The 57,671-nt window shown below is 61.5% G+C and carries 50 protein-coding genes and 1 riboswitch (1 of these 51 running past the window's edge); of the genes, 26 read left to right on the top strand and 24 right to left on the bottom strand.

What is annotated here, in order from left to right; all coding sequences use genetic code 11:
* From QCBJ_RS06995 to QCBJ_RS06960, 8 genes are all read left to right on the top strand, one after another.
* Positions 1 to 608, top strand: partial view of a DUF1345 domain-containing protein gene (locus tag QCBJ_RS06995; RefSeq protein WP_012723907.1) — the 3' portion only. Its footprint begins 34 nt before the window's first position; only the last 608 of its 642 coding nucleotides appear in the window; the start codon falls outside the window, past its left edge; it ends in the stop codon at positions 606 to 608.
* Positions 609 to 681: 73 nt separating this feature from the next.
* Entirely contained in the window at positions 682 to 1,521 is an 840-nt protein-coding gene (locus QCBJ_RS06990; protein WP_102060391.1) for an AraC family transcriptional regulator, read from the top strand.
* 54 nt (positions 1,522 to 1,575) lie between these two features.
* A complete protein-coding gene (locus QCBJ_RS06985; RefSeq protein ID WP_102060390.1) occupies positions 1,576 to 2,163 on the top strand; it encodes a LysE family translocator in 588 nt (195 codons plus the stop codon).
* A gap of 110 nt (positions 2,164 to 2,273) precedes the next feature.
* Entirely contained in the window at positions 2,274 to 3,341 is a 1,068-nt protein-coding gene (locus tag QCBJ_RS06980; protein WP_102060573.1) for a LacI family DNA-binding transcriptional regulator, read from the top strand.
* A gap of 82 nt (positions 3,342 to 3,423) precedes the next feature.
* Positions 3,424 to 4,206, top strand: a complete 783-nt coding sequence (locus tag QCBJ_RS06975) for a sugar phosphate isomerase/epimerase (RefSeq protein ID WP_102060389.1) — start codon at positions 3,424 to 3,426, stop codon at positions 4,204 to 4,206.
* Positions 4,199 to 5,140 (top strand): sugar kinase, encoded by a 942-nt coding sequence (locus tag QCBJ_RS06970; RefSeq protein WP_012723902.1) that lies wholly within the window; start codon positions 4,199 to 4,201, stop codon positions 5,138 to 5,140. Before QCBJ_RS06975 ends, QCBJ_RS06970 begins: the two co-directional genes overlap by 8 nt.
* A gap of 45 nt (positions 5,141 to 5,185) precedes the next feature.
* Entirely contained in the window at positions 5,186 to 6,478 is a 1,293-nt protein-coding gene (locus QCBJ_RS06965) for an MFS transporter (RefSeq protein WP_012723901.1), read from the top strand.
* Positions 6,475 to 7,452: a D-glycerate dehydrogenase gene (locus QCBJ_RS06960; protein ID WP_102060388.1), complete on the top strand. Its 978-nt coding sequence runs from the start codon at positions 6,475 to 6,477 to the stop codon at positions 7,450 to 7,452. The genes QCBJ_RS06965 and QCBJ_RS06960 overlap by 4 nt, the downstream gene beginning before the upstream one ends.
* Before the next feature lie 73 nt (positions 7,453 to 7,525).
* On the opposite strand, the gene QCBJ_RS06955 is transcribed toward QCBJ_RS06960, so the two are convergent.
* Entirely contained in the window at positions 7,526 to 9,151 is a 1,626-nt protein-coding gene (locus QCBJ_RS06955) for a methyl-accepting chemotaxis protein (protein WP_102060387.1), read from the bottom strand.
* Between the two features lie 236 nt (positions 9,152 to 9,387).
* Between QCBJ_RS06955 and QCBJ_RS06950 the strand changes: the two genes are divergently transcribed.
* Both QCBJ_RS06950 and QCBJ_RS06945 read left to right on the top strand, forming a co-directional pair.
* Entirely contained in the window at positions 9,388 to 10,815 is a 1,428-nt protein-coding gene (locus tag QCBJ_RS06950; RefSeq protein WP_012723898.1) for a nucleobase:cation symporter-2 family protein, read from the top strand.
* 12 nt (positions 10,816 to 10,827) lie between these two features.
* Positions 10,828 to 11,289, top strand: a complete 462-nt coding sequence (locus QCBJ_RS06945) for an LEA type 2 family protein (RefSeq protein ID WP_102060386.1) — start codon at positions 10,828 to 10,830, stop codon at positions 11,287 to 11,289.
* A gap of 200 nt (positions 11,290 to 11,489) precedes the next feature.
* Here QCBJ_RS06945 and QCBJ_RS06940 read toward each other — a convergent pair whose 3' ends face one another.
* Positions 11,490 to 12,416, bottom strand: coding sequence for a carbon-nitrogen hydrolase family protein (locus QCBJ_RS06940; RefSeq protein ID WP_102060385.1), 927 nt, complete (start codon positions 12,414 to 12,416; stop codon positions 11,490 to 11,492).
* A gap of 90 nt (positions 12,417 to 12,506) precedes the next feature.
* On the opposite strand from QCBJ_RS06940, the gene QCBJ_RS06935 reads away from it, so the two are divergent.
* Positions 12,507 to 13,427 (top strand): LysR family transcriptional regulator, encoded by a 921-nt coding sequence (locus QCBJ_RS06935; protein ID WP_102060572.1) that lies wholly within the window; start codon positions 12,507 to 12,509, stop codon positions 13,425 to 13,427.
* Here QCBJ_RS06935 and QCBJ_RS06930 read toward each other — a convergent pair.
* Positions 13,399 to 13,653: a hypothetical protein gene (locus QCBJ_RS06930; RefSeq protein ID WP_003190904.1), complete on the bottom strand. Its 255-nt coding sequence runs from the start codon at positions 13,651 to 13,653 to the stop codon at positions 13,399 to 13,401. The genes QCBJ_RS06935 and QCBJ_RS06930 overlap by 29 nt on opposite strands.
* A 163-nt stretch (positions 13,654 to 13,816) precedes the next feature.
* Here QCBJ_RS06930 and QCBJ_RS06925 point away from each other — a divergent pair, with 163 nt between their 5' ends.
* A complete protein-coding gene (locus QCBJ_RS06925) occupies positions 13,817 to 14,137 on the top strand; it encodes a YqjD family protein (RefSeq protein ID WP_010172915.1) in 321 nt (106 codons plus the stop codon).
* Positions 14,138 to 14,187: 50 nt separating this feature from the next.
* Here the strand turns inward: QCBJ_RS06925 and QCBJ_RS06920 are convergent, their stop codons facing one another.
* A complete protein-coding gene (locus tag QCBJ_RS06920) occupies positions 14,188 to 15,225 on the bottom strand; it encodes an Ldh family oxidoreductase (RefSeq protein ID WP_012723894.1) in 1,038 nt (345 codons plus the stop codon).
* 206 nt (positions 15,226 to 15,431) lie between these two features.
* On the opposite strand from QCBJ_RS06920, the gene QCBJ_RS06915 reads away from it, so the two are divergent.
* From QCBJ_RS06915 to QCBJ_RS06880, 8 genes are all read left to right on the top strand, one after another.
* Positions 15,432 to 20,519 (top strand): dermonecrotic toxin domain-containing protein, encoded by a 5,088-nt coding sequence (locus QCBJ_RS06915; RefSeq protein WP_102060384.1) that lies wholly within the window; start codon positions 15,432 to 15,434, stop codon positions 20,517 to 20,519.
* A gap of 161 nt (positions 20,520 to 20,680) precedes the next feature.
* Entirely contained in the window at positions 20,681 to 21,676 is a 996-nt protein-coding gene (locus tag QCBJ_RS06910; protein ID WP_046033784.1) for a FecR family protein, read from the top strand.
* A 329-nt stretch (positions 21,677 to 22,005) separates the two neighbouring features.
* Complete coding sequence (locus QCBJ_RS06905; protein WP_102060383.1) at positions 22,006 to 22,455, top strand: hypothetical protein; 450 nt, start codon at positions 22,006 to 22,008, stop codon at positions 22,453 to 22,455.
* The gene (locus tag QCBJ_RS06900) at positions 22,455 to 23,006 is read left to right on the top strand and encodes a hypothetical protein (RefSeq protein ID WP_012723890.1); all 552 of its coding nucleotides are present in this window, start codon (positions 22,455 to 22,457) and stop codon (positions 23,004 to 23,006) included. The genes QCBJ_RS06905 and QCBJ_RS06900 overlap by 1 nt, the downstream gene beginning before the upstream one ends.
* Before the next feature lie 67 nt (positions 23,007 to 23,073).
* On the top strand, positions 23,074 to 23,817 hold the full coding sequence (locus tag QCBJ_RS06895) for a hypothetical protein (RefSeq protein ID WP_012723889.1): 744 nt from the start codon (positions 23,074 to 23,076) through the stop codon (positions 23,815 to 23,817).
* A 75-nt stretch (positions 23,818 to 23,892) separates the two neighbouring features.
* Entirely contained in the window at positions 23,893 to 24,573 is a 681-nt protein-coding gene (locus QCBJ_RS06890) for a C39 family peptidase (RefSeq protein ID WP_012723888.1), read from the top strand.
* A 39-nt stretch (positions 24,574 to 24,612) separates the two neighbouring features.
* Positions 24,613 to 25,359, top strand: a complete 747-nt coding sequence (locus QCBJ_RS06885) for a hypothetical protein (RefSeq protein ID WP_012723887.1) — start codon at positions 24,613 to 24,615, stop codon at positions 25,357 to 25,359.
* A gap of 49 nt (positions 25,360 to 25,408) precedes the next feature.
* A complete protein-coding gene (locus QCBJ_RS06880; protein WP_012723886.1) occupies positions 25,409 to 26,713 on the top strand; it encodes a hypothetical protein in 1,305 nt (434 codons plus the stop codon).
* A 116-nt stretch (positions 26,714 to 26,829) separates the two neighbouring features.
* Here QCBJ_RS06880 and QCBJ_RS06875 read toward each other — a convergent pair whose 3' ends face one another.
* The gene (locus QCBJ_RS06875; protein WP_102060382.1) at positions 26,830 to 28,155 is read right to left on the bottom strand and encodes a sigma-54 dependent transcriptional regulator; all 1,326 of its coding nucleotides are present in this window, start codon (positions 28,153 to 28,155) and stop codon (positions 26,830 to 26,832) included.
* A gap of 342 nt (positions 28,156 to 28,497) precedes the next feature.
* Between QCBJ_RS06875 and QCBJ_RS06870 the strand changes: the two genes are divergently transcribed.
* Positions 28,498 to 28,758 (top strand): hypothetical protein, encoded by a 261-nt coding sequence (locus tag QCBJ_RS06870; protein ID WP_012723884.1) that lies wholly within the window; start codon positions 28,498 to 28,500, stop codon positions 28,756 to 28,758.
* A gap of 66 nt (positions 28,759 to 28,824) precedes the next feature.
* Here the strand turns inward: QCBJ_RS06870 and QCBJ_RS06865 are convergent, their stop codons facing one another.
* The 3 genes from QCBJ_RS06865 to gnd are packed head-to-tail and all read right to left on the bottom strand — an operon-like array spanning position 28,825 to position 32,149.
* Entirely contained in the window at positions 28,825 to 29,649 is an 825-nt protein-coding gene (locus QCBJ_RS06865; RefSeq protein ID WP_064053841.1) for a Cof-type HAD-IIB family hydrolase, read from the bottom strand.
* The gene (gene zwf / locus QCBJ_RS06860; protein WP_093545352.1) at positions 29,646 to 31,169 is read right to left on the bottom strand and encodes a glucose-6-phosphate dehydrogenase; all 1,524 of its coding nucleotides are present in this window, start codon (positions 31,167 to 31,169) and stop codon (positions 29,646 to 29,648) included. Before zwf ends, QCBJ_RS06865 begins: the two co-directional genes overlap by 4 nt.
* A complete protein-coding gene (gene gnd, locus QCBJ_RS06855; protein ID WP_102060381.1) occupies positions 31,166 to 32,149 on the bottom strand; it encodes a phosphogluconate dehydrogenase (NAD(+)-dependent, decarboxylating) in 984 nt (327 codons plus the stop codon). Before gnd ends, zwf begins: the two co-directional genes overlap by 4 nt.
* A gap of 269 nt (positions 32,150 to 32,418) precedes the next feature.
* Between gnd and QCBJ_RS30010 the strand changes: the two genes are divergently transcribed.
* The 4 genes from QCBJ_RS30010 (at position 32,419) to QCBJ_RS06840 (ending at position 37,232) form a co-directional block, all read left to right on the top strand.
* Positions 32,419 to 32,598 carry a DUF6026 family protein gene (locus QCBJ_RS30010; protein WP_012723880.1) on the top strand — a complete coding sequence of 60 codons (180 nt, stop codon included), beginning with the start codon at positions 32,419 to 32,421 and terminating at the stop codon, positions 32,596 to 32,598.
* 160 nt (positions 32,599 to 32,758) lie between these two features.
* Positions 32,759 to 34,507, top strand: a complete 1,749-nt coding sequence (locus QCBJ_RS06850) for a phosphoethanolamine transferase CptA (RefSeq protein WP_043205255.1) — start codon at positions 32,759 to 32,761, stop codon at positions 34,505 to 34,507.
* A 114-nt stretch (positions 34,508 to 34,621) separates the two neighbouring features.
* The gene (locus QCBJ_RS06845; protein ID WP_102060380.1) at positions 34,622 to 36,865 is read left to right on the top strand and encodes a TonB-dependent siderophore receptor; all 2,244 of its coding nucleotides are present in this window, start codon (positions 34,622 to 34,624) and stop codon (positions 36,863 to 36,865) included.
* A 145-nt stretch (positions 36,866 to 37,010) separates the two neighbouring features.
* The gene (locus QCBJ_RS06840) at positions 37,011 to 37,232 is read left to right on the top strand and encodes a hypothetical protein (protein WP_012723877.1); all 222 of its coding nucleotides are present in this window, start codon (positions 37,011 to 37,013) and stop codon (positions 37,230 to 37,232) included.
* Between the two features lie 106 nt (positions 37,233 to 37,338).
* On the opposite strand, the gene QCBJ_RS06835 is transcribed toward QCBJ_RS06840, so the two are convergent.
* The 12 genes from QCBJ_RS06835 to QCBJ_RS06780 form a co-directional block, all read right to left on the bottom strand.
* Positions 37,339 to 37,830 carry a GNAT family N-acetyltransferase gene (locus QCBJ_RS06835; protein ID WP_012723876.1) on the bottom strand — a complete coding sequence of 164 codons (492 nt, stop codon included), beginning with the start codon at positions 37,828 to 37,830 and terminating at the stop codon, positions 37,339 to 37,341.
* 172 nt (positions 37,831 to 38,002) lie between these two features.
* A complete protein-coding gene (gene zapE / locus QCBJ_RS06830) occupies positions 38,003 to 39,106 on the bottom strand; it encodes a cell division protein ZapE (RefSeq protein WP_012723875.1) in 1,104 nt (367 codons plus the stop codon).
* A gap of 15 nt (positions 39,107 to 39,121) precedes the next feature.
* The gene (locus QCBJ_RS06825) at positions 39,122 to 39,457 is read right to left on the bottom strand and encodes a nuclear transport factor 2 family protein (RefSeq protein WP_012723874.1); all 336 of its coding nucleotides are present in this window, start codon (positions 39,455 to 39,457) and stop codon (positions 39,122 to 39,124) included.
* A 52-nt stretch (positions 39,458 to 39,509) separates the two neighbouring features.
* Positions 39,510 to 40,226, bottom strand: a complete 717-nt coding sequence (locus tag QCBJ_RS06820; protein ID WP_012723873.1) for a YafY family protein — start codon at positions 40,224 to 40,226, stop codon at positions 39,510 to 39,512.
* 227 nt (positions 40,227 to 40,453) lie between these two features.
* A complete protein-coding gene (pepN, locus tag QCBJ_RS06815; RefSeq protein ID WP_102060379.1) occupies positions 40,454 to 43,111 on the bottom strand; it encodes an aminopeptidase N in 2,658 nt (885 codons plus the stop codon).
* Between the two features lie 13 nt (positions 43,112 to 43,124).
* Positions 43,125 to 43,955 (bottom strand): DUF2797 domain-containing protein, encoded by an 831-nt coding sequence (locus QCBJ_RS06810; protein ID WP_102060378.1) that lies wholly within the window; start codon positions 43,953 to 43,955, stop codon positions 43,125 to 43,127.
* On the bottom strand, positions 43,952 to 44,212 hold the full coding sequence (locus tag QCBJ_RS06805) for a YeaC family protein (protein ID WP_102060377.1): 261 nt from the start codon (positions 44,210 to 44,212) through the stop codon (positions 43,952 to 43,954). Before QCBJ_RS06805 ends, QCBJ_RS06810 begins: the two co-directional genes overlap by 4 nt.
* A 50-nt stretch (positions 44,213 to 44,262) precedes the next feature.
* Positions 44,263 to 45,186, bottom strand: coding sequence for a lipopolysaccharide assembly protein LapB (locus tag QCBJ_RS06800; RefSeq protein WP_102060376.1), 924 nt, complete (start codon positions 45,184 to 45,186; stop codon positions 44,263 to 44,265).
* Positions 45,186 to 45,671, bottom strand: a complete 486-nt coding sequence (locus QCBJ_RS06795) for a hypothetical protein (RefSeq protein WP_012723868.1) — start codon at positions 45,669 to 45,671, stop codon at positions 45,186 to 45,188. Before QCBJ_RS06795 ends, QCBJ_RS06800 begins: the two co-directional genes overlap by 1 nt.
* A complete protein-coding gene (locus QCBJ_RS06790; RefSeq protein ID WP_012723867.1) occupies positions 45,671 to 47,020 on the bottom strand; it encodes a 26S protease regulatory subunit in 1,350 nt (449 codons plus the stop codon). Before QCBJ_RS06790 ends, QCBJ_RS06795 begins: the two co-directional genes overlap by 1 nt.
* Before the next feature lie 39 nt (positions 47,021 to 47,059).
* The gene (locus tag QCBJ_RS06785) at positions 47,060 to 48,034 is read right to left on the bottom strand and encodes a metallophosphoesterase (protein ID WP_163825754.1); all 975 of its coding nucleotides are present in this window, start codon (positions 48,032 to 48,034) and stop codon (positions 47,060 to 47,062) included.
* A complete protein-coding gene (locus QCBJ_RS06780; RefSeq protein WP_003217892.1) occupies positions 48,031 to 48,921 on the bottom strand; it encodes an NAD(+) kinase in 891 nt (296 codons plus the stop codon). The genes QCBJ_RS06785 and QCBJ_RS06780 overlap by 4 nt, the downstream gene beginning before the upstream one ends.
* A gap of 147 nt (positions 48,922 to 49,068) precedes the next feature.
* Between QCBJ_RS06780 and QCBJ_RS06775 the strand changes: the two genes are divergently transcribed.
* On the top strand, positions 49,069 to 50,016 hold the full coding sequence (locus QCBJ_RS06775; RefSeq protein WP_102060375.1) for a DUF1853 family protein: 948 nt from the start codon (positions 49,069 to 49,071) through the stop codon (positions 50,014 to 50,016).
* A gap of 106 nt (positions 50,017 to 50,122) precedes the next feature.
* Here the strand turns inward: QCBJ_RS06775 and QCBJ_RS06770 are convergent, their stop codons facing one another.
* The 4 genes from QCBJ_RS06770 to cobW form a co-directional block, all read right to left on the bottom strand.
* Positions 50,123 to 50,725, bottom strand: a complete 603-nt coding sequence (locus QCBJ_RS06770; RefSeq protein ID WP_102060374.1) for a VWA domain-containing protein — start codon at positions 50,723 to 50,725, stop codon at positions 50,123 to 50,125.
* Between the two features lie 53 nt (positions 50,726 to 50,778).
* Positions 50,779 to 51,777, bottom strand: coding sequence for an ATP-binding protein (locus QCBJ_RS06765; protein WP_102060373.1), 999 nt, complete (start codon positions 51,775 to 51,777; stop codon positions 50,779 to 50,781).
* Between the two features lie 217 nt (positions 51,778 to 51,994).
* A complete protein-coding gene (gene cobN / locus QCBJ_RS06760; protein ID WP_102060372.1) occupies positions 51,995 to 55,756 on the bottom strand; it encodes a cobaltochelatase subunit CobN in 3,762 nt (1,253 codons plus the stop codon).
* A gap of 3 nt (positions 55,757 to 55,759) precedes the next feature.
* Positions 55,760 to 56,821, bottom strand: coding sequence for a cobalamin biosynthesis protein CobW (cobW, locus tag QCBJ_RS06755; RefSeq protein WP_102060371.1), 1,062 nt, complete (start codon positions 56,819 to 56,821; stop codon positions 55,760 to 55,762).
* Between the two features lie 92 nt (positions 56,822 to 56,913).
* Positions 56,914 to 57,113, bottom strand: a riboswitch (cobalamin riboswitch).
* Positions 57,114 to 57,671: the final 558 nt, after the last annotated feature.

Raw genomic sequence — 57,671 nt, 5'->3', positions numbered from 1 at the left:
CCGCCGCCGCCGTGCTCGGCCTTGCCGTGGGCCTCCTGGCGCCGGCCGACACCCTCGTCAGCAAAATCCTCATCGGCTGGAACGCCGGGGTCTGGACTTATCTGGTGCTGATGCTGTGGCTGACCCGCCGCGCCAAGGCCGAGGACGTGAAGCGCATCGCCGAGGTCGAAGATGAAAACGCCGGGCTGGTGCTGTTCACGGTGTGCATCGCCGCCATTGCCAGCCTGGCGACCATCACCTTCGAACTGGTCGGCAGCAAAGACCTGGCCACCTCCGAACGTCTGCTGCACTACGGCTTTACCGGGCTGACCGTGATCGGTTCATGGCTGCTGATCGGGGTGATTTTCAGCGTGCATTACGCCCGCCTGTATTACACCTGGGACGGCAAGGAGCCGGCGCTGCGCTTTGCCGAAGGGCTGCTGACCCCCAACTATTGGGACTTCCTGTACTTCTCTTTCACCATTGGCGTGGCGGTGCAGACCTCTGATGTGGGCGTCGCCACCCGGGGCATGCGCAAGGTGGTGCTGGGGCAATCGCTGATCGGGTTTCTGTTCAACACGGCGATCCTAGGTTTCTCGATCAATATCGCCGCCGGGCTGTTCGGCTGATGCTGCACAAACCTTCTAGACGCCCACCCAGCGCTGGGCGCTAATAGCCTCACGTATTTCGCCTCGGTGAGTCATGGCCGCGCACAATTGGATCGATCTGTCACAGGACGCCGACACCGGCATCGAGACCCTGCGCGCGCATTTTGAGGGTCATGCCTACGACCCCCATTGGCATGACAGCTACCTGATCGGCGTCACCGAACAAGGCGTGCAGCAATTCAACTGCCGCCGCACCCGCCACAACAGTGTGCCGGGCCAGGTGTTCCTGGTGGAGCCCGGCGAACTGCATGACGGCAACGCGCCCAGCGCGGACGGCTTCACCTACCACATGCTCTATCTCGACCCGCTGTGGTTGGCGCGGGAAGTGAGCACGGTGTTTGAAGAGGCACCACTCGATAGCCAATTGAGTTTCGCCAGCACCTTGACCAGCGACCCACGCCTGGCCCTGGCCACCAGCCAGGCCTTCCAAACCCTGCACAGCGGCGAGCTGCGCATCGTTCGCCAGCGCGCCATGGACCAATTGCTGGAACGCCTCACCGGCCAACTCTACTGGCGCACCCGCTACCGCGAAGACCCGCGTCTGCCGCAGGTGGCGCACAAGGCCCGGGAATACCTGCATGCCCACCTGCACGTTGACGTGGGCATGGACGAACTGGCCCTGGCCTGCGGCGTCGACCGCTTCCGCCTGACCCGCGCATTCAAAAGCGCGTTCGGCCTGCCGCCGCACGCCTACCTGGTACAGCTGCGCCTGGCGCGTGCCCGGCACTTGCTGGCCAGGGGTGAGCAACCGGCGGAGGTGGCGATTGCCCTGGGGTTTGCTGATCAAAGCCATTTAGGACGCTGGTTTGTGCGTGCCTACGGCCTCACGCCCGCCGCGTACCGCAAGCGCTGCTCAAATCTTCCAGACAGATGACACGCCGGGCAGTGAAGATCGACTCCATCGATTGGTTTTTCGGAGTCACCTGCCATGTTGTCATTTATGTTGTTCGCCTTTGTCGCCTCCATCACTCCCGGCCCTACCAATATCCTGGTGCTGAGTAACAGCGCGCGGTATGGATTGAAAGCCACGCTGCCCATCATTCTCGGCGCCTGCTTCGGGGCGGCGGGCCTTGTATTGCTGGTGGGGACCGGCTTGGGCCAGTCACTGGCGCACTGGCCCAACGTGCAAATGGCGCTGCAATGGATGGGGGTCGCCTGGCTGAGCTACCTGGCCTGCCAGATCTTCAGAGCGCCCGCACAGGCCATCGAAGTGGCTGCAAGCGAAAAGCCTCTTGGCCTGATCGGCGGCGCCAGCCTGCAGTTGATCAACCCGAAAACCTGGATGATGGCGCTCGCGGTGGTGAGTGTATTTGCCGGCCACGGTGCCGAGCGCCAGAGCCAGGTGGTGCACTTATCCCTGGTGTTTTGCCTGATATCGATGCCCTGCCTGGGGACGTGGGCGCTGTTGGGTGCAGGCGCCTCGCGGGTGTTCCGGTCGGCCACCGCCATGCAACGTCTCAACCAAGGCATGGCCTTGCTGCTGTTAGTCGCGACTTGGTTGAGTGTGCTGGTCTGAACATACCGGTCATCTGGCATTGCCCTTCGTCTTCTTGACGACTTTCCTCATTTAATGGTCTCCTGAAACCGGTTTCAGTCATTCCAATAAAAAATAGAAGGTCGATGAACGTGAACAACTTTTCCGCCGCCCAGCGCAGCCGCGTGACCATGCTCGACGTCGCCGAGCGCGCGGGCGTGTCCAAAGCCAGCGTGTCGCGCTTTATCGGCGATGACCGCGCCCTGCTCTCCGACGCCATCGCCCTGCGTATCGAACACGCCATCGAAGAACTTGGCTACCGCCCCAACCAGATGGCCCGTGGCTTGAAGCGCGGCCGCACCCGCCTGATCGGCATGCTGGTGGCCGATATCCGCAACCCCTATTCCATTGCCGTGATGCACGGCGTCGAAACCGCCTGCCGCCAGCACGGCTACAGCCTGGTGGTGTGCAACACCGACCGTGATGACGAGCAAGAGCGCCAGCACCTCGCCGCGTTGCGTTCGTACAACATCGAAGGGCTGATCGTGAACACCCTCGGCCATCACCTCGACCAACTGTTGGAACTGCAACGGGAAATGCCCCTGGTGCTGGTGGACCGCAAGGTCGAGCCGCTGCACAGCGACCTTGTCGGCCTGGACAACCCGGCAGCAGTGCGTATGGCGGTGGATCACCTGGAGCAACAGGGTTATCGCCATGTGCTGCTGGTGAGCGAAGCCCCCGATGGCACCAGCTCGCGGTTGGAGCGCCTGGACAGTTTCAAGGCCGAGATTGCGCGCCGCCCGGCACTGACTGGTGCGGTGCTGGAACTGGATGGCGAATTGGAAAATCGTCTGGAAACCTTTCTCGCCAACGCCGGCCCCAAGGCCCTGTTTTGCGCCAACGGCGTGGCGGCGCTGACCTGCACCCGAGCCCTGAAAAACCTGGGCTGCAACCTGTTCGAGGATGTCGGCCTGATCGCCCTGGATGACCTTGATTGGTACCCGTTGGTAGGCACTGGCATCACCGCCCTCGCCCAGCCGACCGAGGCCATCGGCGCCACCGCGTTCGACTGTTTGCTCAAGCGCTTGCGCGGCGACACTGAGCCGACCCGCACCTTGGATTTCTTGCCACGACTCATCATCCGAGGCTCAACCCAACTCCCCGTGGAAGTCGGGCTTGCTCGCGATGACGGTGCTTCAGGCAAGCACCTGGCCACCTGACACACCGCCATCGCGGGTAGGCCCAGCGCCCACTTGTTAATTTTGCGCACAAAAATGAAACCGGTTTCAGAGGTAAACAACAATGCATAAGTACCCCGTCTCCATCAGCCTTTCCAGTTACGGCGCCGAGCTTGTCCGCCAGCAGGGCCAATTGAGTTTTGTCGCGCTGCTGACGGCCGCCGGCGCCCAACGTATCGAATGGCGTGAAGAATTGCTGACCGTCGAACACCCCCACGAACTGGCCCAGGCCGCTGCCGAGCAGGGTCTGGAGTCGGTGTTCTCATCGCCCCTGGAACTGTGGGTCGCCGGCCGCGCCCAACCGAATGCCGAGCTGGGCGCGACCCTGGACCGCGCGCAGGCCTTTGGTGCGCGCTGGCTCAAGGTGTCCCTCGGTTATTTCACCGACACCAATGACCTGGAAAGCCTGCACGCCCTGCTCAACCGCCACCCGGTCCGACTGCTGGTGGAAAACGACCAGACCTTGCACGGCGGTCGGATCGAGCCGATGCAGCGTTTCTTCACCGCAGTCGAGCGCCTCGGTTTACCGGTGAAGATGACCTTCGATATCGGCAACTGGCAGTGGCAGGACCAGTCCGCCCTCACCGCCGCGCGCCTGCTGGGCCGGCATGTGGATTACCTGCACTGCAAGGCCGTGGCGCGCCGCGCGGACGGCAAGCTGGTGGCCCTGCCGCCTGGCGCCACCGACCTGCATCTGTGGGAACAACTGCTCAAACACATGACTCAAGGTATTACCCGGGCGGTGGAATTTCCGTTGCAGGGCGATGACCTGGTCGCGGTCACCGCGCAGCAAGTTGCCGCCCTCGCCCTGCTGGGCCAACCCCGTGCGGAGAATGCGCATGTCTGAGATCGATATCCTCTCGTTTGGTGAAACCATGGCGATGTTCGTCGCCGAGCACACCGGCGACCTCGCCCAGGTCGGGCAGTTTCACAAACGCATTGCCGGGGCCGACAGCAACGTCGCCATCGGCCTGTCACGCCTGGGCTTCAACGTGGCCTGGTTGAGCCGGGTGGGCAATGACTCCCTCGGGCGTTTTGTGGTCGACACCCTGAGCAAGGAAGGCCTGGATTGCCGGCATGTGGCGGTCGACCCGTTGCACCCCACCGGCTTTCAGCTCAAATCCCGCGAAGACGCCGGAGACGATCCCCAGGTGGAGTATTTCCGCAAGGGTTCGGCGGCCAGCCACTTGTCCGTTGCCGCGATCAGCCCAGCCTTGCTGAAAGCCCGCCACCTGCACGCCACGGGCATTCCGCCGGCGTTGTCCGAAGCGACACGCGAATTGTCCGTCGAGCTCATGACGCAGATGCGCAAGGCCGGGCACAGCGTGTCGTTCGACCCCAACCTGCGGCCATCGCTGTGGGCCAACCAGCAGACAATGATCCGCGAAATCAACGCCCTCGCCGGCCTGGCCGACTGGGTCCTGCCGGGGCTGGGCGAAGGCCGTTTGCTCACCGGTCTCGATGACCCGGCCGATATCGCCGCGTTCTACCTCGACCAGGGCGCCGAAGCCGTGGCGATCAAGCTCGGCCCGGACGGCGCCTACTACCGCACCCAGATGGACCAAGGCTTTGTCGCCGCCGTGCGCGTGGAAAACGTGGTGGACACGGTCGGCGCCGGCGACGGTTTTGCCGTGGGCATGATCAGCGCCCTGCTGGAAAACCTCAGCTTCCGCGAAGCGGTACAGCGCGGTAACTGGATCGGCAGCCGCGCCGTGCAGAGCCGCGGCGACATGGAAGGCCTGCCCAAGCGTTCAGAGTTACCCAGTCGATCCGTTGCATAACTCACACCCTGTTGCCACAACTACAACAAGCTCAGGAGCAACCCCATGGACACCGTGAAACTCGCCACCCGCCGTTGGTGGTACATCATGCCCATCGTTTTTATCACCTACAGCCTGGCGTACCTGGACCGCGCCAACTACGGCTTCGCCGCCGCCTCCGGGATGGCCGAAGACCTGATGATCACCCCCGGCATGTCGTCATTGCTGGGGGCCCTGTTTTTCCTCGGTTACTTTTTCTTCCAGGTGCCGGGGGCGATCTACGCGCAAAAGCGCAGCGTGAAAAAGCTGATTTTCGTCAGCCTGATCCTCTGGGGCGGCCTGGCCACCCTGACCGGTGTGGTCTCCAACGCCTACATGCTGATCGTGATTCGCTTCATGCTCGGCGTGGTCGAAGCCGCGGTGATGCCGGCGATGCTGGTGTACCTGTGCCACTGGTTCACGCGTGCCGAACGTTCGCGCGCCAATACCTTCCTGATCCTCGGCAACCCGGTGACCATGCTGTGGATGTCGGTGGTCTCGGGCTACCTGGTGCAGCATTTCAGCTGGCGCTGGATGTTCATCATCGAAGGCCTGCCGGCGGTGCTGTGGGCGTTTATCTGGTGGAAGCTGGCCGATGAGCGTCCAAAGGATGCCAAGTGGCTCAGTGACAGCGAAAAGCACAACCTGGAAACCGCCCTGGCCGCCGAACAGGTGGGCATCAAGGCGGTCAAGAACTACGCCGAAGCCTTCCGCTCGCCCAAGGTCATCATCCTGGCGCTGCAGTTCTTTTGCTGGAGCATCGGCGTGTATGGCTTTGTGCTGTGGCTGCCGTCGATCCTCAAGGCCGGCTTGCAGATGGACATGGTCGAAGCCGGCTGGCTGTCGGCGCTGCCTTACCTGGCGGCGGTGATCGGCATGCTGCTGGTGTCGTGGGGCTCGGACAAGCTGCAAAAACGCAAACGCTTTGTGTGGCCGCCGCTGCTGATCGCCTCCATCGCGTTCTATGCCTCCTACGCGCTCGGCGCCGAACACTTCTGGTGGTCCTACACCTTGCTGGTGATTGCCGGCGCGTGCATGTACGCGCCTTACGGGCCGTTTTTCGCGATTGTCCCGGAAATCCTGCCGGCCAACGTCGCCGGGGGCGCCATGGCGCTGATCAACAGCATGGGCGCCCTCGGGTCGTTCGGCGGTTCGTACCTGGTGGGTTACCTCAATAGCAGCACCGGCTCGCCCGGCGCTTCGTACCTGCTGATGAGCGGCGCGTTGATGCTGTCGGTGGTGCTGACGATTTTTCTCAAGCCCGGCGCCAGTGACCGCACGCCGGAGCCAAACCTGAAATTGAAGGTAAAGACCGCATGAAAAAGTCTGTCGTGTTGTACAAAAAACTCTCCGCGCCGCTGATGGCCCGCCTGCATGAGCAGGCCGAGGTCACGCTGATCGAAACGCTGGACGACACCGGCCTGGCCAAACTGCGCGATGCCCTGCCCTACGCCCACGGGTTGCTGGGTGCCAGCCTGCGCCTGGATGCGCAACTGCTGGACCTGGCACCGCAACTCGAAGCGATCGCCAGCGTGTCGGTGGGCGTCGACAACTACGCTATCGACTACCTGACGGCACGCGGCATTCTGCTCAGCAACACCCCGGACGTGCTCACCGAAACCACCGCCGACACCGGCTTTGCCTTGATCCTGGCCACTGCCCGCCGCGTGGTCGAACTGGCCGATATGGTGCGCGCCGGCCAGTGGAGCAAAAACATCGGCCCGGCGCATTTCGGCAGCGACGTGCATGGCAAGACCCTGGGCATCATCGGCATGGGCCGCATCGGCGAAGCCCTGGCCCAACGCGGGCATTTCGGATTTGGCATGCCGGTGATCTACCACAGCCATTCGCCCAAACCGGCGGTGGAGGCCCGTTTTGGCGCGCAGTACCGCAGCTTGAACGACCTGCTGCAACAGGCCGACTTTGTCTGCCTGACGCTGCCGCTCACCGCGCAGACCGAGAAGCTGATTGGCGCCGATGAGTTCGCGCGGATGGGCCCGGAAACGATCTTTATCAATATCTCGCGGGGCAAGGTGGTGGATGAAGCTGCGCTGGTAGAGGCGTTGCAACAGCGCACAATCCGGGCGGCGGGGTTGGATGTGTTTGAGAAGGAACCACTGGATCACGATTCGCCGTTGTTGCGCTTGAACAATGTGGTGGCCACGCCGCATATCGGCTCGGCCACCCATGAGACGCGCGAAGCGATGGCCACGTGTGCGGTAGATAATCTGTTGCAGGCGTTGGCCGGGGAGCGACCAAAGAACCTTGTGAATGCAGCAGCTTGGAAACACTGATCCTACTGTAGTGAGCGAGCTTGCCTCGCGCGGGGCAAGCCCGCTCACTACAAAAAGCAGGTTCCTGACGTATTCAGATCACAAACCGCGCCACCATCCCATTCAAATCCACCGCCAGCCGCGACAGCTCATGGCTGGCCGCGCTGGTCTGGTTGGCCCCCGCCGCCGACTGAGTCGCCAGGTCGCGGATGTTCACCAGGTTGCGGTCAACTTCACGGGAAACCTGGGCCTGTTCTTCCGACGCGCTGGCAATCACCAGGTTGCGTTCGTTGATCAGGCTGATGGACTGCGTGATCTGCTCCAAGGCGACGCCGGCGGCGCGGGCCATTTCCAGGGTGCCCTGGGTGCGCTGGTTGCTCTGCTGCATGGACTGCACGGCTTCACCGGTGCCGTTCTGGATACCGGCGACCATTTTCTCGATCTCCTGGGTCGACTGCGCGGTGCGATGGGCCAGGGCCCGCACTTCGTCGGCGACCACCGCAAACCCACGCCCGGCTTCACCGGCACGTGCCGCTTCGATGGCGGCGTTGAGCGCCAGCAGGTTGGTTTGCTCGGCAATCGCGCGGATCACGTCCAGCACTTTGCCGATGTCACGGCCTTGGGTGGCCAGGCCTTCGATCATCGCCGCCGTGTTCTGCACGTCCAGGGTCATGGTCTGGATCGCGCCGACGGTTTCCATCACGCGGTCGCGGCCTTCGCGCGCAGCTTGGTTGGACTGCCCGGACGCTTCGGAAGTCGACACCGCATTGCGTGCCACCTCCTCCACGGCCGCCGTCATCTCGTTGACCGCCGTGGCCGCCTGGTCGATTTCATTGTTCTGTTGCTGCAAGCCTTTGGAGGCCTCTTCGGTGACCGCGCTCAGCTCTTCAGCTGCAGACGCCAACTGGGTGGCCGATCCGGCGATGTGCTGGATGGTCTGGCGCAAGTTGGCTTGCATGGTGGACAAGGCACTGAGCAACCGCGCCGGTTCGTCCTTGCCGTCGTCTTCGATGGTTTTGCTCAGGTTGCCACCGGCGATGGTTTCGGCCACTTCCACGGCTTTGCGCAGTGGGGTGACGATGCTGCGGGTGAGCAACCAGGCCAGCAACACGGTGAGCAATGCGGCGGCCACCGAGACCACGATGACGCCGGTGATGGCGCCCTGGTAACTCTGCCCGGCTTCAGCGTCGGCTTGCTTGGCATCCGCCGCATTGAGGGCGATCAGTTTGTTCAACTGCTCGCCCATCTGGTCGGTGCCGTCCTTGATCCGTGTATTGATCAAGGCGCGCATTTCATCCACCTTGCCTTGCTTGGACAGCACCAGCATATCGGCCTGGGCCTTGAGGTAGTTGTCCAGGGTGGTGACAAACGTCTTGTACAGCGCCGCCTCCTCCGTCCCCATAGGCAACGCCGCATAGCTGGCCTGGGCGGTTTTCACCTTGTCCGCCAGCACGCCGATGCGGGTTTCGGCTTCCTGCAGGCCGGCGGGTTCGCGGTTGACCAGTACACGGAACGACAGGATGCGCAGGCGCAATACGTTTTCCGTGATGTTGCCGAGGAAGGTCACGCTAGGCAGTTGCGTGGCGCTCATGTCCACCGAGGACTGACGGATCTGCGTCATGCGGTTGACCGCAAACACCCCCAGTAAAATCACTAACAACGCAATGAAGGCGAAACCGAGAAACGCTCGAGGGGCAATATTCAGCTGACGGAGGGACATAGGCGGGGTGCTCTCAGAAATTGTGTTTGCGAGCGTCCCTGCCGCGAAACGATCCGTCAGCGTCAACGCGCTGCCCAGACCTTGGTCACCACTGTTGTCATTGGAATGTGGGCCTATAAGCGTTATCGGCCGGGCCTTGGATTTTGCGCAGGGGGTTTATAAATATTTATTTACACTTCTGAGCATAGGCAGTTTCTGGCATCCTGCGCCTCCCTTTTCTGACCCGAGCCCGCATTTTGTCTGACGCTCAAGCCCCCCGCCCGCGCTATAAATCCGACTTGATCTACGGCCTGGAAGACCGCCCGCACTTCACCGCAGCGGTTTTTGCCGCGTTGCAGCATGTGCTGGCCAGTTTTGTCGGCATCATCACCCCCACGCTGATCGTCGGTGGCGTGCTCGGCCTGGAAAGCGAAGTGCCGTACCTGGTGAGCATGGCGCTGTTTGTGTCGGGGCTCGGGACCTTCGTGCAGGCGCGCACATTCGGCCCGATCGGCTCCGGGTTGCTGTGCCTGCAGGGCACCAGTTTTTCCTTTATCAGTGTGATTCTCAGCGCGGGCTTCATGGTCAAGGCCCGCGGCGGCGGCACCGATGAGATCCTCTCGACGATTTTCGGCATCTGCTTTTTCGCCGCCTTTATCGAAGTGGCGCTCAGCCAGTTCATCGGCAAGCTGCGCAAGCTGATCACCCCGGTGGTCACCGGCACCATCATTACCTTGATGGGCTTGTCGTTGATCAAGGTGGCGGTCACCGACATGGCCGGCGGCTTTGGCGCCAGCGACCTCGGCGCCGCGAGCAATATGGGGCTGGCGGCGCTGGTGCTGCTGACGATCGTGGTGCTCAACCGCTTCAACAACCCGTTCCTGCGCCTGGGTTCAATCGTGATTGGCCTGACGTTGGGCTTTGTTGTGGCCTGGCTGCTGGGCCGTGTGGACATGGCGGCGTTGCCCCAGGTGCCATTGATCAGCGTGCCGGTGCCGTTCAAGTACGGTTTCTCGTTCGACTGGGTGGCGTTTATCCCGGTGGCGGTGATCTTCCTGATCTCGCCCCTGGAAGCGGCCGGTGACCTGACCGCCAACTCGATGATTTCGCAGCAGCCGGTCAAGGGCCCGCTGTACATCAAACGCATCAAGTCCGGCCTGCTGGCCGACGGCCTCAACTCGGCGATGGCCGCCACCTTCAACAGCCTGCCGATGGTGACCTTCGCCCAGAACAACGGCGTGATCCAGTTGACCGGCGTGGCCAGCCGCTACGTGGCGTACTTTATCGCCGGCCTGCTGGTGCTGCTGGGCCTGTTCCCGATGATCGGCGCGGTATTGCAACTGATGCCCAAGCCGGTGCTGGGCGGCGCCACGTTGATCATGTTCGGCACCGTGGCCGTGGCCGGGATCAAGATCCTCGCCGAAGCCGGGCTGCACCGGCGCAATGTGCTGATCGTGGCGATCTCCCTCGGCATGGGCCTGGGTGTCGCCGCCGTGCCGGAAGTGCTGCGCGAGCTGCCCAAGGCGCTGCATAACATCTTTGAATCGCCGATCACCGTGGGCGCGTTCTGTGCAATCCTGCTGAACATTTTCCTGCCGGAAGAGTTCATAGAGCTGGAAGAAGATGAATTTGATCCGGAGTCCTCTACCCTCAAAGTCATGCAGGACCCGGACGTCACGAAATAGGAGCACTTTTAGATGCGCAAGCTCATGGTTCTATCGCTGTTGCTGCTGACCCTGAGCGCATGCGCCCTGTTCCCCAACCGCGACTCGGTGAATATCAACGTGGTGGGCATCGAGCCCCTGCAAAGCCAAGACCTGGAAGTGCGCTTCGCCGTGAAGCTGCGGGTGCAAAACCCCAATGAAACGGCAATCGACTACAACGGCGTGGCCCTGGACCTGGAGGTCAATGGCCGGCCGCTGGCGTCAGGCGTGAGTGATCAGAGCGGCTCCATTCCACGCTTTTCCGAGACGGTTCTGACGGTGCCGGTCAGTGTTTCGGCATTCTCCGTGTTACGTCAGACCCTGGGCCTGAGCCAGACCCAAAGCTTGAACAACCTGCCCTACGTGCTGCGAGGCAAACTGGCGGGCGGGCTGTTCGGTACGATGCGCTTCGTCGACCGTGGGACGCTGGACCTGCCGAACACCGCGACGTGGTAAAGCCGCCTGAAATCGATCTTGTGTAACCTGTGGCGAGGGAGCTTGCTCCCGTTGGGCCGCGAAGCGGCCCCGGCTCTTTACTTGAAAGACTGGGACTGCTGCGCAGTCCAACGGGAGCAAGCTCCCTCGCCACAGGTACACTATTCGCCCTTAAGTGACTGGCATCAGGGCTCACCCCCCTCCCACATTTCGACCGTGTGTCAGTCAGTGATAAAGCGCACGCCCGGCTTGGCGCGCTCATCCACGACCAACTCGAACACATCCGTCCGGGCGTAGTGGCCCACCACGTCATAGTCGTAACGCGCACGCACCAGGTCATCCGTGTTGATCTGTGCCGTCAGCAGCCCGGCTTCGCCCTGCAACGGTCCGGCGAGGATGTCGCCCATGGGGCCGATGATCACGCTGCCACCAGCGATCAAAGGGCGCTCAGCCGGCCAGTTGGCAACCTCGACGCCCAACGCCTGCGGCGATGCCTGCACCTGGCACGCACTCACCACAAAACAGCGGCCTTCATGAGCGACATGGCGCATGCTCACTTGCCACATCTCGCGCTCGTCCACGGTCGGCGCGCACCAGACCTCTACGCCCTTGGCGTACATTGCCGTGCGCAGCAGCGGCATCATGTTTTCCCAGCACACCGCACCGCCGATACGCCCCACCGCCGCGTCGATCACCGGCAACGTCGAGCCATCGCCCTTGCCCCAGATCAACCGCTCGGTGCCGGTGGGCATCAGCTTGCGGTGCTTGGCCACCAAGCCACCGATGGGTTCGAAGTACAACACCGTGCAGTAGAGGGTGCTGCCGCTGCGCTCGATCACGCCGAGTACCAGGCTGGCGCCGGTACGGGCGGACAAACCGGCCAGCGCCTCGGTCTCCACGCCGGGTACGTCGATCGCGTTGGCAAAGTAGCGCGCATAGGCTTCGCGGCCTTCGGGCAGGCGATAACCCAGTTGCGTGCCGAAGCTTTCGCCTTTGGGATAGCCACCGAGCAGCGCCTCGGGCATCACCACCAATTGCGCGCCACTGCGCAGGATCTCCGCCTCGTAGCCAAGGATTTGCGCCAAGGTCTCGGCTTTGCCACCCGGCAACGCGCCTATCTGTAAAGCGGCCACAGTAGAAACAGGCATCACACACACTCCGAATAATAGGGTTGCCCATTCTCCGGCCAGCCTCGATCATGAATAAAGCCCACTTCAATGCTGAATGATATGAGCCACATGAATATCGCAAACGTTGACCTGAACTTACTGAAAACCTTCGAGGCCCTGCACGATGAGTCCAGTGCCAGTCGTGCGGCGCTGCGCCTGGGTGTGACGCAATCGGCGATCAGTGCCGGCCTGCGGCGTTTGCGCGATGTGTATGGCGACCCGCTGTTTGTGCGCACCGGCCGGGGCCTGGCGCCGACCTTGCGCGCCAATCAGTTGAAACCGGTGATCAGCGAAGCGCTGGACCGTTGTCGGCAAAGCCTGGCGATGATCGATCCACAAACCCCGCACTATCAGGGCCGCGCCGTGGTGGTGGGGTTGTCGGATGATTTCGAGATCGCTTACGGCCGCCGACTGATGGAGGCCATCGCGCAGCGCCTGCCGAAACTGCGGGTGATTTTCCGTCAGACCCACAGCCAGATCGTCGGCAACGCCCTGCTTGATCGCAGCCTGGATATGGCGATCACGGCGGGAGGTTTTGCCGAACGCCGGCTGAGTCGGCGGGTGCTGGGAGAAGGCGATTACGCTTGCCTGGTCGACCCCAACAGCCTGGCGCCGGGCCAGCAAGGCATCAGCCTGCACGAGTTCGTGGCACGCGAGCATGTGCTGGTGTCGTCAGGCGGGTTTGTCGGGATTACCGATGAGGGGCTCGCGGCGCTGGGGCTGAGCCGCCAAGTGTGTGCGTCGACCAGCCACTTTGCCGCGCTGGCGTTTCTGCTCAAGGGCAGCCAGGCAGTGGCGACCATTCCGGGGCATGCCGCCGAGGCCATCGCCAGCCTGACAGGCTTGCGCACACTGCCCTGCCCGCTGGCACTGCCGCGTTACCCGGTGGAACTGGGGTGGCTGACCCAGGCCCAACTGGATCCGATGCTGCTCAAAGTGCGCGAGGCGATTATCGCCAGCTTTACTTCGCCGCCGCCATCAACTTGTTGACCTCACTGCGCACCATGTTGGAGAACTCCGGCGGCGACATGCCGTCCAGCTCCGCACGGACCCATTCGGCCCACTTGCCCTTACGTTTGGCACGCTCGCCGAACAACCGCGCCGCCTCACCCTTGGCCTTGCCCAAGTTGGTTTGCCACAGGTCGTAGAGACGGGACTTTTCATCTTCCAGCTCGGCGCGTTCGGCGAGGGTCTTGTTGGCCAGATTGAAGCTCATGTTGAATTACCTGCTGCACAAATAGGCGACATCTTACACTGTAGGTCGAAATTTCTTGATTCGGATTGCAGTTGAAAAGGCTGCCGGGCAAAAAAACTGCAACTTTTGCCTCAGCCCGAGACTCCATTGTTCACTGCCACCTTTACCTGCAAGGAGTCACACAATGGCCCGTAAATCTGCCGCGCAAGCCGTCGAAGAGCAAATCAAGGATCAAGCGTTCAGTGAGCTGACTGCACTGATCGAGGAATCGGACAAACTGCTCAAGAGCAGCGCCTCCCTGGTGGGCGAAGAAGGCGAAACCCTGCGCGAGCAGGTCGCCATCAAGCTCAAGCAAGCCCTGGACTCGGTGTCCAATGTGCGCGAGCGCAGCAAGCCTGTGGTCGATGCGACCGAAACCTACATCGGTGGCCATCCATGGCAGACCGTGGCCATTTCCGCAGGCTTTGGCCTAGTGGTCGGCCTGTTGTTGGGCCGCCGTAACTGATCCACGTTTGCCCGCGAGGGTGCCGCCCGGCGCCCTCGCGATCATTTGCATCATTCCCCCGCCAATCGGTACAAGTTCGCCACGTCTTCGGCGCCAATGGCGATCCCGTTTTCCTTGGATTTTTCTCGCTGGCGATGACGTCGGTCACCCGGCAGACGCTTGAGCCCCACGCCGTGCATCTGGCGCACCAATTCCTGGCTGCGTTCGGCAAAGCCCTGCCCGGCCGATTTGCTGGGGTCGATCAGAATCACCAGCTGTCCGGTCCACGGCGTCCTGGCGCCTGGGTGGCCTGACCAATCAAACTCGAACGAAAAATTACCCCCGGTCAGCGCTGCAGCCAGCAGTTCGACCATCATCGACAACGCCGAGCCTTTGTGCCCGCCGAAGGGCAGCAAGGCGCCCCCCTCAAGGATGGCTTTCGGGTCTTGGGTGGGCTGGCCGAGGCTGTCCACGCCCATGCCCAGTGGCAAACGTTCACCCTTGCGCGCGGCGATCTGCACGTCGCCGTGGGCGATTGCGCTGGTGGCCAGGTCGAACACCAACGGTGGCCCGTCGGCACGGGGCGCAGCGAATGCAATCGGGTTGGTGCCAAACAGCGGCCGGTCGGCGCCATGCGGCACCACGCAGGTCATGCTGTTGACCACGCTGAGCGCGACAAGGCCTTCTTCGGCAAACGGCTCGACATCCGGCCAAAGGGCAGCGAAGTGATGGGAGTTGCGGATCGCCAGCACCGCAATCCCGGCGCTGCGTGCCTTGTCCACCAGCAGCGCGCGCGCGGCGTGCAGCGCCGGCTGGGCAAAACCATTGGCCGCATCCACCCGCACAAACCCACTGGCGACGTCTTCAACGATGGGCACCGCCTTGCCGTTGACCCAACCACTGTCCAGCGTCGACACATAACCGGGGATGCGGAACACCCCATGGCTATGGGCACCGTCGCGCTCGGCGTTGGCGCAGTTTTCGGCCAATACCTGGGCCACTGTTTCAGAGGTGCCGTGGCGGATAAAGATCCGCCGCAACAGCTGGGTCAACTGCGCACTGCTGAGCCGCGTGAGCGAAGGTTCTTGATCCAAAGGCGATGCTGACATCTGTAGCTCCCGTTTAATTATTGGAATCGGCAACTGCGTACGAACAATCGGCACCCTCGATTAAACAGGGTTTCCCTCGCGGCTGTCGACCACCGCGCGCCGCGCGCACCAGACATATCTACTGCCGGGCCGCTGTACCGCGCTTTAGCCTCAAGACTCACCGGACGGGGCCGTCGCACCGTCTGAACGTCTTTAAGGAACACCTCATGAGCCAGGTACAACCGCCTTACTTTTTTACCGAAGCCTTGCGCACAGGCTGGAAGGAACGAGAACGCGAACGGCACTTCAGCATCACCGCCAAGGACATCGGGTTTCTGCGCAACCTGTCGTTCGCCACCGACGCCACGCGACGCGCGCAAGAACCGCCAATGATCGCCCAAGCCCTCTGGCTGAACAAAAACACCCCGTCGGCGCTGGCGTTGGCGGGCAGCTTCATGATGAGTTCGACAGGCGACTACACCCCGGCGTTTCTCTATACGCCCTACGGAGGTTTGGAGAAGTTCGATAACCGTGCACGCTTGCTCGTCGAGCTGACCGAACGACTCAGGGACGCCACACAAGCGGATGACCTGTTGCAGTTCATCGCGTTGGGCACACGCGCCGGCTTGATCCTGGACAACCGCCTGGTGCTGACGGCCGAGGATATTGCACAGGATGTTTTCCAGGCGCAAAAAAAAGCCCTGGACCACCAGCAAACGCTCAACCTGCAGGCGGTGCTCGCCGAGCTGGTTAAACTGCCCAGCCTGGAGACGATGCTTCAGGACCTGCTCAAAAGCGTGTTTCGCCCACTCCTGCCCACGCTCGACCCCAGCCGCGCGCGGGTCAACTTTTTCAAGGTGGGGTCCACCGACGGTGAACCTCGACAATGGGTCAATTCGCTGCCGATCACCGATGCACTGCTGTTGCGCTATCGTCAGCAGGCTTGGCCCGTGGGGCAGACACGTGAGTTTTTCCATCCCCAATACACCCCCGTATCCAAAGCACTGACCCCGTGGGAAAACGGCCTGGAACAGGCGTCACGGCAGTTGTCGTCGTTCTTGCAAAACACCTTGGAGACTTTCTGGAATACCGACACGCCACACGGCACCTCGCGTCGCACATTCCTGGCACAAACGATGGCGCACAAGGCCCGGATCGATCTACTGCTCAAACGCCAGGACGCGATCATCACCCCTGAAGAAGCGGATGAACTGGCCGCCCTGTTCCTCCCTGACGGTGCTCCGCGCGCTCAGGGCAGTGGCGGGCTGCGCTGGGAGACCGTGCGGTTCTGGGAACACGCGGCGCATGGTGTCGAGTTGACCAGTTGCGTGATGATTGGCAACGCCCACACTTGGTTTTACTCGCCGCCCAAGGGGCTGCAAGTGCTGGCCGACCACGCCGACCTGATCCAGACCTTGAAGGCGATGGTGAAGGCGCCCGCCTATGAAGACGATGTCTACAACTTTATGTCCCTGGAGGAGCGCCTGCTGTTTATCGGCTTTACCGAGCCTCAGGTCACCGGCAATCTCATCGTCGGCAACGTGTTCGAACACTTGATGGAACGCATCATTGATAAGCAGGTAAACAACCTGATCTATGTGCTCGGCCAGTTCCGTCGCGAACGCGGCGATATCAACCTCTCGGCGCTGCTGGACCATGCCCTGGACGTGCGCTTCATGGTCGACGACCGGCTTCTGGCGCTGGACAGCGCACAGCGCTGGACCACTCACTCCGTATTGGCCGACCCCACGCGGCCGGTGTCGGCCGCCGCCAAGCGCGCAGAACGGCTGTACAAACAACTGATTGATATCCCAAAGGCACTCGAAGACCTGATGAAGCCATTGCCCTCGGTCATGGACCCGCTGATCGATAACTTGAGACAGCGTGAGCGCCAACAGCTCGATCCGGCACGGGTATTCATCAATCGCTACGCTGACAGCGCCGACCAACGTGCCGTGGCGTTGCCTCTGGAAAGCCAAAGCCTGGAAGATCATTTTATCGGCCGCCTGGCCGAAGGTCTCGGACCGGTTCCCGAGACCCGTCATTACGGCGTTTATCAGCCACGCAACGGCAATCATGCCGAGAAACTGTCCAACCTGGACGTCAAGGCCCTCAATCGGATGGTCGAGGGCGTGCTGACTCATTTTAAACACCAGGACATCGGCGACATTCCCCGTGCACGCCTTGAAAGCCTGTTGCCGCTGATGGGCGACATGATGTCCAAGGCAATATTGAGCCAGGCGCACCTGCGGCGCCTGAACAAGAGCTTGGACGCCAGGGACGAGTCGATCATTCAGGCCGTTTTTGACAGCGACACTCCCGACCGCCGTCGACGGGAGGACCTCCAAGGGTTCATCCCGGATGTCTACTGCGTCACCGTCGAACGTGAAGGGCAAAGCCTGCGCCACCGCTTGGCCAATTGCCTGATGCTCACCGAACGCGGCGGCCTGGACCACCATCACTCGGGCCGCGCGATTCTCTGGACCCCGGCGTGGGGCCTGGAAAGCTTCGCGTCCCCGTCGCTGGCGAAAGAACAACTCAAGGCGCGGCTGGAAGATCCCGACGCACGTCTGGCGCTCCTGGAAAACCTTGACCCGCGCCAACGCCTGCCCCATGCCAGATATACCTTGGGGGCGTTCTGGCTGATCACCGAGCCCATCAGTGAAAACCGCCAGCAGTCGTGGATCGACCACTACATCGCACACAGGGCGCATTGGCTGGCACAGAAGCCGACCGGCAAGGCATTTTTGAATCGTTTAGCCGTGCTTCCCGCGTCGCCCCTGGAGGGCGCCGCGCAGCTCGCGCATTATTTTGTCGCGCAACGCTCGCTGCCGGCCTGGTTGGGCATGGCGCCACCTGAAGAGCAGCGCCACCATGCCGAGTTGCTGGAACAATACCGACGCAACACCCTGGATGAGAAAGACTACCTGTATGAGCTGTTCTCGTTGCGCCAGCATGTCCACGACACGCTCAGCGACATGCTGGTGGACGACGCCCTTTACCCCGAAGACGTGTTTATAACGCCAACACTTGCGTTGGGTGGGCAGCGGCAGAACCTCGTCGATTACGCCCTGGCGCACATCAATGAGCAGGCGAGTTCCTTCACCGTGGAATCGGGCGCCAAGACCCTGACCGAATCGACTGTCCGCCAACTCCTCGCGAACTTGAAGATTGCCAAGGACGGTCAGGACCGTCTCAAGGAAAAACTGGAAACCGACCAGCCGGGGGCCCAGGAGCGTGAGCGGCGTTTCGTCCAGCAATTGCCATGGCAGCTGTTGCAACACGCCCATGCGCTGAAACTGCAGGAGCAGTTATCGGACGCCGGCTACATCCTGATTCGCCAGGTATTCGACATGCCGGACGCCATCGCGCGAGCCGCCGTCGACGGTGCCACGGCGAGTATTCGCCCCCTTGAAATGATTGCGACACCTCGCGCCAGCATCGCCAAGGCGCTGGGCCTTTATCTGATCAGTGCCGGCACCACAGGCCCGTTGATTCTCTATGCGCCGTACTACCCAAGCCAGTGTTTCAAGGAGTTCGAGAGCACGGCGCAGTTTCTCAACCAACTGAATGTACCCGGCACGCTGCAAGACTGGATCGTTGCCCACCTGCTGGGTGCGCACAAGGCCACGTATAAAAACCTGCTGGCGGGTACCAAAGGTGCGACATCGGAAATCACCTTGGCCAATCAGCCGATCAAGGGCCACGCCATCAAACAGCTGTACCAGGACAACCGGCAGGTGATGGGACGCATGCTTGAGCATCAGCTTGACCCTGATGGCCAAGACTTCTGGGACACCATCAAGCACCTGTTGGGCAGCGGTGTGCAGCGCGCGGCAAGGTTCTTACCGGGCAAACTGCAGCTACCCTTGCTGATCTGGCAGAGCTACACCCTGTTCAAGGACTCGGCCGAGGCCCTGCAACAGCACCATTGGCAGGATGCACTGCGCTCGTTCATCTTCGGTGTTGCGCAAATGGCGACGGTGGAGCAATTAGTGCGCACGCCGGTGCCCAAGGCGCAACCGCCGGTGTTCAACGAGGTGGATGAACGCGACCTGAAAACCCCTGCAGCCCCGATCGCGCCAACCCTTACGGACATCGACGTGACAGACCCCAGGCGTACGCGCCTGCAATCCTACGAAGTCAACGATGTAGCCTTGGCGGACTTGCACATACAGCCGAAAACCGGGCTTTACGCCACCTCCGATGGCAAAGCGCTCTACGGCGCAGTGGAAGGTAAGGTCTACCCGATCAAACACGCCAAGCGACTGCGAATAGCCGGCAAAGCCCCCGGCAGCGACGGCCCCCTGGTGTCCAGTACCCGTCTGCAGCGTCTGGTCCTGGAACCGCACAATCACAGGCTGCAATACGGAAAAGCGCTCTCGCGGTTGGGGAATAGCTACGTGACCCGCTCTAGCGCCAAGATGTTCTTGAACATCGAAGCGACGGGTATGGAACAGATTCGCCGGCTGTATCCCACCAAGGCCATGCAAATCATCGAAGCGCTGGATCTGGCGCGTTTCTATGCGTTCAACGCCATGCACAACCTGGTGCAACTCAAGCAGCTGACACCCGGTACCCGCCTGGAGGGGTTCCTGAGGCAATTGTTCGACGCCGACAACATCGACGAAAGCATGCTGAAAAAAATGAGAAAAGTCCTGATCCCGGTGTGCAAAGCCTTGGTGGACCCCAGCCTTGATCTGTTGAACAGCTCACGGTTCGTGGTGGGCACCGGCAGTGATCCCTCTGAAGGCGTTATAGCGTTCGTCATCGCCAAAGACCAGAGCAAGCAAGTGTTTTTCACCGAACGGTTTTTTGATCAACAACTGCACCAATACACCCATCTATTGACCGAACCGTTCGACATTGACGGCCATGCGCGAGCGGCCACGCTGATTCACGAGTTCGCCCATCTCTACACGCCCGCCCACGATATCAGCACGGCTGAATCACGCCGGCCGTTCTCGGACCTGATCGAAATCTTGACCGTGACCGGCAGGCTCGCCCGCGACAGTTTGCAGCAGATACAGCGCGAAGCCCTGTCATTGGCCACCCCGCGTCACCAGCTGTTCTCACGCTGGAACGACTTCTCGGGCATGTGGGAAAGCTTCGACTCTACGGACTCCGATGACCCCATCTTCAAAGCCGTCCAAAAGTCCACGGGCAGTACGACTGTGGAAGATGCGCGCGACGCGTTTCTGGACAGCACATCACCGGACGCACGCATTGACACGATTCTGTGCAACGCCGACTCCATCGCTCGTCTTATCTGCGAGATGGGACGCCATCTCGACCCTATACCGACGACACCTTGAACCTAGGAGACTGGACACGCCAATTAATGAGAATAAGTGCTATATGGCAGGTTTCAACCGCTGTATCGCCTAAATTCGTTCAACATTGATGTGCAATCGCCATGACCGCTGTTCTCGTCACGGGCCCGTGAAGTTAGAATGAGGGAAATCAGGATGGGTCAATGCGCGAACAGTCTCTATCAGAAGCCGAATATGACGCGATCACCGATGCCGCTGCGCATTGGTGCATGCGCATGCACGCCGTTGACTGCACGGAGGGCGAACGTCAGGCGTTTACCCAATGGCACGATGCCCATCCGCTGCATGCCTTTGAATATGCGGCCATGCTCGAAATCTGGGACGTCGCCGACCACCTGCCACGCCACGAACCTGCGCCAGTGGTGGTGCCCTTCAAGCCCCGCAGCCGGGCGCGTACCTACGCAGTGGCAGCGGCGATTTGCCTGGTCGCCCTGCCCCTCGCCGCTTTTACCGGCTGGGAAGCCGGTTGGTTGCCCAGTTCCTATGAGCGCTTCGACGCCACCACGGGTTTACGCCAGGTCACCCTGGGCGATGGCAGCCAGGTGGAACTCAACCTCGGCACCGAGCTGGTCTACAGCAACTACAAGGACCAGCGCCGGGTCACGCTGAACAAGGGCGAGGCGTTCTTCAAGGTCAGCCATGACAACGCCCACCCGTTTATCGTGCGCGCCGGCAATGGCCAGGTACGCGTCACGGGTACCCAGTTCAACGTGTGGAAATACGAAGACCAGGTACGGGTGATGCTGCTCGAAGGCTCGGTACAAATCGCCAGCGACGCGGTACACGGCAGCGTGCCCCTCACGCCCGGCATGCAGGCCAGCTATCAGCAGGGTGACGCCACGCCTCGCGTGCAGCCGATCAACCCGGACGACACCGCACTGGCCTGGCGCCAGGGCAAGCTGATCCTCGACAACCTGGCCCTGGCCGATGCGTTGCCGCTGATCAATCGTTACCTGAGCAAACCGGTGATGCTGGCCGACGCCAGCACCGGGGCGATCCGCATCGGCGGCATCTACAACATCAACGAGGTCAACAACCTCGTGCCCTCCCTGCCCAAGGTGCTGCCGGTCTACTTGACCCAGAACCAGGACGGCAACCCCGTACTCAACTCCATCCCGCGTAAAGCCCCTAAAGGCTGAGTCTTCGCCCTCCGGCGTAGGCTTGCGCGCGTCCGAAGTGTCCGTTTTTTTTACAGCTCCCTGCCCTGAACCGCCCACGGTGAGCGCGTTCATCGTTTTGTCATGCCCGGTGTTTCAACGCTGATACAGGGAGGTGAAGCGGTTGTGCAGTGGCTGGGTAGCCTGGGCTTTAAGGGTCGCTGTCTCACGGCTGATACAGTGCGGCCATCATTTTGCCTCGCATTCAGCGCAACCCATTGAATAACCAATATAAATAAAAAGCGGCACGGCTTCTGCTCTCTCCCTTACAACGCTGTTTAGGGTCAGCGTGAAGAATAAGGAATGCCGCCGTGATCACACTCACTCAAGGTTCGATGAACGTACTGCTGGTCAGCTGTGTACTCAGCGCCAGCATCAGTCTTCCGACCCTGGCAGGTGACGGCGTGATCGTGACCGGCCGCGACGTACAAGGGCACATGTACGGTCGACCTTCATTCGGTAAAGACCCCTACCCCACCACCGCCAACGCCAATCCAAGCCACGAGATCCTTGGTTCCACGGGTGAGCTCAGTGACATGGACATCGGTGGCATCGCCAGTGGCGCGGGCATTACCCGCGCCATCCTGCCCAACGGAAACATTCCGGGCCTGAACAACACCCAAAACAGTGTCTCAACACTCGGTTCCGGCTCAGCCGCCGGTCACGGTGCCGGGGCTTCCGTGGGTGGGCAGATCAGCGATTCGATCCAGCGTGGCATGGCGCCCTTGAACAACATCGGCAGCATGATGGGGGGCAAATAATGAACCGTTCCCTGCTCCTTCTGGCCCTGCTGGGCAGTGCCTCGGCGATGGCCGACAACACCGCGGTGATCAACAACAGCGGCCAAGCCTACAACGGCAACGTGATGATCAACCAGGCGGCGGGCAACCAGCAGCAAACCGCCAACAACCGCGCCGTCGCACTCGGTGGTCAGGGCACCACCCGCAATATCCAGAACATGAACGGCAAGGTCGACCCCTCTCTGGCCGCCAAGGCAGCGATCGAGGGCACCTCTTTTACCAATGGCAACGGCATGTTGGGCATCAACCAGTCAGCCGGGGCCAATAACCAATCAGTCAATGCCGTGCGGATCAGCATCAACCCTGGCCCGCAAGCCATAGACGACAGCGTCCTGTTGCAACAGAACACGACGACGCTGGCAACCGACTCAGGGCTCACCCCCACCACTGGCAGCCGCCAGGTCGTGACAAGCGACCAGGCCTTCACAGGCAGCCGAGGAGTGATTCAGGTGAACCAGAGTGCTGGGGTGGGGAACCGAGTGGCTAACACCCTGGGCATCACTATCAAGTAACAGCTTGGTAGCACTGGCTAGACCGTACCAACACTTAACCAACTAATTAGAAGCAAGGAGAAACACCATGAAACCTCAAATGGCCCTGAAACCACTGGTTTTCGCTCTCGCCGCCCTGATGGCTGCTGCTGCTCAAGCAGGTGGTGGCTGGCACCCTGCGCCTCAACCAACCGGTGTGGTTGCCTCCGTGGTCACGGATGTACAAAACAGCGTCGGCAACAAGTTTGACGACACCAAAACCGAAAACAACGCCTCTGCCGATGGCTCGGTGACCGGCAATAGCGGTAACGTCGGTGTGAACGTTCAAGCCGGCAGCGGCAACCAAGCCGACAACTCTGGCGCGATTTCCAGCGCCAAAGGCGACTTCGCCACCGTATTTGCCGTGGTCGATGTGAATCAAAACAGCGGGCTGAACAACTTCGTCAACAAAGGCACGCAAAACAACGCCTCCCTGGACAACTCGGCTAACGGTAACTCCGGCAACCTGGGCTACAACGGCCAGGCCGGTCAAGGCAACCAAGGCAAAAACAACCTGGCGATCACCACGGCTGATGGCAAAAACATCGCAGCGGCCGCCAACACCGAGCAAAACTCGCTCGCCAACAACTACCTCAATACCGCGGCTACCGGGTACGGCCATCACGGCGGCAAACCTCAGTACGTGTCCAACAACTCCAGCCTCGACAACTCGGTTAACCGCAACTCCGGCAACGTGGGTGTGAACCTGCAATCCGGTGCCGGCAACCAAGGCAGCAACAGCCTGTCGATCGGCCAGGGTTGCAGCGTCTGCGCCAGCGGCGTGCGCTTCTGATCCAAAGGGGCCTTGGCAACAAGGCCCTTTTTTACTCCCTGTTTTTTATATCAGTAGCCAGCAGGTCACACGATCATGCGCCTCGCGACCCTCACCCTCCTGATGTTGCTCACCGGCCCTACATGGGCAGGCACCATGGCGATCTCCGCCATGCCTGGCGGTGCAGTCATCTACAAGAAGGTCGAGAGTATCCGTGAGCGCCGGTTCGCCAACCTGGTGGAACAGAAAACCGATTTCAGCTGCGGTGCTGCGGCACTCGCCACCATTCTGCGCCAGGGCTATTGGCTGGACGTAGACGAAGACCACGTCATCAAAGGCATGCTGGTCAATGCGGACCAGGACCTGGTACGCACCCAGGGCTTTTCCATGCTGGACATGAAGCGCTACCTCGAAAGCATCGGCATGCGTGCCCGGGGCTACAAGATCGGGCCAGACACCCTGGTGACCGTGAAGATCCCTGTGGTGGTGCTGCTGGAAATTCGTGGCTACAAGCACTTCGTGGTATTGCAGCGCGCGGACAAGGACTGGGTCTATATCGGCGACCCCGTGCTGGGCCATAAGCGCTATTCACACGACGACTTCGTCAAGGGCTGGAATGGCATCGTTTTCGCCGTGCTGGGTGAAGGCTACGACAAGGCCAATGCCTTGCTCGACCCGCCCACGCCACTGACCGCCAAGAACCAGTTGAATGAGTTCAGGCCCGTAGGCGATGCCGAGCTGATGGATTTCGGTTTCATCCAGAGCGACTTCTTCTAAAGAAGCGCAATAAGGGGCAGGACGCTCCAGGAGCGAAAGATGAACACTTCCCGTTGGCTGACGGTCTTGTGTCTGGCAGCCTCAATGCCCGCTTATGCTTCATCAGGGTTCAAACCGATCGAACTCAAGGATTCGGAAATGGCCGAGCTGCGCGGCCGCTACGTGATGCCGGGGCGGATCATCAGCTTCGGTATTGTCATGAGCAGCACCTGGACCAATGCCGTGGGTGACACCATCACCGGCAAAGCCAGCATGCAAGTCGATTCATCGACCATTACCCCCCAGTTTTATGTGCAGACCACCGGCTCGGCAGGCACAGGTACGAACCAGAATACCGGCACCGGCAACGTCACCGGAGGCGCTGGCCTGGGCACTGGCACCGGCGTGACACAAAGCGTGCGCACCGCCGGCGACGGCAACACGGCGTACAACAATGTCGGTATCAACGTCACTGAAAACGGCTTTGCGCCTTCCAATATTGTGCAATCGGGGCAAGTCTTGGTGGCCGGCGGTACGGTTACCGGCGACAGCGCGGCGGGCCGCGTAAGCGTATCGGCCAACAATGGCGGCTTGCAGATGGCGATCCAGGCCAACCATAACCAAGGCAATAGCCTCCAGCAGATTGGCGGCGGCCAAGTGCTGCAAGGCACGGTGTTGACCGGGAATACCAACTTCGTCAACAACATGACCCAGCTCAACGTGGTAATGGGCAATAACGGACTGAACAACCCGGCGTTGAACTGCAATTTGGATCAACTTAAAGGCCTACGCACTCTCGGTTATTGAACTACGCTGACCCTCGACACTTTCGCATTAGAAAAGGACGGCTTATTTCATGCATCGATCGTTATCGTTACGTGCGGTGGTCTGTTTAAGTACGCTCTTGCCAGCATCCATGCTGTATGCCGCGCCAGACGCCGATATCGAGACCCTCAAACAAGAACTCCTGGAACTCAAGCAGCGGTACGAAGTGCAGCAAAAAGCCCTGGCGGTATTGGAGCAAAGGGTACGCCAGGTTGAGGATCAACCGGCGACACCGGCGCCCAAGCGCCTGGCGAAATCCCCAGCAGACTTCCAGAAGGCCAGCGGTGCAACCGTCGCCGGTACCGGCGCTGCGGCCGCCTCGGGTGGTGCAGGCGGCGGCGGCAGTTCCTATGGTCAGTCTCTCAAGGACGATTCGGCGCCTGCGCAAAGCGTCAGTAACCTCTATAACGAGGCCAGCGGCTTTTTCGGCAATGGCAAGTTCAGCTTTGAAACCGGTGTCACTTATGCGCGTTACGACGCCCGCCAGTTGACGCTTAACGGCTTCCTGGCGCTGGACTCGATCTTCCTCGGCAATATCAACCTGGACCGGATCAAGTCGGACAACTGGACCCTTGACCTGACCGGTCGCTACAACCTCGATAACCGCTGGCAGTTTGATGTGAACGTACCGGTGATCTACCGCGAATCGACCTACCAGTCGGGCGGTGCCGGTAACAATGGCAACGCCACATCGGAAGAGTCGGTGACCCGCGACCCGACCATCGGCGACGTCAACTTCGGCGTGGCGTACAAATTCCTGGATGAAACCCCCACCCTGCCGGATGCGGTGGTGTCGGTACGCGTCAAGGCGCCAACCGGTAAAGAGCCCTTTGGCATCAAGCTGGTCAGGTCTACCGCCAACGACAACCTGTATGTCCCGGAAAACCTGCCTACGGGTAACGGTGTCTGGTCGATTACTCCCGGCATATCTCTGGTCAAGACGTTCGACCCGGCCGTGCTGTTTGGTTCGCTGTCCTACACCCACAACTTCGAAGAGTCATTCGATGACATCAGCAGTGACGTCAACCAGAAAGTCGGCGGCAAGGTCAGCCTTGGCGACAGCTTCCAGGTCGGCATGGGCGTTGCCTTCGCGCTGAACGAGAAGATGAGTATGTCGTTCTCAGTCTCCGACCTGATACAGCGCAAGAGCAAGCTCAAACCCAATGGCGGGGATTGGCAATCGGTGGTGTCCAGCGACGCCAACGCCGGCTACTTCAACGTCGGGATGACGATTGCCGCATCGGACAACCTGACGATAGTGCCGAACCTGGCGATCGGGATGACGGATGATGCGCCGGACTTTACGTTCAGCCTGAAGTTTCCGTATTACTTTTGATTGAGGAGGGGCTGCTTCGCCGCCCAACGCGGGCGGTGCGACAAGCCCGTTTACCACAACAAAGGAAAAGCCCCGCAACGATAAGGGTCGTTGCGGGGCTTTTCGGTTTACCCGCCCTAGCGGATCTGGTGTTTGTGCAGCAACCGGTAGAACGTGGGCCGGGACACCCCCAGCACGCGGGCGGCGACACTCAGGTTGTCACTGTGCCGGTTGAGCACATCGCACAGTGCCTGGCGTTCGGCGCGGTGCTTGTAGTCTTCCAGTGTAGCCATGGGCGGCGAAATTGCCTGCCGGCCCTGCAATCCCAGATCAACGGCTTCGATTTGACGCCCTTCGGCCAGTACCAGGCCGCGGCGCACGCGGTTGGCCAGCTCGCGGACATTGCCCGGCCAGGCGTGCTCGCCCATGGCGATCAGGGCGTCGTCACTGAAGCTGCGGGGGCGGCGGCCGGTTTCATGGCTGTAGAACCGTGAAAAGTGGTTGGCCAACATCGCGACGTCGCCATGGCGTTCGCGTAATGGCGCGGTGACCACTTGCAAGACGTTGAGGCGGTAATACAAGTCTTCGCGGAAGGTGCCCTTCTCCACCGCGGCTTCGAGATCGACGTGAGTCGCCGCCAGTACGCGCACATCCACGGGAATCGGTTGGCTGCCGCCCACGCGTTCGATTTGTTTTTCCTGCAGAAAACGCAACAGATTGGCTTGCAGTTCCATCGGCAGATCGCCGATTTCATCGAGAAACAGCGTGCCGCCGTTCGCGGCTTCAATACGTCCGACCTTGCGCTGATGGGCACCGGTGAACGCCCCCTTTTCATGCCCAAACAATTCGGATTGGATCAAGTGTTCCGGGATCGCCCCGCAGTTGATCGCCACAAACGGTTTGGCGTGGCGCTGGGATTGACGATGCAGGGTCTTGGCCACCAGCTCTTTACCGGTGCCGCTGTCGCCACGGATCAACACCGGGGATTCGGTGGGCGCCAGCTTGGAGAGCAATTTGCGCAGTTCGCGGATCGGCCGACTGTCCCCCAGCAGTTCATGCTCGGGTTCGTCCACCGGCGTCTGGCCCTTGCCCCGTAAGCGTGCCATGCCGAACGCGCGCCCCAGGGTCACCTGTACGCGGGCAACGTCGAAGGGCAAAGTATGGAAGTCGAAAAACCACTCGCAGACGAAGTCACCGACGTTCTGCAGGCGCAACACGTCCTGGCTGAGTACGGCGATCCATTCCGTGCCGCTGCGGCCGATCAGCTCCTTGACCGCTTCCGGACGCTCCAGATGGTAGGGCTGTAGGCGCAACAGGCCGACATCACAGGATCGGTCACCCACCGCTTCCAACGTACAGCTGTCGACGGCCCACCCCGCCGTCCGCAAACCGGGCAACAGACCGTGGCAGTCGTCACAGGGGTCAACCACTAGCAATCGACGTTGAACGGGGGGTCCACCCATGACTGTTCCTTGGCGTCAAAATTGTTAAAGTTATTTAGAAACAACAGTTTGTGACGTCTGCTGCTAACCCTAGCAAGGTCTTGACGCGGGGCTTGTACCGTTTCGCTATAAGTCTGGGCAAAAAGCCACTTTCGCGCGTTTACGCCAAAAAAGTTAGGCACTACCAGGACTTTCATTCAGCTTTCAAAACAGCCGCTTACATGACGCCCATCACTAAAAGTTGAAAATAGTTGCTCTAACATGTGACCCGTACCCCGCCATCGTGCATCAGTACAAGTAACCCGCCGCACGGTCAGCCCAACCGCCGGCACTCACTTGAATGGGCAATGAGAGAGAACCCACATGAACGCCCCGCTCCGCATCAACGAAGCTCTTTTGATCGCAGACCGTGCTTTCCAACCCTTTCAGTGCGTGGCCTGGCACGATGGCAACGGCGCCCTGAGCCTGAGCGTCATCGACCGTACCAATAACCGTATCGGCAGCAAACAACTGTCGTCGAGTGCCTATACCGACCCGGCGCAACTGGAAAACTTGCTGTTGCAAGCGCGTGCCGAGCTCGACAAAGATGGCCACCAGTTGCAGTCTTGGGTAATGCCAAAGTAAGTCGACCGTGTAACTTGCGCGCCATGTGTTAATGGCGCGCAAGTTCAGAGTTAGAACACGCGTCGCTTAGGGTGCCGCGAGAATAAACCGTTCGATTGCTTCGGCGGCGCCATCTTCGATGTTGCTGCCCGTCACCACACTGGCCTGGCGCTTGACGGTTTCTTCCGCCTGCCCCATGGCAATCGACAACCCGGCCACCTGAAACATCGCCGGGTCATTGCCACCATCGCCAATCGCCGCCGTTTGCTCCATGGGCACACCCAGGTGTGCCGCCAAGGTCTTCAAGGCCTCGCCCTTGTTGGCCAGCATCGCGGTCACGTCCAAGTACACCGGTTGCGAACGCGACACCTGGGCCAGCCCCTGCACCTTGGGTTGCAATCGCGCCTCCAGCTCCACCAATAATTGCGTGTTGTGGCTCGCGGCGACGATCTTGTCGACCCGGTCCAGGTAGGGCTCGAAACTTTCCACCACCACCGGCCCATAGCCCAGGCCATTCGCCTCGCGTGGCTCCATCGGCCCTGGCGGGTCACGGCGCAGCCAGTCGCCATCGGCAAACACCCACACTTCCACCTCCGGCTCCGCTGAAAACAGCGCCAGGGTAACCAGCGCCGCTTCCGCTGGCAGATGATGGGCAACCAGGATGCTGCCATCCGGGTTGATCAAGGTACCGCCATTGAAGCCCGCCACCGGCACATCGATCCCAAAGGTTTCGATCAGGTGCAGCATGGCCTTGGGCGGGCGCCCGCTGGCCAGGCTGAACAACACTCCGGCTTCGCGCAAGGCGCGCACCGCGTCGGCGGTGCGTTGGCTGAGGCTATGATCGGGATGCAGCAAGGTGCCGTCCACGTCACTGAGGATAAAACGGATGGGATGAATCGCTGCGTCACTCATCCGAGGCTGTGCCAGCTGCGGCCATCACGGGCCAGCAAAGCGTCAGCAGCGGCCGGGCCATCCTCACCCGCCTTGTAGGCCTGGATCCCGTCATCTTCCTTCCACGCATCGAGGAATGGCTGCACCGCACGCCAGCCGTTCTCGATGTTGTCGGCACGCTGGAACAAGGTCTGGTCGCCGGTCATGCAGTCGTAGATCAGGGTTTCGTACCCGGTAGACGGTTGCATCTCGAAGAAGTCCTTATAGGCAAAGCCCAACTGGATATTGGCCATGTCCAGGGTCGGCCCCGGCTTTTTCGCCAGCAGGTCGAACCACATGCCCTCATTCGGTTGGATCTGGATCTTCAAGTAGGTGGGCTTGAGCTCATCGACCTCGGTGTCGCGAAACTGCGCATACGGCGCGGGCTTGAAGCAGATGACGATTTCGGTGTCGCGCACGCTCATCCGCTTGCCGGTGCGCAGGTAGAACGGCACGCCGACCCAACGCCAGTTGTCGATCATCACCTTGAGGGCGACGAAGGTCTCGGTGCTGCTGTCAGGCGCCACGTTGGCTTCTTCGCGATAGCCCGGCAATTGTTTACCGCCAATTTCGCCGGCGGTGTACTGCCCGCGTACCGAGTTGGCCCGCGCATCCTCCAGGGACCAAGGGCGTACGGCGCCAATCACCTTGGCTTTCTCGCCGCGCACGGCGTCGGCGCCAAAGGCTGCAGGCGGCTCCATGGCCACCATCGCCAGCAGTTGGAACAGGTGATTGGGCACCATGTCGCGCAACGTGCCGGTTTTTTCGAAGAAATTGCCCCGTGTTTCTACGCCGACGGTTTCGGCGGCGGTGATTTGCACGTGGTCAATGTAATGGTTGTTCCAGAACGCTTCGAACAGCACGTTGGAGAAACGGCTGATCAGGATGTTCTGCACCGTTTCCTTGCCCAGGTAATGGTCGATGCGATAGATCTGCTTCTCGCTCATCACCTTGAGCAGGCTGGCGTTCAGCGCTTCGGCGGTGGCCAGGTCGGAGCCGAAGGGCTTCTCGATGACCACGCGACGGAAACTGTCGTCGGTCTCCGTCAGCAGGCCGGCACTGCCCAGGCGCTGCACCACGTCGCTGAAGAAGCGCGGTGCGGTTGCCAGGTAGAACACCGCGTTGCCGGTGCCGCTGTCGGCGATCTTCTTGCCGATGTCGGCGTAAGTGCTGTCGTCGAGGAAATCGCCCTCGACGTAGCTGATGCCCTTGGCCAATTGCGCCCACAGTTGTGGGTCGAGGGCGTTATCCGCGTTGCCCTTGACCTTGCTCGCGGCCTCGGTACGAATGAAGTCCTCGAGTTTCTTGGCGAAATCGGCATCGCTGATGGCGTTGTGATCAACGCCTACAATGCGCAAGCCATCGGCCAGCAGCCCATCACGACTGAGGTTGTACAACGCCGGCATCAGCAGGCGCTTTACAAGGTCACCATGGGCACCAAACAGAAACAGGGTGGTGGGCGGAGCGGGTTCGGCCTTGAGTTTCTTGCCGTTGGCGGTCATTTTTTGGAAGTCTCCACGTGACCACCAAAGCCGAAGCGCATGGCAGAGAGCATTTTGTCACCGTAGGTGCTTTGCTGGCGCGAGCGGAAGCGTGCGAACAAGGAGGTGGACAACACCGGTACCGGCACGGCTTGTTCCATGGCGGCTTCGATGGTCCAGCGGCCTTCGCCACTGTCGGCAACCGAGCCGGAATAGCCCTCCAGTTTCGGGTCGGTGGCGAGGGCGTCGGCGGTCAGGTCCAGCAACCAGGACGACACCACACTGCCACGGCGCCAGACTTCGGCGATATCGGCGACGTTGAGGTCGAAGCGCTGGTCTTCCGGCAGGTTTTCCGAGTTCTTGGTCTTGAGGATGTCAAAACCTTCGGCAAACGCCTGCATCATCCCGTACTCGATGCCGTTGTGGATCATCTTGACGAAGTGACCTGAGCCCGCAGGGCCGGCGTGGATATAACCCTGCTCGGCCCGTGGGTCGGCGCTGGCGGAACGGTCCTTGGTGCGCGGAATGTTGCCCAGGCCCGGCGCCAGGCTCTTGAAGATCGGATCAAGGCGCTGCACGGTCTGGGCGTCGCCACCGATCATCATGCAATAGCCACGCTCCAGGCCCCACACGCCGCCGGAGGTACCGACGTCGACATAGTGCAGGCCTTTTTCAGCCAGGGCCTTGGCCCGGCGAACGTCGTCCTTATAGTTGCTGTTACCGCCGTCGATGATTGCATCACCGTCTTCGAGCAGCGTACTCAATTCATTGATGGTGTCTTCAGTGGGCGCGCCTGCCGGCAACATCACCCACACGGTGCGCGGTTTCTGCAGCCCGGCCACCAGCGCCTTGAGGTCGGAAACGCCGGTGGCGCCCTCTTCACTCAGGCCTTTTACAAATGCTTCGTTACGGTCGTAAACAACGGTGGTATGCCCATTGAGCATCAGGCGCCGTGCAATATTCCCGCCCATGCGGCCTAGTCCGATAATCCCCAGTTGCATGTGCTGATGCTCCTAACTACTAAAAAATGTGTGACATAGTTTATAGCGCAATGAGGCTAATGAGGGTTAGTCCAGAGCGGATCCGTGTAGTTTCATGACAAAAAAGTAGCCATCATTTCACCATCACGGTGATAAAAGTCACAGGACCGTCAAAAATAAAAAAGTTCCCTTGTTCCAAAAAAGAATTCAGAATTGCTTCCGACTGATGCCGAGAACCTCGAATCAAGCGTTCTGGCACCGCGATCTACCGGCTATTTGCGAGGTAAGCAATGAGCACAGCACAGATGACCCGCCCGCCACAGACCCTCTACGTCAACATCCGTCGTGATGAGTTGCGTCAGTTGAAGGACGAACGCGATCAACTGCAGCAGGAAGTCCTTCGCCTGCGTTCGCACATCATCCAAGCCCAGCTGGACCAGCCTTCCAGCGCCCAGCCTGCACTCTGCTAAGCCTCGTCACCACTTTGTAAGATAACGGCTACATAAATCTCACAAAGTTTTCACATGCCCCTCCCGATACTCCCGCCCGAAGGGCCACCCCATGCAAGGGTGGCCTCTGTTGCGTGCGCCCCTGCGCGTCAACTGAAAAATTATCGGGTTGGAGCGCTGGATGGCGATGTTCAAACGCAGCACCACGTCTGCGAAAGGCTTTGATTGGGCCGGTTTTGGCTGGTTGTTTCTGTTTTTCTGGTACTTCTCGGGTATTACCCAACTGCTGATCCAACTGACCGGCACCTCCGGTTTCAGTGGCTTTCGCCAAGCTTTTTTCATGAGTGCGCTGTGGCTGGCGCCGATGCTGCTGTTCCCTCGCCGTACGCGCCTGCTCGCCGCCTTGATCGGTGTGGTGCTATGGGCGTGCTCCATGGCCAGCCTGGGTTATTTCTTCATCTACCAGCAGGAATTCTCCCAAAGCGTCATCTTCATCATGTTCGAGTCGAACATCTCTGAAGCCGGCGAATACGCCACCCAGTATTTTGCCTGGTGGATCGTGCTGGCGTTCATCGCCCACACCGCCTTCGCCGTATTCCTGTGGACGCGCCTGCGCCCAGTCTACCTGCCTCGCGGCCAGTCGATGCTGGCAGCCGCAGCGATTGTTGTGGCGGTGGTGGGTTATCCGCTGGTCAAGCAGATAGCCACCAGTGACAACATGGAACAGGCCATTGATCGCTTTGAAACCCGTATCGAACCCGCCGTGCCGTGGCAGATGATCGTGGCGTACCGTCGCTACACCGAACAGCTGGACAACATGCAAGGCATGCTCACCAGCGCCAGCCAGATCCCGCCCTTGAAGAACCTCAAGGACAGCATGGCCGGCCAGCCGTCCACGTTGGTGCTGGTGATCGGCGAGTCCACCAACCGTCAGCGTATGAGCCTCTATGGCTACCCGCGCAACACCACGCCCGAGCTGGACAAGCTGCGCGACCAACTGGCCGTGTTCAATAATGTCATCACCCCGCGCCCCTACACCATCGAAGCGCTGCAGCAGGTGCTGACCTTCGCCGACGAAGAAAACCCGGACCTGTACCTCAAGACCCCGTCGATTGTCAGCGTGATGAAGCAGGCCGGCTACAAGACCTACTGGATCACCAACCAGCAGACCATGACCAAGCGCAACACCATGCTCACGACGTTCTCGGAACAGGCCGACGAGCAGGTGTACCTGAACAACAACCGCAACCAAAACGCCCGCCAATACGACGGTGACGTGCTCGCGCCCTTCTCCAAGGCCCTGGCCGACCCTGCCGAGCGCAAGTTCATCGTGGTGCACTTGCTGGGCACTCACATGAGCTACCAGTACCGCTACCCGCCGACCTTCGATAAGTTCACCGACCGCCAGGGCGTGCCGGATGGCGTCAGTGATGCACAGTTGCCGACCTACAACAGCTACGACAATGCCGTGCTGTACAACGACTTTGTGGTGTCGAGCCTGATCAAGGACTACGCCAAGACCGACCCCAACGGCTTCCTGCTATACCTGTCGGACCATGGTGAAGACGTCTTCGACTCCGCCGGCCACAGCACCCTGGGCCGCAACGAAGGCAAGCCGACAGCGCCGATGTACACCATCCCGTTCATGGCCTACGCCTCACCGAAATGGCGCGAAACCCACGACTGGAGTTTCGCCGGCGACCTGCAACGCCCGTACAGCAGTTCGCAGTTGATTCATACCTGGGCCGACCTGGCCGGGCTGAGTTTCGATGAATGGGACCGCAGCAAGAGCCTGGTCAGCGACAGCTTCAAGCCACGCCCCTTGTTGATCGGCAACCCCTACGAGCGGCAGCAGAAAGGCTTGATCGACTTCAGCCTGATCAAACCGAAAAAGGCCACCACCGAGGTGGTACTCCAAGCACCGCTGTAACAGAAAGATAACAATCATTCTCGTTTAAGCCTAAAGTTCCACGCCTCCTTTCGTCTTTGAGCCAAGGCCTTCTCTTACTGAGAAGGCTGCAAAGACGACAAGGAGTCTTCCGCGATGTTTGCGCCCTTTACCCGTTCCATGACCTTTACCCTCGGCCTCTTCAGCGTGGTGGTGAGCCCGGACCTGCTGGCTGAAACCGACCCCGAAAGCTACACCCTCAAAGACAACACCCTCGAACTCGGTGCCACGCGCATCAGTGCCGACGGCCTCGGGGCTACCACCGAGCACACCGGGGCCTACACCACCGGTTCGATGAGCACCGCCACCCGCCTGAACCTGTCCGTCAAGGAAACCCCGCAGTCCATCTCGGTGATCACTCGCCAGCAAATGGATGACTTCAACCTCAACACCTTGACCGAAGTGCTGCGCCAGACCACGGGCATCAACGTCCAGCACAACGACTCCGACCGTGTGTCCTATTCGTCCCGTGGCTATGGCATCAACAACTTCCAGATTGACGGGATGCTCAACACTTTCGGCTACATGAAGTCGGATTCCGATACCATCATCTACGACCGCATCGAGGTGGTTCGCGGTGCCACGGGCTTGACCACCGGCGCCGGCGACCCGTCGGCCACGGTGAACATGGTGCGCAAGCGCCCCACCGCCCAGTGGCAGGCCAAAACCGGCATCAGCGGTGGCAGCCATGACAACTACTACAGCTACGTGGATGTCGGCGGCCCCCTGGCGTACGACGGCAAGCTGCGCGGGCGAACGGTGCTGGCCTACCGCGACAGCCAGTCGTTCCGCGACAACTACGGGCTACAGCGGGCCGTCGGCTACGGCATTCTCGAAGGCGACCTATCAGACGATACCGTGCTGGCCGTGGGCTTTGATTACCAGAACAAACAGGTACAAGGCACTTCCTGGGGCACCGTGCCTTACTGGAACAGCCAGGGTGGCAAGGCCGGGCTCTCACGCTCCACCAATATGGCGGCGCACTGGAGTTCCTGGCCACTGACGGACAAGACCACCTTCGCCACCCTCGACCATCGCCTGGGCGGCGACTGGCATGTGAAGGCCGCCTACACCCATCGACAAAGCGACACGGATGGCAAGGTGTACTACGGCGGTGCGGGGTTCCCCAACGATGACCGCAGCGGCATGACGGCATGGGCAAGCCATATGCTCGGCACCTCGAGAATGGAGGCGGTTGACCTCAACCTCGCCGGCAGCTACGCGTTGCTGGGTCGCGAGCATGAACTGATGATGGGCTATGGCGAGGCCACGCAACGCGACGTCTCCCCCTTCATGCGCAGCAGCCTGCCTGCCAGCTACTACAGCATCGAAGACTGGAAACACATGGGCGGGATCGGCAAGTTTGCCGACACCGTCACCGACCTCAAGGGCGAGCACAGCAGCAAGCAGCAGAAGGCCGGCTACCTGGCCACGCGCCTGAGCCTGACCGAGCGCTTACATGCGGTACTGGGCAGCCGTTACGGCAGTTGGGAACTGGTCAGCGCGGCGCCTGCCTATAACGCCGACAACCAACTGACCGCCGCCAACAAGACCCGCCAGACCCACAACGATATGTGGACGCCCTATGCCGGGCTGCTCTACGACATCACCCCGCAATACACCGTTTACGCGAGCTACACCGACATCTTCAAGCCGCAAAGCCTAAAGGACGCCAGCAAGAAATACCTGGAGCCCGTGGTGGGCAGCAACTATGAGGTGGGGCTCAAGGGCAGTCTGCTGGAGGAGCGACTGAACGTGGCGGCTGCGTATTTCTGGAGCACACAGGACAACGTCGCGGAGCGGGATGATTCGGTACCGCCGAACCCGACCACAGGCGAGGAGTACTACAAGTCCGGTGGTAAAGGTAACAAGGTGAATGGCTTCGAGCTGGAGGTGGCCGGCGAGGTGATGCCGGACTGGAACCTGACGGCAGGCTATACCTATACCCACTCGGTGAATGGCTTGGACAAGCGCAATAACACCGGCCAGCCGCTGAACCTGCTGAAGGTGTCCAGCGCCTACCGGTTACCGGGCTCATGGCGCAACCTGACGGTCGGCGGCGCCGTGAACTGGCAGAGCGAAATCTATGATTTCAGCAACAGGCCGACAGGCGCACGGGACAGCGACGGAAACCGGATCACCACGCGGGCGAAAATCACCCAGCAGGCCTATTCCGTGGTCAACCTGATGTCGCGCTACCAGTTTGACGAACATGTTTCGGCGTCGGTCAACGTCAACAATCTATTTGATAAAAAATATTACGAGCGCGTCGGTTTCTATAACGGCGTGTATTGGGGGGACCCACGTTCGATCACCTTGGCACTGGATTGGAAGCTGTAAGACTTTTTAACCAGGAGTTAACGAAATTGTTAACTTCTGGTCTTTTTTCGCGTTAATTCCTACTTAATAAACCGACTCCACACTCGCCCCATGAATCTGATCAAGGACAGAGCGGATACCGATCACTTTTAATGGGAACACTGCCATGAAACTCTCCACCTTGATGCTTGCCACCCTGATGACCCTGACCTCCGCCGCGGCCTTTGCCGAAGGCGGTTCGGAGCGCTCGAAGGCGTTCTACAACGACTTCGCGTTCATGCAGCAAAAGACCCACGGCACCGCTGAACAAACCGCGCAGGCCGATGGAAAAAACATGAAGAAAGAGGCGGCCGATAAATCCACCGCCGAGCAACAACCGAATACTTGATTCAACTGCACAGTTGATTTAACCGCACTGCCCTTTACCATTCCGCTCCTATGGCTAAGGTGAACTTGGCGCCATTTAATGGCGCCTTTTTTTTGCCACTTATTGATTAAAGCGGTTTGTTCCAGAACAACATGCGCCCATGGGCCGGATCAAATTTCGAGTCATCAAAGCCGAACTTGCGATACGCCGCTTGAGCCACATCATTGCCTTCAAGCACTTCGAGGGTGATCTTGCAGCAGCCCCGCTGCCGGGCGATTTCCTCGACCTTCTGCAGCATCTTCTGGCTCAACCCCAAACCACGAAAAGCACCCATCACCACCACGTCGTGGACGTTGACCAGCGGGCGGCACGCAAACGTGGAGAAACCTTCAAAGCAGTTCACCAGCCCCGCCGGCTCCCCCCCCACAAACGCCAGCACGCTGAACGCATGGGGGCGCTTTGCCAGTTCACCCGGCAGTTGCTCCAGCAGGTCGGCGGGCAGGCTGTGGCCTCCGCCCATCGGGTCTTCGGCGTAATGGTTGAGCACATGGCCAATCGCTTCGGCATGCACGGGGTTGGTGTAGCTGGCTTGCAGCACCAGGATATCTGGGGTGTCCATTTCCATCCTCGATCACGATTACAAGGGAATCGCTCCCTGTGAGGGGCACGATTGTAAGCGTGGAGCAGGAGGCAGATGAAGGAGATTAACTACAAATATGCGCATGAAATCGCGAAGGTTGACCCTTCGAAAATTCGCAATCATCCGATTCCGAGGTTTTTTCGCACAAACGTCAGCCAAAGCGCTGCAATTGCATTTCTTGCAGACGGCTCAGTGTCCTGCGAAACGGGAATTCCAGATAGCCCTCGGTATAGAGGCTCTCCAAAGGCACCTGCGCTTCGATAAATAACGGCACTTTGCGGTCGTAGCACTCGTCCACCAGGGCGATAAACCGACGTACGCTGTCATCGTGCACCGACAACGCCGGCAATTCGCGATCACCGGCCACCACACGCAGGGCACCGTCTTCGGTGCCGCGTGCAATCCGGCCCGGGCGTTTCTGCGCGCTGAGGTTAGGCACTTCGCCCAGCAGGATCGCCTTGAAGCGATCGCACAGCAGCATGAAATCCATTGCGGCCAGGGGCTGTTCGCACAGGTCGGCGTAGCGGCACCAGAGCACGGTGGCGCCGGACCGCACGGCGACGATGGAACGATGCCCCACGACAACCGGCCCGCTGTGGGTGGGCTGGCCTTCGGCCAACTGCTCGAATACGCCCGCCAGCGCCTCGGGCTGATTGACCCAGTAGCGCTGAATACCCGCGCCCGGGTGCAACCGGTGATCCTCCCCGCCGTCCACCGTGACCACTTGCATGTGCTGCTTTATCGCTGCAATCCCCGGCAAAAACCGCTCCCGGTTGAAGCCATCGGCATACAACTGATCGGGCGGTTGGTTGGACGTGCAGACCATCACCACACCCTCCTCGAACATCACCTGGAACAGGCGCCCGAGGATGATCGCGTCACCAATGTCATTGACGAACAGTTCATCGAAACACAACACGCGTACTGCCTGGCTCAGCTCCCGCGCCAGAGCCTGCAAGGGGTCGTGAGTACCGGTCAGTTGGAACAAGCGCTGATGCACCCACCCCATGAAGTGATGAAAATGCTGGCGGCGCGCGGGCACCCGCAGGCTTTGGTAGAACTGATCCATCAACCAGGTCTTGCCACGCCCGACCGGCCCCCACAGGTACACACCGGCAATCGGCGCCTGGCCGTGGTGCAGGGCGTGGTGGCAGGCTTGCAGGGCATCCACCGCCTGGCGCTGGGCGTCGTCAGCAACGAAACCCGGTTGAGCAATGGCGTGTTGGTAGGCAGCGAGGGGCGAGTCGAAAGTCATGCCCACCAGTATGACCTACAGGGAAATATCCAGCCGTGAAATCTTGCCCTGCGCATTCAACCGGAAGGTGTAGCGCAGCTCCAATGGGCTGCCGGGGAAATTGCCGGACACCACATTGCTGACCAACACCTTGCCGGTACGATGTTGCACCTTGAGCACTTCGACCCGTGGTTGGTAACGACGCCCGGTGTCTTCCATCCAGCGCGCAATGGCGGCGGTGCCAACACGGTGCTGGCCCTCATCGAACACGTTGGCATCCTCGGCAAAACACTCGGCGACAGCCGAGGTGTCACGGGTATTGGCCGCCGCGAGATAGGCCGCAATGGCCGGCGCCAACTCAGGGATAGACATGGCACAGCTCCTTTCCAGATGATTTGTGCGGCCATGCTAAGCCAGGGTTGTGTCAGTTTTTGTCAGGAGTAAACGGCGCGGACTCACTCTGCTCCATCAACTTGCGCCAGGCCCGCAGCCAGTCACTGCGGCGCCCCGGATAACGCTCACCGCACGCTTCGGCACTCGCCACACGGTCGGTACGAAAGGTGCGATAGGCGCCGCGTAACTCGCACCAGGCCACGATCACCCGCACCTCATTCAAGAACCCCAGGGCCAGTGGCCAGATCAGGCGTTGGCTTTGGGTCTGGCTGGCGTCCGCGTAATCGATGTGCAACTTGGCCTGGTGGCGGATGGCATCGCGAAATACATTCAGGGGCACACGGTTTTCCGGGTAGCCGAACCCTGGCGGACCGGGCAGCAGCGTCGGGTTGCGCAAGGCTTCCTGGGCGGCCGGGTCAAGCACGTCGGCGATTTTTGCCAGGGCATTGGCGGCGGCGCGACTGAGCACGTCATCGCCGCGCTGGTCCACATAACGCAAGCCGAGCACGATGGCTTCGGTTTCCTCGGCGTTCAACATCAAGGGCGGCAGAAACAAGCCGCTGCGCAGCACATACCCTACCCCCGCCTCGCCAAAAATCGGTGCGCCCAAGGCCGTCAGCTCAGCAATATCACGGTACAACGTACGCTCGGACACCTCCAACTGCGCCGCCAGCACGGCAGCGGTCACCGGACGTTTCTTACCCCGCAGGGCCTGGAGCAAAGTCAGAAGACGAGTGGTACGCGACACAGGAATGCCTGCCGAAAAAGGAAACGTGCCGCAGCTTAGCAGAGCCCCCTGTCAGAAAACGTCAGCAGTAAAAAAGCCCCTTGACCGCCTGCATTGCAGGCTGGGGTCAGGGTCAGGGTCTGCGAAAATAAAACACCCTGCGAAAGCGCAGCCCTCGCAGGGTGTGGGGGAGACCACCTCATTAAACGGCCTGGTGAACAGGCCGTTTTTTTATTCAACAATGCCGCTTACGCAAGGCTCTTGCTGACCACCTCAAACACATCACTCGACAACTCGCCGGACGCCAGAATGCGCTCCAGTTCCGCCTTCATCAGCGCCTGGCGGGCACTGTCGTATTTGCGCCAGCGGGTCAGCGGCGCCAACTGGCGCGAGGCGATTTGCGGGTTGAAGCTGTTTAACTGGATCACCAGGTCCGCCAGGAAGCGGTAGCCCGAGCCATCCGCCGCATGGAAGTTGATCAGGTTCTGCCCGGCAAATGCGCCGATCAATGCGCGCACCTTGTTCGGGTTCTTCAGGGTGAACGCCGGGTGCTCCATCAACGCCTTGACGCGCTCCAGCCCGCCCGGCAACGTGCTGCCGGCCTGCACGCTGAACCACTGGTCCATGACCAATGGGTTGTCCTTGAAGTTTTCGGCAAACACCGCCAATGCCTGGGCCTTCTGCGCTTCGAACGGCGAATTCACCAACACCGCCAGCGCGGTCAGGCGCTCGGTCATGTTGTCGCTGGTGTCGAACTGTTCCAGTGTCGCCGCCAACACGTCCGGCTTGCCGCTGAGCATCAGGTAAGACAACGCAATGTTCTGCAAGGCGCGCCGGGCGAAGTGCTCAGCCGCCGCCACGTACGGCGTTTGCTTGGACAGCGCGCGATTGGCCTGGTAACGCAACCACAGCGCTTCATGCAGGTTGTCCGCCAGTTGCTTGCGGGCAAACTCACGGGCCGCATGGATGGCGTCCACATCCGCCACTTCGCTGATTTCAGTCAGGTAGGCTTCACCCGGCAGCGACAGCATTTCCGCCACCATCGCCTGGTCCAGACGCTCGTCGCTCAGCACACTGCGCAACGCAGTGATCAAGCGCTGATCCATCTTCAAGGCCTGGCCTTGTTGATGCTGGGCAACCAGTTCCTGCAACACCTGCACCGACAACTGCTGGCCGGCATCCCAGCGGTTGAAGCCGTCGCTGTCATGCTGCATCAGGAACATCAGTTGGTCACGGCTGTACGGGAAGCTCAGCTTCACCGGCGCCGAGAAACCGCGCAGCAGCGAAGGCAACGGCTGCTCCGGGATATCAACGAAGGTGAAGGTCTGCTCGGCCTCGGTCACGGAAATCACCCGTGATGTGGCACCCGCAGCCGCCTCGCCGGCCAGGCGCAAGGCAATACCTGCGCCCTGCCCGTCCAGCAAGCCCAGCTCCACCGGGATCACGAACGGCAGTTTTTCCACCTTGTCCGGGGTTTCCGGGCAGCTCTGGCGGAAGGTCAGGCTGTAGGTCTTGGCCGCGGCGTCGTAGGACTCGCTCACCGCCAGGCGCGGCGTACCGGCCTGGCTGTACCAGCGCTTGAACTGGCTCAGGTCGGCGCCGTTCGCGTCTTCCATGGCCTTGATGAAGTCGTCGCAGGTCACGGCCTGGCCGTCATGGCGTTCAAAGTACAGGTCGCTGCCTTTGCGGAAGCCTTCGGCGCCGAGCAAGGTGTGGATCATGCCGACCACTTCCGAGCCCTTTTCGTACACCGTCAGGGTGTAGAAATTGGAGATCTCGATAAAGCTGTCCGGGCGCACCGCGTGGGCCATCGGGCCGGCGTCTTCGGCGAACTGGTGGGTACGCAGGTAGGCCACATCCTGGATACGCTTGACCGTGGCCGAGTTCATGTCAGCCGAGAAGCCCGAATCACGGAACACGGTGAAGCCTTCCTTGAGCGACAGCTGGAACCAGTCGCGACAGGTCACGCGGTTGCCCGACCAGTTGTGGAAGTATTCGTGGGCAACGATCGCCTCGACCCGCTGGTGCGCGGCGTCGGTAGCGGTTTCGGCACGGGCCAGCACGGCGCTGGAGTTGAAGATGTTGAGGCCCTTGTTCTCCATGGCGCCCATGTTGAAGTCGTTCACGGCGACGATCATGAAGATGTCGAGGTCGTACTCGCGGCCATAGGTTTCTTCGTCCCAGCGCATCGACTTCTTGAGGCTGGTCATCGCGTGCTGGCACTTGTCGATGTTTTCCGGCTCGACGTAGATGCGCAGCGCCACTTCACGGTCCGTCATGGTGGTGAAGGTGTCTTCGACACACCACAGGTCACCGGCCACCAGCGCGAACAGGTAGGCAGGCTTCTTGAACGGGTCTTCCCAGGTCGCCCAATGACGGCCGTCTTCGCCGGGACCGCTGGCGATCGGGTTGCCGTTGGACAGCAGGATCGGGTAGCGATGTTGCTCGGCGATCACCGTGGTGGTGAACGTGCTCATCACGTCCGGGCGGTCGAGGTAGTAGGTGATCTTGCGGAAGCCTTCGGCCTCGCACTGGGTGCAGAACATGCTGCCGGATTTGTACAGGCCTTCCAGGGCCGTGTTGGTTTCCGGGTGGATTTTTACCGTGGTATCAAGGGTAAAAGTCTCGCTCTTGGGATGCACCGTCAGGTGACTGTCGGTCAGTTGATAATCATCGGCCGTCAGTTCCTGATCGGCCAGATTGACACTCAACAGCTCCAGTTGCTGGCCGTCCAGCACCAGCGGCGGCAAACCGGCGCCGCGCTCAGGGTTGCGGCGCATCACCAGTTGCGCGTGGACCAGGCTGTGGTCCTCGAACAACTCGAAGGTCAGGTGCGTCTCGTCGATCAGGTAGTCCGGCGCCTGATAGTCCTTCAGGTAAATCATCTTCGGTTGTTCGGTGCGCATGGGTGGCATCCTTCTACTGATGCACGGCGAGCTGGTAGGCCGTGTACTTACGAATATTGATAACGCCGGTGTCGAAGATCAGGTATTGGCCCTTGATCCCCAGCAGCGTGCCTTCGGCTATCGGGTTCTTGTCCAGGTTGAAGCTGACGATCTTGGTCGGATACTGCTCGACCGGATAACGGATTTCGATCGGTTCAATGTCGGCAATCGTTTGGATGGCCTGCAAGCCAAAGCGTTCCTGCAGACTCACCAGGCCTTCGGCGCAGGAGGCGAACAGATCGTCACGCACCTGCTTGAGGTCGACCGATTGCGCATCGCCCTTGAGCAGCGCACGCCAGTTGGTCTTGTCGGCCACCTGGCTGCGGAACAGGTCCTCGACGAAGCCCGATTGCTGGCGGGTGGCCACGCGCATGATCGGCAACGCCTGGCTCGCCCCCTGGTCCAGCCAGCGCGTCGGCAACTGGGTGGCGCGGGTAATGCCGACCTTGATCCCCGACGAATTCGCCAGGTACACCACATGGTCGGTCATGCAGAATTTTTCGCCCCAGCCTGGATCGCGGCAGGTGCCGGCGTCGTAATGGCAACGCTCGGGGCTCATGATGCACAGGTCACACTGGGCCAGCTTGGTCATGCACGGGTAGCAATAGCCCTGGCTGAAGCTGGTCTTGGTCTTGCGGCCGCAATGGCTGCAATGAATGACGCCGAGGTATTCCAGGCGCACGTGAGTGCCGATCAACGGGTTGACCGGCACCTCCGTATCGCCGAGGCGAAACGCGTATTGAACGGTCGGCTCACCGAGTTGCACCGACATCTTGCTGACTGCACCGCGACCAATTTCAATCAATGGATCGCATCCGACTTGAACAGGATGTTCGGCACGGTGGTCGATTTCGACTGGCATTCCTGCGGCCCCATGTAACCGGTGCGCTGCTCTTCCGGCAGGTTCTGGAGTTCCCAGGCGATCATCGCCTGCAACGACAGCTCGCGCTGCTCGGGGGTGAGCTTGCGGCCATCGGACCACTTGCCGATTTCCACGGCGAGCTTGAGGCTCTCGTAGATGTCCGGGGTGATGTTTTCGATCATTTCAGCAAAAGATGACATGTGAACAGCCTCTGAGGTTCAGCGAGTACAGGGTTGACGGGCCCGGCCCGTCAGAATTCCTTGGAGAGCTTGACCTGTACAAGCTCTTTGTCCAGCAAGCGCCGGAAGATCTGCGGCGCCGCGAAGGTGTAGGCGGCAAACGCCAGCCACAGCCAGTTGACCATCTCCGCCACTTGCGGATAGCCCTGGTCCGTCAGCGTAATCACTACAACACGGTAGACCACGAACATGCACAGCAGCAGGATGATGGCGCGGGTGGCGCTGCGCTCGTTCATCCAGCTATTGAAACGCCACCAGGTGCCGAGGAACACATTGCTGCGTGCCTTGACTGCCGTGAGCAGGTGCAGCGCGGCGACGTTGGTAGCGTTCTCCTGCAAAGCCCAGATCGCGTGGTCACGGGCGCCATTGATATCCCCTTCACGCAACAACAGGTGACCGAGCACCACCACCGCTGCCGCATTCGCCGGGTCAGCCTGCAACGCCTGGCGGGCGAACTGGTACGCCTGGTCCCATTGGCTGCTGGCACGGTGGAACTGCGCCAGGGCCACCAGGTTGGCGGGGTCGTCGGGGCCCAGTTGCAAGGCTTTTTCCAGCGGCTCGCGGCTCTGCGCCAGGCGTCCGGTAAGCTGGTACAACTCGGCCTGGCAACGGTAATACGCCGGGTTCAGCGGCTCCATGTCCAGCAGTTGGTTCACGTGTTCCTGGGCCAGCTTGAACTTGCGCAAGGCAATCGCTACTTGCGCGGCGGCATAGTGGGACAGCGGCAGTTGCGCGTCGGCGGCCAGGGCCAGGTGCACTTCGCGCTTGGCGGCATGCACGCGGCGCATGTTCATCAAGCAGATCGCCAGCAAGGCATGCGCCTCGGCGGAATGCGGATCGCTGGCCAGCAGTTGGCGCAGTGCGTCGATGGCGCCGTCATTGTGGTCAGCCTGCAGGCGCTGGTAGGCCAGTTGCAGCAGATAGTCGGTATTCATCAGCTCACCACCAGGTACCACAGGGTGTACGGCAGCCATTTGACGACCATGCCTTTGAGCACGAAGCCACCAATCAACGCCAAGGGAAAACCAAAGCGGCTCAGCTCGCCGCCGTAGTACTGGTAAATCTCGATGGTCGCGTTTTGCTGCATATACAGCAGGTAACCCAGGGTGAGTTTCCACACCACCAGCACCAGCAACGCGTATTGGATTTGCGCCTGGGTTTGCAGATAACCGGCACCCACCAGTTGCAGCAATACAAAACCGATCACGAGGCTGCCCAGCAGTGCCACGCCGGCCAGCACCCATTCGCGCACCCGCGTCGGGCTGCCGACGGCGATGGAGTTGAACACAAACCACGGCAAGCCCAGCCAGGCACCGCCCAGCATCAGGCCCAGCAGCGGCCAGAACGGCGAGACCGCCCACTTGGCCAAGGCGCCGGGGCGCGGTTCATCTTCGATGCGATACCCACCGTACTGCGCCATCAGCGACCCTTCCCGTGTTTGTCGAGGAAGGCCAGCACTTCGTCGTACTGGTTGCCTTCATTGGCATACCGCGCGTAGTTACGCGCCGTGGTCAGCCATTCCAGGGTGGTGGCGCGCACTTCTTTCAAGGCGTGCTTGAAATGCCGGTCACAGATCGACTGCTCGGCGCCACTCTCGATGGACGCTTCAATGGCCTCGTCGGCGGCGGTTTCCACCAGCTCGCTGAGGTCGGCGCCGGAGAAGCCCGAGGTGTTCTTGGCCAGGAAGGCAAAGTCGATGTCGTCAGCCATGGGGCGGCCTTTCATCATCGCCTTGAGCATCGCCTCCCGCGCCGGGCGATCCGGTGGCGGCACAAACAGTACGCGGTCAAACCGGCCGGGGCGGCGGAATGCCGAGTCGACCGACCACGGCACGTTGGTCGCGGCAAGGATCAGTACGCCGTGGTTGTCATTGGTAAAACCGTCCATCTCGGAGAGGAACTGGCTCACCAGCTTGGACGAGGTCGACTCGCGGGTATTGGCGCGTTTGCCACCGAGCGCTTCAACCTCGTCGAAAAACATCACCGCCGGCGCCTGGGCCCGCGCCTGCTCGAACAGCGCGTGCAACTTGCGTTCGGACTCGCCGATGTACATATCCAGCACATCGGAAATCGCCACGTTGAAAAACGTCGCCTTGCATTCCCCCGCCGTCGCGCGGGCCAGCATGGTCTTGCCACAGCCCGGCGGGCCGTACAGCAGCACACCGCCGCCGACTTTCTTGCGAAAGCGCTGGAACAGGCCCGGTTTCTGGTACGGCAGGATGATCTTTTTATGGATGGTCTTTTTCAGCTCATCCAGACCGCCGATATCATCGAAGGTCAGGGTTTCGTTTTCCGGCACCAGCAGGCGCACGACTTCGCTCTGGTCGGTGTCGTCATTGGAGATCACGCGCAGCCGCGGGCGGCCCTCGGCGCCAGGGAAGTCCACCACCGACACATTCAGGCGGCGCCACAACGCCATGTCTTCCAGGGCCGGGTTGGCGTCCACCGCTGCGCGGTATTCCACCTGGGCTTCCTTGAGGCGCTCCAGTGCCGCCAAGGCACGGGCCTTGAGCAGGCGCGCAGCGGGGTCTGCACCTTCGATCAAGGGCAACGCCTTCTGCGCTTGCCCATCGGCCAGCAACAGTTGCGCCGCCGCCAGCTTCAAGGCTGCGGCCTCTGGCCATTGCTCAAGGTCGGCCGGCAACAGCTTCAACCCGCGCGCGTGTTCGCCACGCTCAAGGCTGGCGCCCAGCAACAGGGTCAGCAGTGCGACGTTGCCGGGGGCAGCGGACAGCGCGGCCTCCAGCTGGTCGAACGTCGAATCATCCATGGAGGTTCCTCAAAAGTGCGGTTGCGGTGCGCAGGAGACTCATGTGAGCACCTCCGGCCGCTCGACATCGACCCACACGAACTTGCGCGGGTCGAGACGGGTTTCCTGGTCCAGGCGGTACGCCACCAGCTTGCCGTACAGCACCGCGCTGTAGTCCAGGCAGGCCAGGTTGTCGCGGATCGGCGCCGGCTTGCCGCTGCGCCAGTAATGCCCGACGAACAGCAAGGGCTCGTCGACGCCATAGCGCAGCAGGGAATTCTTTTCGGTGGACGACAACGGCGTACGCGCCACTGGCTCCGGCAAGGCGTCGGGCTGGAACACGATGTCGCCATAGGTTTTCGGGTCGTCTTCCCAGAACTTGGTGCGGAAGAACGAACGCGTCAGGCCGTCGCCACCGGTCAGCGTGAGGCCATCCGGCAGGCGCATATCAGTGCCGCGCAGCAGGCGGTCGAAGGCGTTGCAGGCAAAACTGCCCGGCACGGCGGCGGCCTGCAGGAAGTGCTGGTCGATGCAGCCGTCGGGGAAGGTCGCGCGCAGCGGCTGGATAAAGCCCTCGTCCCAGCACGCATGCACCACGCGGAAACGCCCGGCGTCGACAAACAGCGGCATGTCATAGAACCAGCCGAGGAAGTCGCGCCAATCGTCCGGGTGGTGTTCGAACTGGGTCAGGGTTTCCTGGATCAACCGCGCATGCCGTGGGCTGTGCTCGCGCACAAACTGCTTGCCACTGCCTGGCGGCGCCGGTGTGCTCCAACCCAAGGCGTTGAATTCGTGGTTGCCCATGATGCACAGCGCCTGGCCGGCCTCAGCCATGTCGTGGACGATATGCAGCGCCTCGCGGATGCGTGGGCCACGGTCGATGATATCGCCGAGGAACACCGCCATGCGCGACGGATGGCGCCAGGTGCCGCCCTGCTTGTGGTAGCCCAGCCGGTCGAGCAAATGCTCAAGGGTATGGGCGCAACCGTGCACGTCACCAATCAGGTCGTAGCTACGCGCGGGATCGAGCATCAGTCGCCTCCACCCCCCAAGCGGCTGCCCCAGCCCAGCTTGGTGCGGCACACTTCGTAATAGTTGTGGTCCAGCGGATGGATCAACCGCAACTTCTGTGCTTTCTTGCTCACGGTGATGGTGTCACCGGGGGCGCAGGTAAAATGGTTCTGCCCGTCGCAGGAGACTTGCGGGTAGATCTGCATGTCTTTGGACACCACGATTTTCAGCTCACTGTTCCCGTCGACCACAATCGGCCGGCTCGACAACATATGGGGATACATCGGCACGATCACAATGGCATCCAGCTTGGGATGCATGATCGGGCCACCCGCCGAGAGCGCGTAGGCCGTAGAGCCGGTGGGCGTGGCGACGATCAGGCCGTCGGCCTTCTGGCTGCACACGAACTGCCCGTCGATGTACAGCTCGAACTCGATCATCCGCGTCGATTTGCCGGGGTGCAGCACCACGTCATTCAAGGCGTCGCCCTGGCCGATGGCCTCGCCGTGACGGCGCACTTCAGCTTGCAGCAGGAAGCGGTTCTCCACCAGGTAATGGCCGTCGAGCACCTTGGCCACTTCGACTTCCAGCTCATCCGGGCGGATGTCAGTGAGGAACCCCAGGCTACCCCGGTTGATCCCCAGCACCGGCACATTGTGCCGCGCCAGCGCGCGAGCGGCGCCCAACAGGCTGCCGTCGCCGCCGACCACGATGACCATGTCGCAGACTTCACCGAGCATCTTGCGCGACGAGGTCTGCAGGCCGTGGCCCGGCAGGATTTCAGCGATGGTGTCTTCAAGGATCACATGCAGGTGGCGTTCCAGCAGGAATTTTTTCAGCCGGCGGACGGTGTCCAGCACCTGGGTACTGCCCAGGCGACCGATAATGCCGATATTGCGAAATTGCTCCATGGGGCTCCTGCGGGATGTGGGGTGCGGCGAAAAAAGAACGATTATGGGCGAAAGGCTGCGTCAGGCAAAATCCTTTGTCGTCGTGAAGCCTTGATGACAATGGTTCTCGGCCCCCTGCACCGTCGTTAAAAGGCTATGCTCGGACACATGACTGTGTTCCCGGATCTGCACAACCTGCCCCGCCAGCTGCGCCACCCCGAAGTGCGCGACCTGGCGTGGGTGATGCTTGCCCCGCCGATGCTCGCGCAAACGCCGTGGCCGCAGCGCCACCCGCTGACCGGCAGCGACTGGGTGCAAGCGCCGCATCGGCTCGAACACTGGCTGCGACAATTGGACCAGGACAGCAGCGCCCTGCAGCAATGGCTGAACCTGTCACGCACCCGGCGCCTGGGCCTGTATTACGAACGCCTGTGGCAGTTCGCCGTGCACCATGCGCCGGGCGTGGAACTGTTGGCGGCCAACCTGCCGATCCGCCGCGCCGGGCATACCCTCGGCGAGCTGGACATGCTGCTGCGCGACCGTGATGGCGTGCATCACCTGGAACTGGCGATCAAACTCTATCTCGGGCCGCAAGACGGCAACGGCCAGGACACCGCGCAATGGCTGGGTCCGGGCTGCCATGACCGACTGGACCGCAAGCTCGCGCATCTGGCCCAGCATCAACTGCCGATTTCAGCGCGGGCGGAAAGCCGTGAGGCGCTGGAAGCGCTGGACATCCAACAATTCGACGCGCACTTGTGGCTGGGCGGTTATCTGCTGTATCCCTGGCCTGGCCAAGCCCAGGCGCCCGTTGGCGCCCATCCCCAGCATTTGCGTGGGCGTTGGCTGCATCAGCGTGATTGGCAGGCATTTGTCAGCGCCAGCGCACCGGGCTACTGGCAACCCCTGCCCCGGCATGCGTGGTTGGCGCCGGCGCATTACGCGGCGGATGAGGTGTGGAGCGAAGCGCGGATGCAGGGCTGGCTGGCCGACCTGGACCCGATGGCACCGGCGCAGTTGCTGGTGCGGCTGGTGCAGGTGGGTGAGGATTGGGAGGAAGCTGAGCGGTTATTCCTGGTGGCGGACCTTTGGCCGAATGTGCCGGGGGCTGGCTGAGTTTTTGTAGTGAGTTTCAGGGCCTCATCGGGGGCAAGCCCCCTCCCACCGGTGAGCGCATTTCTCATGTGGGAGGGGGCTTGCCCCGAGAGCGGTTGCCCAGGCACTACAGCTGATCGATATGCCGATACTCCAACTGCAACCTGATCGCCAACTCCCGGGACCGACCTAGCCTGATCGGCCCACGCTCGATATCGACCAGCAACCCCGGGCACCCCAACAGCGGTAGGCCGTTAGTTTCCTTGAGTCGCCCGTCAGTAATCACCAGCAACCGCTGCCGCTCCGCCGGATATCGCTTGCGCCGTACCGCCAGCCATTCCCCGGCTTCGGTCAACGCCGCCAGCAATGGCGTGCCACCGCCCGCCCCCAACTGCTCCAGCCAGCCCGCCAAGCCCTTGGCTGCTTTCAATCCCTGTACCTGCCACTTCGGCACTGGCCCGCTCGCGGTCAACAACGCCATCCGTGCCCGTTGGCGGTAAGCGTCATCAAATAATTGCGCCAACAAGCCCTTGGCGTCGGTTAACGCCCGATGCCGCCGTGTAGACGCCGACGCATCGACAATCACCAGCCACAGCTCATGGGCCGCACGACTGCGCAGGTGAAACAGCAAGTCCTCTCGCGATTGCGGCCGCCCACCGAGCAAAGTGCCCGGCCAATTGATCGTGCCTTGCTTGGCGCTGCGTGCCTTGCCGTGCCTGCCACTGTCCAATCGCCCTGCCTTGGGCCGGGCATCCGCCCCCGCGTCAGGCCGGGGGCGAATGCCTAGGGCTTTTTTGGCCAGGCGGGCACATCCCGACGAGCGCCGGTGGGTAACGCCGGGGCGGGCATATCACCCCATTGGCCTTGGCCGGGCGAGGTGTCCGACGGTTTCGGTGCCTGGCCTTCAGGAGGCGGGCTGGACGGTGACGCTTGCTCCTGACGGCGATGGCGCAGGGCAAACTCGGCAACGGCTTCGATATCTTCCTCGGCGATGGCGTTGGCCCCCCGCCATGCGGCATGCGCCCTGGCGCCTCGCAGCCACACAAGGTCCGCACGCAGGCCGTCGACACCGGCGGCGAAGCACCGCTCGGTGATCTGCGCCAGCGCCCGGTCATCCAACTCGATATTGTCGAGCCGCGCCCGCGCCTGGGTACAACGTTCGCGCAAGGCTGCTTGAGGCTCAGACCATTGCACGCAGAACACCGCGGGATCGCTGTCGAAATCCAACCGCCGACGGATGATCTGCCCGCGCTCGGTCGGCAAGGTCTGCCCGCTCAACGCCACGTTGAAACCAAAGCGGTCGAGCAGTTGCGGGCGCAACTCCCCCTCCTCCGGGTTCATGGTGCCGATCAGCACAAACCTAGCCGAATGGCGATGGGAAATGCCGTCGCGCTCGATCAGGTTGGTACCGCTCGCCGCCACGTCCAACAGCAGGTCCACCAGGTGATCGGGTAGTAAGTTGACCTCGTCGACATACAACACGCCGCCGTCAGCCTTGGCCAATACGCCGGGTGAAAATTGCGCACGGCCCTCGCCCAATGCGGCGTCCAGGTCCAGTGTGCCGACCAGGCGCTCTTCGGTGGCGCCCAACGGCAAGGTCACGAACTGTCCGCTGGCCAACAAGTCCGCGAGGCCGCGCGCCAGGGTCGACTTAGCCATGCCGCGCGGACCTTCGATCAGCACGCCGCCGATCTTTGGGTCGATGGCGGTGAGGCACAGCGCCAGTTTCAGGTCGTCGGCGCCGACCACGGCGGACAGCGGGAAATGGGGAATATCAGTCATGCGAATTCTCTTTAAATCCTGCCTGTGGTGAACGGGCTTGCCCTGTGGTGAGCAGGCTTGCCCTGTGGTGAGCGGGCTTGCCCCGCGCTGGGCGGCGAAGCCGCCCCCCTGCGATACACCGCGTTATACCTGAAAAAATGAGGCGACCTTGTCAGGGCCGCTTCGCAGCCCAGCGCGGGGCAAGCCCGCTCACTACAAAAGTGCGTCTGGCGCGCTATCAATTGTCTTCTTCTATGTCCAGCAACAGGTTTTCCAACGCCTCACGGTACGCCCCCGGCTCTTGCCACATCCCACGCTGCTGGGCTTCCAGCATGCGTTCGGTCATATCGCGCAGTGCATCCGGGTTGTGCTGTTGCACAAAGGCCCGGGTGTCGGGGTCGAGCAAATAGGCGTCGGCCAACAAGGCGTATTGGTGATCGTCAATCAGCGCGGTAGTGGCGTCGAACGCAAAGAGGTTGTCCACGGTCGCCGCCATCTCGAACGCACCTTTATAGTCATGGCGCTTCACGCCTTCGATCCACTTGGGGTTGGCGGCGCGGGAACGGATCACCCGGTTCAGCTCTTCCTTCAAGGTACGGATCTTCGGCAGGTCCGGCTGGCTATGGTCGCCATGGTAGCTGGCGGCCTTGTCACCGCTCAGGGTTTCCACGGCGGCGAGCATGCCGCCCTGGAATTGGTAGTAATCATTGGAATCAAGCAGGTCGTGCTCGCGGTTGTCCTGGTTCTGCAAAACGGCCTGCACCTGGCTCAACCGCTGGGCGAACTGTTCGCGGGCGGCGGTGCCCTCGTCGGCGCCGCCATACGCGTAGCCGCCCCAGTTCAGGTAGACCTCGGCCAAGTCTTCGCGGCTCTGCCACAGGCGCCCGTCGATCGCGCCCTGCACACCCGCGCCATAGGCGCCAGGCTTGGCGCCGAAGATGCGCCAGCCGGCCTGTTTCGCCGCAGCCTCTGCGTCCAGGCCGGACGCCAGCAACGCCTCGCGCTCACTGCGCACCTTGGCCGCCAACGGGTTCATAGCGTCCGGTTCGTCGAGCGCGGCCACCGCCTGCACCGCTGCATCGAACAGGCGGATCAGGTTAGCAAAGGCATCCCGGAAGAAGCCGGACACCCGCAGCGTCACGTCAACGCGCGGCCGGTCCAGCAAGCTGATCGGCAGAATCTCGAAGTCATCCACGCGCTGGCTGCCCGTCGCCCACACCGGGCGCACGCCCATCAGTGCCATGGCCTGGGCAATATCATCGCCACCGGTACGCATGGTCGCGGTGCCCCATACCGACAGGCCGAGCTGGCGCAGGTGGTCGCCATGGTCCTGGAGGTGTCGCTCCAGGATCAGGTTGGCCGACTGGAAACCGATGCGCCAGGCCGTGGTGGTGGGCAGGTTGCGCACGTCGACGCTGAAAAAGTTGCGTCCGGTGGGCAGCACATCCAAACGCCCGCGACTCGGTGCACCGCTGGGGCCAGCAGGCACAAAACGGCCGCCCAGGGCGTCCAGCAGCCCGCGCATTTCCGCCGGGCCACAGGCGTCCAGGCGTGGCGCCACGACGATACGCAGGCTTTCGATCACGGCTTTCACGTCTTCCCAGCCGGGCTCTTCCAATTGTTCCAGCGGCCCTTCCAAGGCCTGCTCGATCAACCGCGCCGCGTACAGCTCCAGGCGCTCGCGGGTATCACCGGCAGTGCGCCACAACTGAGCGTCGATCTTCTGCAACACCTCGGGACGCCGTCCGGTCCAGGGTTCGGCCAGGGCGCAGTCCAGCGGGTCGAAACCCAAGTCAAACGCCTTGGCCAGCACCCGCAGCACACTCGACTGCGGGCCACGGCCATCGCCACGCGGGATGCGCAGCAAAGCCAGCAAGGTGTCGATACGCAAGCGGCCGGCGGGCGACTCGCCAAAAATGTGCAGGCCGTCGCGAATCTGCGACTCCTTCAGGTCGCACAGATAGGTGTCCAGGCGCGGCAGCCACACGGCCGCGTCAGCATCGCTCTCCAGCTCCAGCTCCTGGTCGATGCGGGTTTCACGCACCAGCGCGAGGATGTCTTTCTGCAACGCCAGGGCGCGGCGCGGGTCGAGCAATTGCGCTTCGTAATACTCGTCGGCCAACAACTCCAGGTTGCGCAGCGGGCCGTAGGTTTCGGCACGGGTCAGCGGCGGCATCAGGTGATCGATGATCACCGCCTGCGTGCGCCGCTTGGCTTGGGCGCCCTCGCCCGGGTCGTTGACGATAAACGGGTAGATATTCGGCAGCGGCCCCAGCAGCGCGTCGGGCCAGCAGTTCTCCGACAGGCCCACACCCTTGCCCGGCAGCCATTCGAGGTTGCCGTGCTTGCCCACATGGATCACGCCATGGGCGCCGTAGGTGTGGCGCAGCCAAAAGTAAAACGCCAAGTACGCGTGAGGCGGCACCAAGTCCGGATCGTGATACACCGCGCTGGCGTCCACCTGATAACCCCGCGCCGGTTGGATCCCGACAAAGGTCAGGCCCAGGCGCAGGCCGGCGATCATCATGCGACCGTCGCGGCACATCGGGTCGTTCTGCGGCGGGCCCCAGCGTTCCAGCACCGCCTGGCGATTGGCCTCGGGCAAGCGCTGAAACAGTACGTCGTAGTCATCCAGCCCCAGGCTTTGAGGGCACGGGCGCAGGTCGAGGCTGTCCAGGTCGTTGGTGACACCGCCCAACAGGTCGTGGATCAACGCCGTGCCGCTGTCGGGCAAGGTGTCCGGCAGCGGATAGCCTTCAGCCTGCAGGGCACGCAGGATATTCAGCGCGGCGGCCGGGGTATCCAGGCCCACGCCGTTACCGATCCGGCCGTCGCGGGTCGGGTAGTTGGCAAGGATCAGCGCAACGCGTTTATCCGCATTCGGCACCCGCGCCAGCTCGACCCAACGCCGCGCCAGCTCAGCGACAAAATCCATGCGCTCAGGTGCGGCGCGGTAGCACACCACATCCGACTGGCTGCGCTCGCTGCGCCAGGCCAGGTCCTTGAAACTGATCGGCCGGCTGATGATGCGCCCGTCCAGCTCCGGCAAGGCAATGTGCATGGCCAGGTCACGCGGGCCGAGGCCTTGCTCGCTGGCTTCCCAGCCGGGCTGGTTGTCCTGGGCGCAGATCGCCTGGATCACCGGGATATTGCGGCGAAACGGGCGCAGGTGCGGCGCTTCGGGGCTGGACTGGGCAAAGCCGGTGGTGTTCAGGATCACCGCCGCACCGACCTCATCCAGCCAGTCCTCGACCACCGTCAGGCAGCCCGGTTCTTTCAAACTGGCCACCGCCATCGGCAACGGGTTGAGGCCCGCCGCCTGCAAACGCTGGCAGAACACGTCGATAAAACCGGTATTGGCCGCCTGCAAATGCGAGCGATAAAACAGCACCGCCGCCACCGGCCAGTCAGCGTTCCAGTCGGCCTGCCAATCGGTCAGACGGGCATTGGCGTGACGAGGATGATAAATCGCCGTGCGCGGCAGGGTGTGCGGCGCTTCCCAGGCGTAGTCGCGGCCCAGGTAACCACTGGCCAGGCAGCGATAGAAATCCAAGGCATTGCCCAGGCCGCCCTGGCGCAGGAACTGCCAGAGGCGATCACGCTCTTCTGCGCCCACGGTACTCAAGGCGCTGAGCTCCGGGTCCGGGCGATCATCCCCCGGCACCAGGATCAACTGCACGCCACGCTCGGCCAACTCCACCAAGCGCTCGATGCCGTAGCGCCAATAACCGATGCCGCCATGCAGCGAAATCAGGATGACCTTGGCGTGGCGCAGCACCTCATCGACGTACAGGTCGACCGAGGCATGGTTCTGCACCTGCATCGGGTTGGCCAGGCGCAAGCTGGGGTAGTCGTCGGGCAACTGCTGGGCCGCTTCGGCCAGCAGCGCCAGGCTGGAATCACCGCTGCACAGGATCACCAGTTCAGCGGGGGTTTGGCCAAGGTCGGCAATATTGTCGTCCGAGACAAAACCACCGGGCTGAGTCCTGAGCAGGTGCATGGGTTAAACGCTGAGGGCTGCGCGCAGTTGCGCTTCGAGACCTGCCGCGTCCAGGTCCTGGCCGATCAGCACCAGGCGCGTGATGCGCGCTTCGTCGGCGCCCCACGCGCGGTCGAAATGCTTGTCGAAACGCGTGCCCACGCCCTGGATCAGCAGACGCATTGGCTTGTTCGGGATGGCGGCAAAACCTTTGACACGCAGGATGCCGTGCTGCACCACCAATTGCGTCAGGGCGTCGAGCAGCAGCGCTTCGTCGGCTTGCGGCAGGTCGATGGAGATGGAGTCAAACGCATCGTGATCGTGATCGTCTTCACCGTCGTGGTGATGATCGTGATGGCTGTGGCGACCGTCGATATGCTCTTCGGAACCAGCGCCCAGGCCGATCAGCACGTCCAGCGGCAGGCGACCGCTGCTGGCTTCGATGATCTTCACCGCCGGCGGCAGTTCTTCGGCGACTTCCAGGCGCACGCGGGCCAGGTCTTCGGGGCTGATCAGGTCGGCTTTATTGAGGATGACTAGGTCGGCACTGGCCAGTTGGTCGGCGAACAGCTCGTGCAGTGGCGATTCGTGGTCGAGGTTCGGGTCGAGTTTGCGCTGGGCATCGACCTGGTCCGGGAACGCGGCGAACGTGCCGGCGGCCACGGCCGGGCTGTCGACCACGGTGATCACCGCGTCAACGGTGCAGGCACTGCGGATTTCCGGCCACTGGAAGGCTTGTACCAAGGGTTTTGGCAGAGCCAGGCCGGAGGTTTCGATGAGGATATGGTCAAGGTCGCCGCGACGGGCGACCAGTTCGCGCATCACCGGGAAGAATTCTTCCTGCACGGTGCAGCACAGGCAGCCGTTGGCCAGCTCGTAGACGCGGCCGTTGGCTTCTTCTTCGGTGCAACCGATGGAGCACTGCTTGAGGATTTCACCGTCGATGCCCAACTCGCCGAATTCATTGACGATCACCGCGATGCGACGGCCCTGGGCGTTGTCGAGCATATGGCGCAGCAAGGTGGTTTTGCCCGAGCCGAGAAAGCCGGTAACGATGGTGACGGGAAGTTTGGCCAGTGTTTTCATCGGATGCCCTTGGGGGCGGGCATACGGGACGATAGGCCCTGCGACGGCGCGCAGCAGCGGATTTCGTCACCGGATCACCCCGCCCGGTTGAAGTGGAAAATCGGTTACGAGGCAGGTCTCCTGGCTTGGGGCTTGCGGGTCTTGCGACCGGCGCTGGCTGCGCCTTCCCGCCTGGTGGCAGTGGCGTGGCAGTCAGATGAACCCTTTACAGTTGCGGGGGCAGCCGCGGCTTGGACCGCGTTCCCTTCTTAGCTTCGGCCTGGGCCGAAGAACCTCGAGGGTGCAAGGCTACGCAGTGCTTGGGGGATGGTCAATGATGGGGTTGGGTTGAGTACATATCCATTGCTGTGGTAACGGCTGATATGGGTTCCGCCCTTACGGCGGGTCACTTTGGAAAAGAGCCCCAAAGTAACCAAAGGGCTCTTGCCCCAACACTCGGCACCTCGCTTAGGCTCGGTGTGCCCGTAATTCGCCAGTGATTTGGGGGGCCGCCGCCACGCGCCATCCATGGCGCGGGGCGGCTAAACCGGCATCCCTGCCGGTTTACCCCCCAAATCCCTGTCGAATTCCGGCCAGCGTGTTTAACGGGGCGCCTAAGATCAAGATCAAAAGCAAGAGCACAGCGGCCTGACAGCCGGCTTGAGTGGTGTAGAGCAAAGGCAAACGCGGCGGCCTTAAAGCCGACCGGAGTTGCGTCTGTCGATCGAGGTCCAAATGTGGGAGGGGGCTTGAACTGGCCTAATGATTTTGGACACTTCAATCGGGCGCTATGATAGCGCCCAAATCTGAGGTGTTTGGATATGCGTAAATCTTATTCGAGTGAGTTCAAGCTCAAGGCTGCCAGCATGGT

Source organism: Pseudomonas sp. QC2 (assembly GCF_002859085.1).
Classification (GTDB): domain Bacteria; phylum Pseudomonadota; class Gammaproteobacteria; order Pseudomonadales; family Pseudomonadaceae; genus Aquipseudomonas; species Aquipseudomonas petroselini.
Note: the sequence above shows the minus strand (reverse complement) of the source record. Positions and strands in the feature narration are given on the sequence as shown.

What these genes read in the sequence shown, in the direction of transcription:
- QCBJ_RS06990 (WP_102060391.1), top strand. Translation starts at nt 682, where the DNA reads ATGGCCGCGCACAATTGGATCGATCTGTCACAGGACGCCGACACCGGC.
- QCBJ_RS06985 (WP_102060390.1), top strand. Translation starts at nt 1,576, where the DNA reads ATGTTGTCATTTATGTTGTTCGCCTTTGTCGCCTCCATCACTCCCGGC.
- QCBJ_RS06975 (WP_102060389.1), top strand. Translation starts at nt 3,424, where the DNA reads ATGCATAAGTACCCCGTCTCCATCAGCCTTTCCAGTTACGGCGCCGAG.
- QCBJ_RS06970 (WP_012723902.1), top strand. Translation starts at nt 4,199, where the DNA reads ATGTCTGAGATCGATATCCTCTCGTTTGGTGAAACCATGGCGATGTTC.
- QCBJ_RS06965 (WP_012723901.1), top strand. Translation starts at nt 5,186, where the DNA reads ATGGACACCGTGAAACTCGCCACCCGCCGTTGGTGGTACATCATGCCC.
- QCBJ_RS06960 (WP_102060388.1), top strand. Translation starts at nt 6,475, where the DNA reads ATGAAAAAGTCTGTCGTGTTGTACAAAAAACTCTCCGCGCCGCTGATG.
- QCBJ_RS06955 (WP_102060387.1), bottom strand. Translation starts at nt 9,151, where the DNA reads ATGTCCCTCCGTCAGCTGAATATTGCCCCTCGAGCGTTTCTCGGTTTC.
- QCBJ_RS06945 (WP_102060386.1), top strand. Translation starts at nt 10,828, where the DNA reads ATGCGCAAGCTCATGGTTCTATCGCTGTTGCTGCTGACCCTGAGCGCA.
- QCBJ_RS06940 (WP_102060385.1), bottom strand. Translation starts at nt 12,416, where the DNA reads ATGCCTGTTTCTACTGTGGCCGCTTTACAGATAGGCGCGTTGCCGGGT.
- QCBJ_RS06935 (WP_102060572.1), top strand. Translation starts at nt 12,507, where the DNA reads ATGAATATCGCAAACGTTGACCTGAACTTACTGAAAACCTTCGAGGCC.
- QCBJ_RS06930 (WP_003190904.1), bottom strand. Translation starts at nt 13,653, where the DNA reads ATGAGCTTCAATCTGGCCAACAAGACCCTCGCCGAACGCGCCGAGCTG.
- QCBJ_RS06925 (WP_010172915.1), top strand. Translation starts at nt 13,817, where the DNA reads ATGGCCCGTAAATCTGCCGCGCAAGCCGTCGAAGAGCAAATCAAGGAT.
- QCBJ_RS06920 (WP_012723894.1), bottom strand. Translation starts at nt 15,225, where the DNA reads ATGTCAGCATCGCCTTTGGATCAAGAACCTTCGCTCACGCGGCTCAGC.
- QCBJ_RS06915 (WP_102060384.1), top strand. Translation starts at nt 15,432, where the DNA reads ATGAGCCAGGTACAACCGCCTTACTTTTTTACCGAAGCCTTGCGCACA.
- QCBJ_RS06910 (WP_046033784.1), top strand. Translation starts at nt 20,681, where the DNA reads ATGCGCGAACAGTCTCTATCAGAAGCCGAATATGACGCGATCACCGAT.
- QCBJ_RS06900 (WP_012723890.1), top strand. Translation starts at nt 22,455, where the DNA reads ATGAACCGTTCCCTGCTCCTTCTGGCCCTGCTGGGCAGTGCCTCGGCG.
- QCBJ_RS06895 (WP_012723889.1), top strand. Translation starts at nt 23,074, where the DNA reads ATGAAACCTCAAATGGCCCTGAAACCACTGGTTTTCGCTCTCGCCGCC.
- QCBJ_RS06890 (WP_012723888.1), top strand. Translation starts at nt 23,893, where the DNA reads ATGCGCCTCGCGACCCTCACCCTCCTGATGTTGCTCACCGGCCCTACA.
- QCBJ_RS06885 (WP_012723887.1), top strand. Translation starts at nt 24,613, where the DNA reads ATGAACACTTCCCGTTGGCTGACGGTCTTGTGTCTGGCAGCCTCAATG.
- QCBJ_RS06880 (WP_012723886.1), top strand. Translation starts at nt 25,409, where the DNA reads ATGCATCGATCGTTATCGTTACGTGCGGTGGTCTGTTTAAGTACGCTC.
- QCBJ_RS06875 (WP_102060382.1), bottom strand. Translation starts at nt 28,155, where the DNA reads ATGGGTGGACCCCCCGTTCAACGTCGATTGCTAGTGGTTGACCCCTGT.
- QCBJ_RS06870 (WP_012723884.1), top strand. Translation starts at nt 28,498, where the DNA reads ATGAACGCCCCGCTCCGCATCAACGAAGCTCTTTTGATCGCAGACCGT.
- QCBJ_RS06865 (WP_064053841.1), bottom strand. Translation starts at nt 29,649, where the DNA reads ATGAGTGACGCAGCGATTCATCCCATCCGTTTTATCCTCAGTGACGTG.
- zwf (WP_093545352.1), bottom strand. Translation starts at nt 31,169, where the DNA reads ATGACCGCCAACGGCAAGAAACTCAAGGCCGAACCCGCTCCGCCCACC.
- gnd (WP_102060381.1), bottom strand. Translation starts at nt 32,149, where the DNA reads ATGCAACTGGGGATTATCGGACTAGGCCGCATGGGCGGGAATATTGCA.
- QCBJ_RS30010 (WP_012723880.1), top strand. Translation starts at nt 32,419, where the DNA reads ATGAGCACAGCACAGATGACCCGCCCGCCACAGACCCTCTACGTCAAC.
- QCBJ_RS06850 (WP_043205255.1), top strand. Translation starts at nt 32,759, where the DNA reads ATGGCGATGTTCAAACGCAGCACCACGTCTGCGAAAGGCTTTGATTGG.
- QCBJ_RS06845 (WP_102060380.1), top strand. Translation starts at nt 34,622, where the DNA reads ATGTTTGCGCCCTTTACCCGTTCCATGACCTTTACCCTCGGCCTCTTC.
- QCBJ_RS06840 (WP_012723877.1), top strand. Translation starts at nt 37,011, where the DNA reads ATGAAACTCTCCACCTTGATGCTTGCCACCCTGATGACCCTGACCTCC.
- QCBJ_RS06835 (WP_012723876.1), bottom strand. Translation starts at nt 37,830, where the DNA reads ATGGACACCCCAGATATCCTGGTGCTGCAAGCCAGCTACACCAACCCC.
- zapE (WP_012723875.1), bottom strand. Translation starts at nt 39,106, where the DNA reads ATGACTTTCGACTCGCCCCTCGCTGCCTACCAACACGCCATTGCTCAA.
- QCBJ_RS06825 (WP_012723874.1), bottom strand. Translation starts at nt 39,457, where the DNA reads ATGTCTATCCCTGAGTTGGCGCCGGCCATTGCGGCCTATCTCGCGGCG.
- pepN (WP_102060379.1), bottom strand. Translation starts at nt 43,111, where the DNA reads ATGCGCACCGAACAACCGAAGATGATTTACCTGAAGGACTATCAGGCG.
- QCBJ_RS06805 (WP_102060377.1), bottom strand. Translation starts at nt 44,212, where the DNA reads ATGTCATCTTTTGCTGAAATGATCGAAAACATCACCCCGGACATCTAC.
- QCBJ_RS06800 (WP_102060376.1), bottom strand. Translation starts at nt 45,186, where the DNA reads ATGAATACCGACTATCTGCTGCAACTGGCCTACCAGCGCCTGCAGGCT.
- QCBJ_RS06795 (WP_012723868.1), bottom strand. Translation starts at nt 45,671, where the DNA reads ATGGCGCAGTACGGTGGGTATCGCATCGAAGATGAACCGCGCCCCGGC.
- QCBJ_RS06790 (WP_012723867.1), bottom strand. Translation starts at nt 47,020, where the DNA reads ATGGATGATTCGACGTTCGACCAGCTGGAGGCCGCGCTGTCCGCTGCC.
- QCBJ_RS06780 (WP_003217892.1), bottom strand. Translation starts at nt 48,921, where the DNA reads ATGGAGCAATTTCGCAATATCGGCATTATCGGTCGCCTGGGCAGTACC.
- QCBJ_RS06775 (WP_102060375.1), top strand. Translation starts at nt 49,069, where the DNA reads ATGACTGTGTTCCCGGATCTGCACAACCTGCCCCGCCAGCTGCGCCAC.
- QCBJ_RS06765 (WP_102060373.1), bottom strand. Translation starts at nt 51,777, where the DNA reads ATGACTGATATTCCCCATTTCCCGCTGTCCGCCGTGGTCGGCGCCGAC.
- cobN (WP_102060372.1), bottom strand. Translation starts at nt 55,756, where the DNA reads ATGCACCTGCTCAGGACTCAGCCCGGTGGTTTTGTCTCGGACGACAAT.
- cobW (WP_102060371.1), bottom strand. Translation starts at nt 56,821, where the DNA reads ATGAAAACACTGGCCAAACTTCCCGTCACCATCGTTACCGGCTTTCTC.